This is a genomic window from Pyramidobacter sp. C12-8, from assembly GCF_002007215.1.
In the GTDB taxonomy this organism is placed as follows: domain Bacteria; phylum Synergistota; class Synergistia; order Synergistales; family Dethiosulfovibrionaceae; genus Pyramidobacter.
This window is the reverse complement of the sequence record NZ_MUHX01000004.1, coordinates 1-55337: the sequence shown is the minus strand read 5'-3', so window position 1 is coordinate 55337 and position 55337 is coordinate 1. Positions and strand designations below refer to the sequence as shown.

The 55337-nt window shown below is 57.8% G+C and carries 60 protein-coding genes and 3 tRNA genes (1 of these 63 running past the window's edge); 49 read left to right on the top strand and 14 right to left on the bottom strand.

The genetic code is table 11. The features are described from left to right. From ftsA to B0D78_RS02215, 11 genes are all read left to right on the top strand, one after another. Window positions 1-1020: the 3' portion of a cell division protein FtsA gene (gene ftsA, locus B0D78_RS02265; RefSeq protein ID WP_078015362.1), read on the top strand. 288 nt of this gene lie to the left of the window's left edge; the window shows 1020 of its 1308 coding nt (coding positions 289-1308); its start codon lies off the left edge, out of view; its stop codon occupies window positions 1018-1020. Between the two features lie 14 nt (window positions 1021-1034). After that, window positions 1035-2207: a cell division protein FtsZ gene (gene ftsZ / locus B0D78_RS02260; protein ID WP_078015361.1), complete on the top strand. Its 1173-nt coding sequence runs from the start codon at window positions 1035-1037 to the stop codon at window positions 2205-2207. Between the two features lie 139 nt (window positions 2208-2346). Beyond that, window positions 2347-2967 carry an SPOR domain-containing protein gene (locus tag B0D78_RS02255; protein ID WP_205948247.1) on the top strand — a complete coding sequence of 207 codons (621 nt, stop codon included), beginning with the start codon at window positions 2347-2349 and terminating at the stop codon, window positions 2965-2967. 11 nt (window positions 2968-2978) lie between these two features. After that, entirely contained in the window at window positions 2979-3866 is an 888-nt protein-coding gene (gene rapZ / locus B0D78_RS02250) for an RNase adapter RapZ (RefSeq protein ID WP_078015446.1), read from the top strand. Next, entirely contained in the window at window positions 3863-5002 is a 1140-nt protein-coding gene (locus B0D78_RS02245; RefSeq protein ID WP_078015359.1) for a gluconeogenesis factor YvcK family protein, read from the top strand. The genes rapZ and B0D78_RS02245 overlap by 4 nt, the downstream gene beginning before the upstream one ends. Then, window positions 4999-5877, top strand: coding sequence for a DNA-binding protein WhiA (whiA, locus tag B0D78_RS02240; protein WP_078015358.1), 879 nt, complete (start codon window positions 4999-5001; stop codon window positions 5875-5877). Before B0D78_RS02245 ends, whiA begins: the two co-directional genes overlap by 4 nt. Before the next feature lie 129 nt (window positions 5878-6006). Beyond that, window positions 6007-7029 carry a type I glyceraldehyde-3-phosphate dehydrogenase gene (gene gap, locus B0D78_RS02235; protein WP_078015357.1) on the top strand — a complete coding sequence of 341 codons (1023 nt, stop codon included), beginning with the start codon at window positions 6007-6009 and terminating at the stop codon, window positions 7027-7029. Between the two features lies 1 nt (window position 7030). Then, window positions 7031-8224, top strand: coding sequence for a phosphoglycerate kinase (locus B0D78_RS02230; RefSeq protein ID WP_143521681.1), 1194 nt, complete (start codon window positions 7031-7033; stop codon window positions 8222-8224). 68 nt (window positions 8225-8292) lie between these two features. Continuing rightward, window positions 8293-9201, top strand: coding sequence for a radical SAM protein (locus B0D78_RS02225; RefSeq protein ID WP_078015356.1), 909 nt, complete (start codon window positions 8293-8295; stop codon window positions 9199-9201). Window positions 9202-9488: 287 nt separating this feature from the next. After that, window positions 9489-12815, top strand: a complete 3327-nt coding sequence (locus B0D78_RS02220; RefSeq protein WP_168169965.1) for a glycosyltransferase — start codon at window positions 9489-9491, stop codon at window positions 12813-12815. A 227-nt stretch (window positions 12816-13042) separates the two neighbouring features. Beyond that, window positions 13043-13642 carry a DUF3298 domain-containing protein gene (locus B0D78_RS02215; protein WP_078015354.1) on the top strand — a complete coding sequence of 200 codons (600 nt, stop codon included), beginning with the start codon at window positions 13043-13045 and terminating at the stop codon, window positions 13640-13642. A gap of 274 nt (window positions 13643-13916) precedes the next feature. Here the strand turns inward: B0D78_RS02215 and B0D78_RS02210 are convergent, their stop codons facing one another. Together B0D78_RS02210 and B0D78_RS02205 are read right to left on the bottom strand one after the other, a co-directional pair. After that, window positions 13917-14465 carry an NADPH-dependent FMN reductase gene (locus B0D78_RS02210; protein ID WP_078015353.1) on the bottom strand — a complete coding sequence of 183 codons (549 nt, stop codon included), beginning with the start codon at window positions 14463-14465 and terminating at the stop codon, window positions 13917-13919. Window positions 14466-14498: 33 nt separating this feature from the next. Continuing rightward, on the bottom strand, window positions 14499-15011 hold the full coding sequence (locus B0D78_RS02205; RefSeq protein WP_078015352.1) for a ferritin: 513 nt from the start codon (window positions 15009-15011) through the stop codon (window positions 14499-14501). 286 nt (window positions 15012-15297) lie between these two features. Between B0D78_RS02205 and B0D78_RS02200 the strand changes: the two genes are divergently transcribed. From B0D78_RS02200 to wecB, 19 genes are all read left to right on the top strand, one after another. Continuing rightward, window positions 15298-15951: a cupin domain-containing protein gene (locus B0D78_RS02200; RefSeq protein ID WP_078015351.1), complete on the top strand. Its 654-nt coding sequence runs from the start codon at window positions 15298-15300 to the stop codon at window positions 15949-15951. A gap of 156 nt (window positions 15952-16107) precedes the next feature. Next, window positions 16108-16659: a hypothetical protein gene (locus B0D78_RS02195; RefSeq protein WP_240496094.1), complete on the top strand. Its 552-nt coding sequence runs from the start codon at window positions 16108-16110 to the stop codon at window positions 16657-16659. A gap of 47 nt (window positions 16660-16706) precedes the next feature. Next, on the top strand, window positions 16707-17912 hold the full coding sequence (locus B0D78_RS02190) for a flavodoxin domain-containing protein (RefSeq protein WP_078015350.1): 1206 nt from the start codon (window positions 16707-16709) through the stop codon (window positions 17910-17912). A 49-nt stretch (window positions 17913-17961) separates the two neighbouring features. Beyond that, window positions 17962-18147 (top strand): ferredoxin, encoded by a 186-nt coding sequence (locus B0D78_RS13535; protein WP_078015349.1) that lies wholly within the window; start codon window positions 17962-17964, stop codon window positions 18145-18147. 2 nt (window positions 18148-18149) lie between these two features. After that, complete coding sequence (gene hcp, locus B0D78_RS02180; protein WP_078015348.1) at window positions 18150-19784, top strand: hydroxylamine reductase; 1635 nt, start codon at window positions 18150-18152, stop codon at window positions 19782-19784. Between the two features lie 369 nt (window positions 19785-20153). Continuing rightward, on the top strand, window positions 20154-21278 hold the full coding sequence (locus tag B0D78_RS02175) for an aldo/keto reductase (RefSeq protein WP_078015347.1): 1125 nt from the start codon (window positions 20154-20156) through the stop codon (window positions 21276-21278). Window positions 21279-21370: 92 nt separating this feature from the next. Beyond that, window positions 21371-21446, top strand: a tRNA-Gly gene (locus B0D78_RS02170). Window positions 21447-22184: 738 nt separating this feature from the next. After that, window positions 22185-22517, top strand: coding sequence for a cell envelope biogenesis protein TolA (locus B0D78_RS02165; RefSeq protein ID WP_078015346.1), 333 nt, complete (start codon window positions 22185-22187; stop codon window positions 22515-22517). After that, window positions 22498-24507, top strand: a complete 2010-nt coding sequence (locus B0D78_RS02160; protein WP_078015345.1) for a V-type ATP synthase subunit I — start codon at window positions 22498-22500, stop codon at window positions 24505-24507. The genes B0D78_RS02165 and B0D78_RS02160 overlap by 20 nt, the downstream gene beginning before the upstream one ends. Before the next feature lie 49 nt (window positions 24508-24556). Beyond that, window positions 24557-25033: a V-type ATP synthase subunit K gene (locus tag B0D78_RS02155; RefSeq protein WP_009165698.1), complete on the top strand. Its 477-nt coding sequence runs from the start codon at window positions 24557-24559 to the stop codon at window positions 25031-25033. Between the two features lie 14 nt (window positions 25034-25047). Beyond that, window positions 25048-25632 (top strand): V-type ATP synthase subunit E, encoded by a 585-nt coding sequence (locus B0D78_RS02150; RefSeq protein WP_078015344.1) that lies wholly within the window; start codon window positions 25048-25050, stop codon window positions 25630-25632. Window positions 25633-25644: 12 nt separating this feature from the next. Then, window positions 25645-26658, top strand: coding sequence for a V-type ATPase subunit (locus B0D78_RS02145; RefSeq protein WP_078015444.1), 1014 nt, complete (start codon window positions 25645-25647; stop codon window positions 26656-26658). A gap of 16 nt (window positions 26659-26674) precedes the next feature. After that, the gene (locus tag B0D78_RS02140) at window positions 26675-26983 is read left to right on the top strand and encodes a V-type ATP synthase subunit F (RefSeq protein ID WP_240496093.1); all 309 of its coding nucleotides are present in this window, start codon (window positions 26675-26677) and stop codon (window positions 26981-26983) included. A 24-nt stretch (window positions 26984-27007) separates the two neighbouring features. Next, a complete protein-coding gene (locus B0D78_RS02135) occupies window positions 27008-28792 on the top strand; it encodes a V-type ATP synthase subunit A (protein WP_078015342.1) in 1785 nt (594 codons plus the stop codon). Continuing rightward, complete coding sequence (locus B0D78_RS02130) at window positions 28792-30204, top strand: V-type ATP synthase subunit B (protein WP_078015341.1); 1413 nt, start codon at window positions 28792-28794, stop codon at window positions 30202-30204. Before B0D78_RS02135 ends, B0D78_RS02130 begins: the two co-directional genes overlap by 1 nt. Before the next feature lie 15 nt (window positions 30205-30219). Then, the gene (locus tag B0D78_RS02125; protein ID WP_078015340.1) at window positions 30220-30843 is read left to right on the top strand and encodes a V-type ATP synthase subunit D; all 624 of its coding nucleotides are present in this window, start codon (window positions 30220-30222) and stop codon (window positions 30841-30843) included. Window positions 30844-31153: 310 nt separating this feature from the next. Then, the gene (locus B0D78_RS02120) at window positions 31154-32476 is read left to right on the top strand and encodes an RNA-binding domain-containing protein (RefSeq protein ID WP_078015443.1); all 1323 of its coding nucleotides are present in this window, start codon (window positions 31154-31156) and stop codon (window positions 32474-32476) included. A gap of 38 nt (window positions 32477-32514) precedes the next feature. Beyond that, window positions 32515-32928 carry a LexA family protein gene (locus tag B0D78_RS02115; RefSeq protein ID WP_078015339.1) on the top strand — a complete coding sequence of 138 codons (414 nt, stop codon included), beginning with the start codon at window positions 32515-32517 and terminating at the stop codon, window positions 32926-32928. 91 nt (window positions 32929-33019) lie between these two features. Continuing rightward, window positions 33020-34114, top strand: a complete 1095-nt coding sequence (wecB, locus tag B0D78_RS02110; RefSeq protein WP_078015338.1) for a non-hydrolyzing UDP-N-acetylglucosamine 2-epimerase — start codon at window positions 33020-33022, stop codon at window positions 34112-34114. A gap of 59 nt (window positions 34115-34173) precedes the next feature. Here wecB and B0D78_RS02105 read toward each other — a convergent pair whose 3' ends face one another. Together B0D78_RS02105 and cls are read right to left on the bottom strand one after the other, a co-directional pair. Beyond that, on the bottom strand, window positions 34174-34383 hold the full coding sequence (locus B0D78_RS02105) for a DUF1858 domain-containing protein (protein ID WP_078015337.1): 210 nt from the start codon (window positions 34381-34383) through the stop codon (window positions 34174-34176). A 113-nt stretch (window positions 34384-34496) separates the two neighbouring features. Continuing rightward, a complete protein-coding gene (cls, locus tag B0D78_RS02100; protein WP_168169964.1) occupies window positions 34497-35957 on the bottom strand; it encodes a cardiolipin synthase in 1461 nt (486 codons plus the stop codon). A gap of 322 nt (window positions 35958-36279) precedes the next feature. On the opposite strand from cls, the gene B0D78_RS02095 reads away from it, so the two are divergent. The 3 genes from B0D78_RS02095 (at window position 36280) to B0D78_RS02085 (ending at window position 39160) form a co-directional block, all read left to right on the top strand. Beyond that, window positions 36280-37386, top strand: a complete 1107-nt coding sequence (locus tag B0D78_RS02095; RefSeq protein ID WP_078015336.1) for a guanine permease — start codon at window positions 36280-36282, stop codon at window positions 37384-37386. Window positions 37387-37408: 22 nt separating this feature from the next. Continuing rightward, window positions 37409-37954: a phosphoribosyltransferase family protein gene (locus B0D78_RS02090; RefSeq protein WP_078015335.1), complete on the top strand. Its 546-nt coding sequence runs from the start codon at window positions 37409-37411 to the stop codon at window positions 37952-37954. A 174-nt stretch (window positions 37955-38128) separates the two neighbouring features. After that, window positions 38129-39160: an asparaginase gene (locus tag B0D78_RS02085; protein WP_078015334.1), complete on the top strand. Its 1032-nt coding sequence runs from the start codon at window positions 38129-38131 to the stop codon at window positions 39158-39160. Window positions 39161-39198: 38 nt separating this feature from the next. Here the strand turns inward: B0D78_RS02085 and deoC are convergent, their stop codons facing one another. Further along, window positions 39199-39852 (bottom strand): deoxyribose-phosphate aldolase, encoded by a 654-nt coding sequence (deoC, locus tag B0D78_RS02080; RefSeq protein ID WP_078015333.1) that lies wholly within the window; start codon window positions 39850-39852, stop codon window positions 39199-39201. A gap of 118 nt (window positions 39853-39970) precedes the next feature. On the opposite strand from deoC, the gene B0D78_RS02075 reads away from it, so the two are divergent. The 4 genes from B0D78_RS02075 (at window position 39971) to B0D78_RS02060 (ending at window position 42422) form a co-directional block, all read left to right on the top strand. After that, window positions 39971-40768, top strand: a complete 798-nt coding sequence (locus B0D78_RS02075) for a L,D-transpeptidase (RefSeq protein WP_078015332.1) — start codon at window positions 39971-39973, stop codon at window positions 40766-40768. A 78-nt stretch (window positions 40769-40846) separates the two neighbouring features. Continuing rightward, a tRNA-Met gene (locus tag B0D78_RS02070) sits at window positions 40847-40923 on the top strand. Window positions 40924-40930: 7 nt separating this feature from the next. Beyond that, window positions 40931-41007 (top strand) — tRNA-Met (locus B0D78_RS02065). A 194-nt stretch (window positions 41008-41201) separates the two neighbouring features. Beyond that, window positions 41202-42422, top strand: a complete 1221-nt coding sequence (locus tag B0D78_RS02060; RefSeq protein WP_078015331.1) for a tyrosine-type recombinase/integrase — start codon at window positions 41202-41204, stop codon at window positions 42420-42422. A 39-nt stretch (window positions 42423-42461) separates the two neighbouring features. Here B0D78_RS02060 and B0D78_RS02055 read toward each other — a convergent pair whose 3' ends face one another. The 5 genes from B0D78_RS02055 to B0D78_RS02035 form a co-directional block, all read right to left on the bottom strand. Further along, a complete protein-coding gene (locus B0D78_RS02055) occupies window positions 42462-43358 on the bottom strand; it encodes a DNA adenine methylase (protein WP_078015330.1) in 897 nt (298 codons plus the stop codon). Between the two features lie 55 nt (window positions 43359-43413). Further along, complete coding sequence (locus tag B0D78_RS02050; RefSeq protein WP_078015329.1) at window positions 43414-44781, bottom strand: hypothetical protein; 1368 nt, start codon at window positions 44779-44781, stop codon at window positions 43414-43416. Between the two features lie 62 nt (window positions 44782-44843). Next, window positions 44844-45071: a hypothetical protein gene (locus B0D78_RS02045; RefSeq protein ID WP_078015328.1), complete on the bottom strand. Its 228-nt coding sequence runs from the start codon at window positions 45069-45071 to the stop codon at window positions 44844-44846. A 382-nt stretch (window positions 45072-45453) separates the two neighbouring features. After that, window positions 45454-46683, bottom strand: coding sequence for a Fic family protein (locus tag B0D78_RS02040; RefSeq protein WP_078015327.1), 1230 nt, complete (start codon window positions 46681-46683; stop codon window positions 45454-45456). Window positions 46684-46775: 92 nt separating this feature from the next. After that, window positions 46776-47594, bottom strand: a complete 819-nt coding sequence (locus B0D78_RS02035) for a S1 family peptidase (RefSeq protein ID WP_078015326.1) — start codon at window positions 47592-47594, stop codon at window positions 46776-46778. Window positions 47595-47631: 37 nt separating this feature from the next. Here B0D78_RS02035 and B0D78_RS02030 point away from each other — a divergent pair, with 37 nt between their 5' ends. Next, window positions 47632-47937: a hypothetical protein gene (locus tag B0D78_RS02030; RefSeq protein ID WP_078015325.1), complete on the top strand. Its 306-nt coding sequence runs from the start codon at window positions 47632-47634 to the stop codon at window positions 47935-47937. Window positions 47938-48013: 76 nt separating this feature from the next. Here B0D78_RS02030 and B0D78_RS02025 read toward each other — a convergent pair whose 3' ends face one another. Continuing rightward, the gene (locus B0D78_RS02025; RefSeq protein ID WP_078015324.1) at window positions 48014-49411 is read right to left on the bottom strand and encodes an exonuclease domain-containing protein; all 1398 of its coding nucleotides are present in this window, start codon (window positions 49409-49411) and stop codon (window positions 48014-48016) included. 111 nt (window positions 49412-49522) lie between these two features. Continuing rightward, window positions 49523-50212: an XRE family transcriptional regulator gene (locus B0D78_RS02020; protein ID WP_078015323.1), complete on the bottom strand. Its 690-nt coding sequence runs from the start codon at window positions 50210-50212 to the stop codon at window positions 49523-49525. Between the two features lie 150 nt (window positions 50213-50362). On the opposite strand from B0D78_RS02020, the gene B0D78_RS02015 reads away from it, so the two are divergent. After that, window positions 50363-50608 (top strand): helix-turn-helix domain-containing protein, encoded by a 246-nt coding sequence (locus B0D78_RS02015; RefSeq protein ID WP_078015322.1) that lies wholly within the window; start codon window positions 50363-50365, stop codon window positions 50606-50608. 35 nt (window positions 50609-50643) lie between these two features. Beyond that, window positions 50644-50781 (top strand): hypothetical protein, encoded by a 138-nt coding sequence (locus tag B0D78_RS12720; RefSeq protein ID WP_168169963.1) that lies wholly within the window; start codon window positions 50644-50646, stop codon window positions 50779-50781. A gap of 85 nt (window positions 50782-50866) precedes the next feature. Here the strand turns inward: B0D78_RS12720 and B0D78_RS02010 are convergent, their stop codons facing one another. Beyond that, window positions 50867-51346 carry a hypothetical protein gene (locus tag B0D78_RS02010; RefSeq protein WP_009164229.1) on the bottom strand — a complete coding sequence of 160 codons (480 nt, stop codon included), beginning with the start codon at window positions 51344-51346 and terminating at the stop codon, window positions 50867-50869. Beyond that, a complete protein-coding gene (locus tag B0D78_RS02005) occupies window positions 51333-51512 on the bottom strand; it encodes a hypothetical protein (RefSeq protein ID WP_078015321.1) in 180 nt (59 codons plus the stop codon). Before B0D78_RS02005 ends, B0D78_RS02010 begins: the two co-directional genes overlap by 14 nt. 90 nt (window positions 51513-51602) lie before the next feature. On the opposite strand from B0D78_RS02005, the gene B0D78_RS02000 reads away from it, so the two are divergent. The 9 genes from B0D78_RS02000 to B0D78_RS01970 all read left to right on the top strand — a co-directional run. After that, window positions 51603-51932: a helix-turn-helix transcriptional regulator gene (locus tag B0D78_RS02000; RefSeq protein WP_078015320.1), complete on the top strand. Its 330-nt coding sequence runs from the start codon at window positions 51603-51605 to the stop codon at window positions 51930-51932. Continuing rightward, entirely contained in the window at window positions 51929-52075 is a 147-nt protein-coding gene (locus B0D78_RS12715; protein ID WP_168169962.1) for a hypothetical protein, read from the top strand. Before B0D78_RS02000 ends, B0D78_RS12715 begins: the two co-directional genes overlap by 4 nt. Window positions 52076-52077: 2 nt before the next feature. Then, window positions 52078-52239, top strand: coding sequence for a hypothetical protein (locus tag B0D78_RS12710; protein ID WP_168169961.1), 162 nt, complete (start codon window positions 52078-52080; stop codon window positions 52237-52239). Then, the gene (locus B0D78_RS01995) at window positions 52221-52712 is read left to right on the top strand and encodes a hypothetical protein (protein ID WP_143521678.1); all 492 of its coding nucleotides are present in this window, start codon (window positions 52221-52223) and stop codon (window positions 52710-52712) included. The genes B0D78_RS12710 and B0D78_RS01995 overlap by 19 nt, the downstream gene beginning before the upstream one ends. Before the next feature lie 20 nt (window positions 52713-52732). After that, window positions 52733-53221 carry a hypothetical protein gene (locus B0D78_RS01990; protein WP_078015318.1) on the top strand — a complete coding sequence of 163 codons (489 nt, stop codon included), beginning with the start codon at window positions 52733-52735 and terminating at the stop codon, window positions 53219-53221. A 31-nt stretch (window positions 53222-53252) separates the two neighbouring features. Further along, on the top strand, window positions 53253-53672 hold the full coding sequence (locus tag B0D78_RS01985) for a hypothetical protein (protein ID WP_143521677.1): 420 nt from the start codon (window positions 53253-53255) through the stop codon (window positions 53670-53672). Further along, a complete protein-coding gene (locus tag B0D78_RS01980) occupies window positions 53650-54417 on the top strand; it encodes an ERF family protein (RefSeq protein WP_078015316.1) in 768 nt (255 codons plus the stop codon). The genes B0D78_RS01985 and B0D78_RS01980 overlap by 23 nt, the downstream gene beginning before the upstream one ends. Then, the gene (locus B0D78_RS01975; protein ID WP_078015315.1) at window positions 54418-54894 is read left to right on the top strand and encodes a single-stranded DNA-binding protein; all 477 of its coding nucleotides are present in this window, start codon (window positions 54418-54420) and stop codon (window positions 54892-54894) included. Between the two features lie 15 nt (window positions 54895-54909). Next, the coding region (locus B0D78_RS01970) for a helix-turn-helix domain-containing protein (RefSeq protein ID WP_143521676.1) at window positions 54910-55337 on the top strand (428 nt) is incomplete at its 3' end.

The window sequence follows — 55337 nt, the reverse complement described above, 5'->3', positions numbered from 1 at the left end:
AAGATTTCCCTGGGACGTTCGCCGCGCCAGATCATGGCCGAAGACATCGAACGGGTCATCGAGACGGCATTGAGCGAGCTCCAGCTGCTGCCGAGCAGCTGCTGTCTTCATTCAATTCCCATCAAATATGCTATCGACGGGAACAGCGGGATCGACAACCCTTTGGAGATGACGGGCATCCGTCTGGAGGTCGAACTGACGGCGCTCGTAATCCCTACTACCGTAGCGCAAAATGTGGTAAACTGTGTGGAAAAAGCGGGAGTCTCTGTAGTCGGTCTTGTTCTGAAACCTGTCGCCGAAGCTTTGGGAACGCTGAGTGTCGACGAGCGGTCGATGGGCGCTTCCCTTGTGGCGATCGGCGGCGGAACGACGAGCGTGTCGATCTTTTCCGAAGGACGTATGATCCACGCCGCGGAGATTCCCGTTGGCGGCGATCATATTACCAACGACATTTCCTGCGTCATGAAAATTCCCTTTGCGATTGCGGAAGAGCTGAAAAAGGATATTGACGTGGATCCGAAGGCGGAAACAGACGGATCGCTGACAGTGGAACACCGCGGCCGGAAGCGTGAACTCGGCAAGGAGGAAGTGGGGGAGATCATTGCGAGCCGTCTGGACGAACTTTTTGCCGACAGCGTCGTTCCCAGTCTCAAGGCTATCCAAAAAGCAGGGCTTCCCACTGATGTGATTCTGACGGGCGGCGTCGTGATGACCAAAGGTATCGTTCCGTTTGCCGATTCTTATTTGGGAACATCCGTGCGAGTCGGCGTGCCCGTGCTTCGGGAGGAGATGCAGCGAGGACGCAATGACTGCCGCTACAGTGCCGTATCGGGGATCATCGTGTATCTGATGGAAAGGAGAAAGAATCCCTTCGTATACGTGGAAGCGCCTATGTCGATCTTCAAAAACATTGCCCCCGGCAAATCTTCTAAGAGAATGAAAGGTGCAAGAAGACCTTCTCAGTCGCCCCTTAAAGCCTTTGCCCGCAATGCGAAAGAACTTTTCAGAGAATTATTCTAAGGAGGACCGGTTCCATGGACGACAGCGAGATCTTCTCGATCACCAACGATGCACCCCTTGAGGATGACGATATCAGTGCGTTAGTTCCTCGAGAAGTTATCAAGGTTATAGGTGTCGGCGGCGCCGGCGGCAACGCGCTGAATACGATCATTCGCAGCGGCATTGATGATGTGGATTTTATTGCCGGCAATACTGACGTTGCGGCGCTGCGGCTTTCGGAAGCCTCGTCGAAACTGATCCTGGGACGCAATCTGACCAAGGGGCGGGGCGCCGGTGCGAATCCCAGCGTGGGACAGGAAGCGGCTCAGGAGTCTGAAGAGGAGATCACGAACCTTCTTGAAGGAGCCGACATGGTCTTCATCACCGCCGGTATGGGCGGCGGGACCGGTACGGGCGCTGCTCCCGTGATCGCCGGCATCGCCAAGGAAAAGGTCGGCGCGCTGGTCGTCGCGATCGTTACGTATCCTTTCAGCTGGGAGGGGCCGAAGCGCATTCGGCAGGCGACCGAGGGCATCAGCAGATTGCGCGAGAAAGTCGACGCTCTGGTCATCGTACACAACGACCGCATCATCGAGCTTTCCGATAAATCGACGACGTGGCAGGAAGCCTTCAAGATGAGCGACGAAGTCCTTCGGCAGGCCGTTGCCGGCGTGACGGGCGTCATTCGCAAAATCATGCAGGTCAACGTGGATTTTGCGGACGTATGCACGATCATGCGCGACGCGGGGACGGCGATCATGGGAGTCGGCGAAGCCAAGGGCGATGGCCGTGTGCTCGCGGCGGCCCGCGCGGCGATGAACGGGCCGCTGATGACAGCGCCGATGAACGGAGCTTCTTCTGTGCTGTACTGCATCGAGTCCGGCGAGGATCTGAGCATTCTCGAGATGAACGAAGCGGCGAAGTTGATCTCCGCTTCTGCCCGCGAGGACGCGAACATCATCTGGGGACAGGGCATCGATCCCTCGATGGGCGATACCGTGCGCTTTACCTTGATCGCTACGGGATTCAAGGACATTCTTGCCGATAAGAACGACGCCAAGACGCAGGCTGGTTCAGATTCCGCCGGCTTGTTCGAGAAACAGAACCTGACGCCCAGCGACGTGGTTTCGGAAGAGCCGCACAGTATTTTTGAAGGGCTTGGCTCCGGACTTGATATCCCGACGACTTACAGACGCCGCAAAAAGTAACGAAGATTCTCGGACGGGGACAAGTCTGCTTGTCTCCGTTGTTGTTATGTCATGATTCTATGAAACTGAGGTGATTTTTATGGCAGCCAGATCAACAAGCCGTTTCAAGCAGAAGCCGGCTGTCCCGTTTGGCGACTTTATGCTGCCGATTCTTGGCGTTGTCGCGTTGGGCATTGTCGTGGTGGGGATCCGCCTTCTTTGGGCTCCCAGTCCTCCGAAGCCGACCGTTATCACACAGCCGCGCCCGATTGCCCAACACCAGAGCGCGGGGATCGTCGGGGACAAGAAAGACGGCGTGGTGACGAAAAAAGAGAAAATTGACAACGTGATCATCGCTCAACCCGTGCAGCGTAAAAGCGGCGGTCGGTCCCAGAACGAAGATCGCCCGGCCACGACAGGCGGCGAGGGAGGGGACAATGCGTCGTCGAAAAGCCCGTCACAACCGCGAGCTGCTCGTGTCGATCCCAAGAAAGGCGATGCCGCGCCAGGGGAAAACCGCGTCATTGTCCGCGGCGGCAGCATCGACAAAAGTCTGTTTATTATCCAGTGCGGTTCCTACACTGATCGCGCGGCGGCAAACGCCGTCGTTTCGTCGCTTCAGAAGATGGGACACAGCGCCGTGGTGCGCCAGGCGGAAGTGCGCGGCAAGAATTATTATCGCGTGATCGTGGCCGGCGGGCGCGAACGGGCGGTGGCCGACGAGATCGCGAAGGACATCAAGGCGGCGGGGCATCCGGTCTTAGTGCGGCAGAATCAGTGAGCGGCGAGACCATGCTTCCGAAAAAACTGCTGATCATCACGGGGCTGTCTGGCAGCGGAAAAAGCAGCGTGCTGCATCTTCTGGAAGATCAGGGCTTTTTTACGGTCGATAACATTCCTGTCGGTATGCTTCCAGGGCTGATCGGGATCTTGTCTCAGCATCCCAGAGCGCTGGAGAACGGCGTAGCGGCCGTGATCGACGTGCGCAGCCTCGATCTGCCGGATTGTCTGCCGCGCGTGCTCGACGATCTGAAACAGAAGGGCGTCAACGTTCAGATCCTTTTTCTCGAGGCGTCCGAGGATGTGCTGCTGCGCCGCTATAGCCTGACGCGCCGGCGTCATCCGTTGGGTTTCATGAATTCGCTGCTGGAAGGAATCGGCATCGAGCGCAAGCAATTGGCGCAGTTCCGGCGCATCGCCGACCGTATCATCGATACATCCGCACTGTCGAACGCCCAGCTTCGCGCCGAGATCTTCTCGATCTTGGCGCGCAATCCGGCCGGACTGCAGGTGACGGTCAGTTCGTTTGGCTTCAAGTACGGCGTGGCGCTTGACGCCGATTTTGTGTTGGACGTGCGTTTCCTCGTCAATCCTTATTACGTGGAGGCGCTGAAATATCTGTCGGGTCGTGACGAACCGGTGCAAAAGTACATCTACAACGATCCGATGGCCAGCTCCTTTTTACACCAGAGTCTGGAGCTTTTCGAAAACATCATTCCCGTGTACCACCTCAGCGGCAAAAATTATTTGCAGATCGCCATCGGCTGTACAGGCGGCCGTCATCGTTCTGTTTTTGCGGCTGAATGGCTGGGTGAGCGATTGGGAGGGATTGACGGCGTGGAGTGCCGCGTCAAGCATCGCGACCTCGAACGGGATGAACGGGGAGGGCGGAAATCATGACGCTTTTGTTCGCCGTGGCGCTGATCTTTGTCGGCGGCTGTCTGGCCGGCGGCGTGACCGTGTCTCTTCTGTTCCGCAACAGTCGCCGCGTGCGAAGTTTCATATCGAAAAGAACGAACGAACGGGAAGCGGCGGCGGCAGCCGTACAGCTCCGTCTCGCGGGAGGGCCCCATTTTGTGGCAGTCGGCGGCGGGACGGGGCTTTCTTCTCTCTTAAAGGGGCTGAAAGGCTATACGCGCAATATCGTCGCCTTGGTCACGGTGACCGACGAAGGGGGCAGTTCCGGACGCCTGGTGCGCGACTGGGGCATGCTGCCTCCCGGCGACATCCGCAACTGTCTGGTCGCCCTCAGCGAAAACGACGATCAGCTGCGGGCCTTCATGAACTTCCGTTTCGGCCAGGGCGATCTGAAAGGACATAGTCTCGGCAATCTGATCCTGCTGGCGGCGACGGAGCAGTCGGGCGATTTCAAAAACGCCGTGGAGCTCGTCAACAATTTGCTGGCGATCCGCGGCCGGGTGCTGCCGATCACGACGGAAAACGTCACGCTCGTCGCCGAGACGAACGACGGCGCGACGCTGCGCGGCGAACTGGCGGTGGCGGAGCGCGGACGCGACATTCGCAGCATCCGCCTCGAGCCTTCGGGCGTGAAGCCGGTGCGCGAAGCATTTTCGGTCCTTCACCATGCCGATCTGGTCATTCTGGGGCCGGGCAGCCTTTTTACGAGCGTCATCCCCAATCTGCTGGTGGAAGATTTTACCGCCGCGCTGCGCAAGTCGAAGCGCCCCGTCGTTTACGTTGCCAACCTGATGACTCAGCCGGGGGAAACCAGCGGCATGACGCAGCTCAATCACATTCAGTGGGTCGCCAAAGCGCTGGGACGTTACCCCGACGTGGTGGTTCTCAACGAAGACGTCATTCCCGAACCGCTTCGGGAAAAGTATCGCGCTCAAGGAGCGGAACCTTTGTCGCTGGGGCGGCAGGATGAAGAGTTTTTGATCTCGAGGAGCTGCCAGGTTTTCCGCGCTTCGCTGCTTCAGATCCAGGAGAGCGGCGTCGTACGTCATCACAGCGCCCGCCTGGCCGAGGCGCTGATGAGGATCAACCGCAAGCTGAACGGCGGGTATGAGCTATGAAGATCAGCACCGAGCAATGGGACGAATGGTTTCTGGCTCCCGTGACCGACGCCGTTTCCGCGGAGTCCGAGCTGTCCGGGATCGTCGCCTGCATGAACAGGCAGACCGTCGGGATCGAGGCGCGTATCTCCTCGTCGCGGCTGTGGGTCTACCGCCGCTTCCGCCGTCTCTGGCCGTATGTGCGCTGGAGCGGCGAAGCGGACCTGAGCGAGATCCTGCGCGTGCAGAATCGGAAAGTGGCGGTCGTTTTGCCGCAGTCTCTTTATAGGACGATTCTCGCAAAACGTCACCGCCGCGATTTCATCCGTTGGGCCTGGGCGCGCGGCGTTTTCGGCTGCGCGGGGAGCGTTTACAATCCCAAGCGGGGATATTACTGCATCATGCGTTTTCACGATGCGTCGGTGGCGCGCAGTATGAGCGAACTGCTGGAGGGCAGCGAGATTACCTTCTCGGCGCGGGATAAGGGAAACGTGCGCGAGCTGACGATTCGCGACCTTCAGCAGATCATGCGTTTCTGTTATTTTATGGGCATGTCGGCTTTGGCGCAGAACCTTGAAAAGCGTTCGATAATGCGCGGCAGCCGCGACTTGGCCAATAAGCAGGCCAATTGCGACAGCGCCAATATTCGCCGCAGCGTGAAAACTTCCCGCCAGCATGTGGCGATGATCGATTTTCTGCGCCGACTCGACGTGAAGCTGATCCCCGAAAAGCTGATCCCCCTGGCCCGGGCCCGGCTCGAGAATCCGGAAGCGACGCTGTCCGATCTTGGCGATCTGCTTCGCCCGCAGGTGAGCAAAAGCACCGTGAAATATCGTCTGAAAAAATTGCTCGCGATCGCGGAAGAGGCCGGTTTTGATCCGTCGAAGCGGTCCTGACGCGAAATTAATCGGCACGAATCTTGACAGCCGGCCGTTTTGCGCTTAATCTAAACACACGGTATGATGTCGCTTGCGAAAGCCGTTTTCCCGGCGGAGACGGCTAATAATTCTTAGGAGGCTGCTGCTATGAGCAAAGTTCGAGTTGCGATCAGTGGTTTTGGCAGAATTGGCCGTCTTGTTCTTCGTGCCATGTCGGAGTACGACAAAAAAGGTCTTTTTGAGGTTGTCGCCGTTACGAGGCACAGCGCGTCGGCCGACCAGATGGCGTATCTTTTCAAGTACGATTCCGTGCACGGCCGTTTCAACGGCACGGTCACTTCGGAAGGCGACTCCATCGTCGTCAACGGCCAAAAGATCCTCTGCGTCACGCCCGAAAACGACGTGTATCCCTGGAAGGAACTGGGCGTCGAGCTGGTCATCGAAGCGACCGGCAAGAACGTGACGGCCGAAAAGGCCGGGGCCCATATCGCCTGCGGCGCCAAAAAGGTCGTCATCACCGCTCCCGGCAAGGGCGACGGCGTGGCGACGTTCGTCATGGGCGTCAACGAGGAAAAGTACGATCCCGCCAAGGACCATATCGTTTCCAACGCGTCCTGCACGACCAACTGCCTGGCGCCGATCGCCAAGATCCTCAACGACGCGTTCGGCATCGAAAAAGGATTGATGACGACCGTCCACTCTTACACGGGCGATCAGAACCTGGTCGACAAGTCCCACAAGAAGAGCAACTACCGCGCCCGCGCGGCGGCCTGTTCCATGGTCCCCACCACGACCGGCGCCGCCAAGGCCGTGGCGCTCGTCATCCCGGCCCTGAAAGGCAAACTGAGCGGCATGGCGCTGCGCGTGCCCACGCCCGACGTTTCCATCGTCGATCTGACCTTCGTCCCCGGCCGCGCGGTGACGGCCGACGAAGTGAACGCGGCCGTGAAAAAGGCCGCCGCGGGCGCCATGGCTCCCTACGTGGGATACGTCACCGACGAGTGCGTGTCCGCCGACTTCATTCACGACGACCGCTCCAGCATTTTCGCGCCCGATCAGACCATCGAGATGAACGGACTCGTCAAAGTTTTCGCCTGGTACGACAACGAGTGGGGCTATTCCTGCCGCTGCGTCGACCTGGTCAACTACGTGATCTCCAAGGGGCTGTAAAATGCTGAGACTGCGCGGAATTTCCGAAGCGCCCCTGGAGGGCAAAAAAGTTCTGATCCGCGTCGATTTCAACGTGCCGTTCAAAGACGGCAAAGTCAAAGACAACTCCCGCATCGTCGCTCATAAAAAGACGATCGACGCGCTGCTGGCCGGCGGCGCGCGGGTGACGATGATCTCGCACTTCGGGCGTCCCAAAGGGCAGGTCGTGCCGGAGATGTCGCTGGGGCAGATCCGCGAAGACGCGGAAAAGGGGCTGGGGCATCCGGTGCGTTTCGTTCCCGAGTGCGTCGGTCCCGAGGTCGAAGCGGCCGTCGCGGCGCAGAAGCCCGGCGAATTGTTGCTGCTGGAGAACTCGCGCTTTCACGCCGAGGAGCAGAAGAACGATCCCGAGTTCAGCAAGATGCTGGCCAAACCGTTCGACCTGTTCGTCATGGACGCTTTCAGCGCTTCGCACCGCGGCGACTGCACCACCGAAGGCGTCGCCCGCGTGCTGCCCGCCTACGCCGGCTTTTTGATCGCCCGCGAGGTGGAAGCGCTCGAGCGCGTCAAGTCCGATCCGGAAAAACCGTATGTGCTGGTGCTGGGCGGCGCGAAAGTCTCCGACAAGATCGGCGTGATCGAACGCATGCTCGACACGGCCGACACGATCCTGATCGGCGGCGGCATGGCCTTCACCTTCCTGTCCGTGCAGGGCGGAACGATCGGCAGATCGCTGTACGACGCCGAGCACGTGGATTTTGCCAAAGACGTGCTGGTGCGCGCCGCGGCGAAGGGCGTGAAGATTTTGCTGCCGACGGATGTGATCGCGGCCGCGGAGATCGGCGACGAAGCGCGCTGTTCCGTGGTTCCCGCGTCGTCGGTGCCCGACGGTCTGATGGGACTGGACATCGGCCCGGAGACGGCCAAAGCGTTTGCGGCTGAAATAGCGAAAGCCAAAACGGTGCTCTGGAACGGCCCCATGGGCGTGTTCGAGAACAAACCGTTCGCCGCCGGCAGCCGCGCCGTGGCCGAGGCGATGGCGGCGGCGACCGCCACGGGCGCGTTCACCGTGGTTGGCGGCGGCGACACCGCCTCGGCCGTGAAGAAATTCGGCCTCAAAGACGCGATGTCCCACGTGTCCACCGGCGGCGGCGCCAGCCTCGAATACTGCGAGGGCAAAAGCCTGCCCGGCATCGCCGCGCTTGAAATCGAATAATTTGGAGAGTACAATCGCCCCGGGAAAAGGTTCCCGGGGCGATTTTTGTATGTGGGGGAAGCGCGACGATGGATCTGTGTTCATGTGACCTATGCCCGCGCCGTTGCGGCGCGGACAGGCAAAACGGGCAAAAAGGCTGGTGCGGCGCCGGCGAACTGGCGCGCGTGGCGCTGGTGTCGCTGCACCGCTGGGAAGAACCGTGCCTGACGGGCGAAAACGGCGCCGGAACGGTTTTTTTCTCCCACTGCACCATGAAGTGCGTCTTCTGCCAGAACTACGACGTCAGCCACCGGGGAAAAGGCGTCGACGTGAGCGTGGAACGCCTGGCCGAAATCTTTCTCGAACAGCAGCGGCGCGGCGCCGCCTCGCTCGATCTGGTGACGCCGACGCACTACGTGCCGCAGATCCTCGCGGCGCTCGATCGGGCCAAACGGCATGGATTTATCCTGCCGGTCGTGTACAACTGCGGCGGCTACGAGCTGCCGGAGACGATCGAAGCGCTGCGCGGTTCCGTGGACGTGTTCCTGCCCGATCTGAAATACTGCGCCGATTCTTTGGCGCGGCGATACTCCAACGCTCCGGATTATTTTCGATACGCTTCGGCGTCGATCGAGAAGATGTTCGAGATCACGGGGCCGTTCGTGATGAAAGACGGGCTGATGACCCGCGGCGTGCTGGTGCGGCATCTGATTCTGCCGGGACACTCCCGCGACAGTTTCAGAGTGCTGGATTATCTGTGGAATACCTTTGGTTCGGACATCTGCGTGAGCCTGATGAACCAGTTCACGCCCATGCCGCAGGCGGCTTGCTGCCCCGAGCTGAACCGCCGCCTGATGACCTGCGAGTACGACAAGGTGCTGGACCACGCCGAAAAGCTCGGCATGGAAAACTGTTTTATCCAGCGCGGCCACACGGCGATGGAAAAATTCATCCCCGTCTTCGACGGGCGCAACGTCGCCCGCGATGAAGAAACGTAAACGCAGCGGCAGGAAGAACGGCGCGGTTCACCGCGTCTTCTTCCTGCCGCTGCGTTATTTTGCGATGGCGGGTAAAAAAACGGCGCGGCGTTGACATAATGTTGAGAACGATGTTATTATTATTTCTATAATATGTTTTGCTTCCAAAGGTGCCGCGCCGCCGAAAGAGCGAGTACGGCTGCATCAAGCGCCGTACTCGCTCTTTCGGCGGCGCCTTTTCATTTTTCGACAGAGAGGTCGTGGCGATGAAACCGCTTATGGATAAGCAAAAATCTTCCTGTGTCGTCATGAAACAGAATCAGGCCGGACATCCGCTCGTGAGCGTCGTCGTCCCCGTGTACAATGTGGAAGAATATCTCGAAGACATGCTGCGGAGCGTTTTGCGTCAGTCGTTGACGCAACTGGAAGTGATCTGCGTCAACGACGGCTCGACCGACGCTTCGTTGGACGTGCTGATGCGCTGGGCCGCCGAGGAGCCGCGCATTTCGGTGCTGTCGCAGGAAAACGCCGGACCGTCGGCCGCGCGCAACCGCGGGCTTGATGCCGCCCGCGCTCCGTACGTCTTCTTCATGGACGGCGACGACGTTCTCAAGCCCGAGGCGCTGCAGGCTTTGTATGAACGCATGGAAGCCGGCCGGCTGGACGTCCTGTATTTCAACGCGGAGTGTTTCGCCGACGAACCCGCCTATGAAGCCGAGGTCGAGCGCACGCGCGAGTACTACCGTCGCGTCCGCGAGTACCCGGCCGTCGTCGTCGGCGAAGAGCTGCTTGGCGCGATGCGCGCCAACGGCGACTACGTGCCCGTCGTGTGGATGCAGATGATCAGGCGGGATTTCCTGCGGAGCGGCGGCATTCGCTTTTACGAGGGCATCGTCCACGAAGACGAGCTCTTTTCCTTTATGGTGATGTTGGAAGCGAAGCGCGCCGCTCACCTGCCGCAGATCCTTTATCTGCACCGTATCCGCAAAAATTCCATCATGACCAGCCCGGTGAAAATTGCCGACGTCTGGTCTTGCTTCGTCGTCTGGGAAGAAATACGCAAGCTGCTTTCGCAGCGGGCTCTTGCGGAAAGCGCCGCCAAAGCCGCGCGCGATATCGTCGCGTCGATTCGGCGTACCGGCGCCAAACGATTCTCGACGCTGTTGCCGCAGGAACGGGCACGGGTTGAGCAATTGCCGATAGAGGAGCGCTTGCGTTTCAGGCTTTTTCTCGCCGATAAAGCGTTGCCTCGGGGGGCGGCGAAGGTCTCCGTGATCATTTCTGTCTGCGGCGAAGAAAGCGATCTGTGCTGGACTCTCGACAGCGTACTCGCCCAATCGCTGACTGAAATCGAGATCATCTGCGCCGAAAGCGGCGCGCCGTCGGCGCTTCTGCGTGAATGCGCCGGACGGAGCGAACGCGTCAGGATCGCTGCGTTGCCCGGTCTGACGGCGGGAGCGGCGCGCAACGCGGGGCTCGAAGCGGCCGCGGGCGAGTACGCGATCTTTCTCGACGCCGGGGACAGGCTGCTGCCCGACAGTTTGCGGCGGCTGTACGATGCGGCTGTGAAAAACAAACTGGATTTGGTCAAAGGGGCGGTGCGCCTGAAGGACGCGCGCCGCGGCGAAACGGAGCTGCCGGCGCCGTGGAGCTACCGCGACTGCCCGAAACTGTGGACGGCCGCGACCTTTGCCGAAGCGCCGCGCGAGCTGCTCGAGACGGCCGTTTCTTTCTACGGGCTGTACCGAACCGAGTTCGTGCGCCAAAACGGCCTTGCGTTTTCGCCGCTGCCGGACGGCGGCGAACGCAGCTTCTCCGTGGGCTGTCTGACTGCGGCGCAGCGTCTGATGATCACCGACATTCCCGTCGCCGAGCACCTTGCTGCCGAAGCGGAATCGCCGTCCTTCGAACGGCAGATTGTCTCGTATGCCGCGATTCGCGAGTTGGCGGCCACACTGCCGCAGGCAACGGCGCGCCTGGTTTGCCAGTGGGGGCTCAATCGCGTTTTCGAAGAATATTTCCGTCGGCTGGAACGGGGAAAAGACGTTTACGCCCTCCACGAACGCATCAAAGAGTTCGTCTGGTGCCTCGACGCAGACGACGTCGGCGAAGATTTTATCGCGGCGTTTGCGTACAAGGAGCATTTCTGGACGCTGAAAAATCTGTGTCTGCCGCCGCGCTTTGAGGGACGGCACGGCATCGCCGCGGAGGCGCGCCCGCTCGTCACGGTCGTCATGCCCGTCTTCAACGCGCAGAGGTATCTGTGCGAAGCGGTGGAGAGCGTGCTGAGGCAGTCGCTGACTTCGTTCGAGCTGCTGTGCGTCGACGACGGTTCGACGGACGACACGCCCAATATCCTGCGCGAATACGCCGCGCGCGACGGCCGGATCGTCGTGATGACGCAGGAACATGCCGGCGCCGGCGTGGCGCGTAACCTAGCGCTGGACGCGGCGCGGGGCGAATACGTGACGTTCCTTGACTCCGACGACGCGTTCGACGCCGATTATCTGCTGAAGATGACCGACCGGGCGCGCTCGACTCGGGCGGACGTCGTCGTGGGAGGAACGTACCGCTGGCAGGGCGGCGAAGCGGCGACCGCCGAACCGTCTTCGTTGCGGCTGAACCTGCTGCCGCGCGACCTGCCCGTGTTTTGCTGGCGCGACGTGCCGCAGTATATTTTCAATTTTTACGACGGCGGTCCGGGCGGCAAGCTGTTCCGTCGCGATTTTATCGACTCCCTTCAGCTCCGCTTTCCGGCGCTGTCGCGCGCGGAAGATATCGTCTTTGTTTATACGGCGCTGGGCGAAGCCTCGCGGATTATCGCGTACGACGCTCCCGGGTACCGGCGCCGCGTCAACAATCCGCGCAGCCTCGAACACACCAAGGACGAATCGCCGCTGGCCTTTTGGGAGGCGACGAAACTGTGGAAGCGAAATCTGGCCGCGTCGGAATGCTGGCCGCAGGTGAAGCAGAGCTTCATCAACAGCACGCTGGATCGCTGCGCTTACAATCTGCGCATGGTCGGTACGCTCGACAGCGTGTTCAGGATCCTGCGCGAGCTGAAAGCGCAGGCCAACGAACTGATGGAGCTTGACCGGCGCGATCGCGGCTATTTTTACAATCCGACGAATCTGGATTACGTGACGCGCCTGCTGCAGTACGAAGACGAAAGCGAGTATCTGTTCGCGCGCTGTCGCCGCCTGGACGGACTCGAACTCCAGCTTCGGAACGTGAACGCGCGCTGCGCGAAGCTCGAAAAAGACCGGAGCCTCGCCGCGCAGGAAGCGTCGCGGCGTCAGGCAGCCGAGAAAGAGCTGTCGGCGGCGCGTTCACAGCTGCAAAAGGAAACAACGCAGCGCCAGGCAGCCGAAAAGGAACTGTCGTCGGCACGCTCACAGTTGCAAAAAGAAACATCACAGCGCCAGACAGCCGAACGTGAGGCGGAGACGGCGCGCAACCAGCTGCGGACGAAAGAAAAAGTGATACATGATCTCCAGCGCAGCGTTTCCTTCCGCCTCGGCCGCATCCTCACCTGGGCGCCGCGCAAAGCGCGCGGCGGCGTTCGCTGCTGGCGCGATCACGGATTGGCGCACACTCTGCGCCGGGCTCTGCGGCATCTGGGCCTGAAAAAATGACCGAAGCCTTCCCGCGAATGGCGGGCAGTCGAACCGCGTGCAACGAAGAAAGAGCGGGAACGTTTGCTCGGGAGACGCCGCCGAATTGTCTTTAGCCGCGCAAGGGTGTAGGAATCTCCAATCTTGCGCCGGAGCGCTTGAAGCGGGGATTGGCGATCTGTTACAATTGCCGGCGGTGTGAAGGAATTTCACAGATCACAAAATCAAGATCCGGAGGAAATTTTGAAATGAAAAAAGCGATTTTGGCTCTTTTGGCTGTGGCCGCCCTTCCCTTCGCCGCTCAGGCTCAGGTCGTCGACGCGGTGCAGGCCGACGGTTTCGGACTGAAGCTGGTGTACCCCGCGGTGCACGTGGAAAACGCGAAAGTCCAGGAGATGATCAACAAGGATATCGCCGCTTACGTTGACGGCATGAAAGCGAAGTACGACGCTCAGAACGACGTGTCCATGAGCTACGCCGCGAAGTTCGAGGACAAAAAGTACGTCTCTCTCGTCATGAGCGCGTCGGTCATGGAGCGGGGCGCGGCCAATCCCGAGAACTTTGAGCACGGCGTGGTGTACAGCAAGGTCACGGGCGAGCGCGTGCCGCTGAGCGCTTTTGTCCGCGTCAAGAGCGTGAATTCTCTTGTCAAGAACCTGAAAAAGGGCGCTTGGAAACTTTACGATCAGGAAGGCAAGGCGATCGCTTTCAACCCCGAGTTCGTTCCCGAAAAGCTGAGCGACGAGTTCTATCTTGCCGACGCCAAGACGGTCGCCGTGATCTATCAGCAGGGCGATCTGGCTCCTTATTCCGAAGGCGCGACGCGCGTGATCTCGAAACGTCGTTGATCGCGGCGTGAAAAACGGATAACGCAACCCCGCCGCGGGCGCGGTTCTGTCTCTTCACAGAATTGCGCCCGCGGCGGGGTTTTTGCGTTCGGGCGGCGCCGGAGGAATGGAAAATTTGCCGCTTTTTGCCGGTACCGCCGAATCGTCGCCGCCGGCCGTGCCGGTGGTTTTCGTTTACAAAAAAGGGCTTTCCCCTCGAGCGGGGAAGCCCTTTTCGCGTCCATTGCCAATCAATGATTGAACGACCTCTGCAACGAAGATTCACCAGCGGAGACTATCCCAAAAACGCCAGGAACGCCTCGGCTTGTTCGTGCAGGAGACGGAGCTGTTCTTCGGTGAAGACGACCTTGTCGGTCTTGAAGGCGTCCATGTTCACGGCGACGCCCGTGCCGCCGCCGGGCATGACTTCCGCGCGCATGAACTCGAGCAGCTCGGTCAGCCGCGCGCGCGAGTTGGCCGTGGCGTTCTTGCCGCCGGCGCCGCTGATCGTGACCTTTTTCTTGTACGTCGCGGCGCTCTTGTAATCGCCCTGCACCGTCGGGCGCGAAAGCCAGTCGAGCAGGTTCTTGAGCAGGCCGGGAAAATTGAAGTTGTATTCCGGCGTGACGATCCACACGCCGTCCGCGGCCGCGACCGTCTCGCGGACGCGGCGCACCGCCTCGGGCGCGGGCCATTCGATGTCCTGGTTCATGTAGGGGATGTCGTCGAACCGCAGCGTGGAAACGTCGGCTTTCCCTGCCAGTTCGGAAGAGATCACCTGAGCCAGCTGGCGGTTGAAAGAGTTTTTTCTCAGCGAACCGATAACGAGCAGAATGCTGCGCATGAAGTCCCTCCTGCGGCCGTTCCGTCGGAAAAATTACAGCGTCAACGAAGGCGCGGCATAAACGCGGGCGAGGAGCTCCTGGTTCAGCGCGTACAGACCCTTGGGATCGGAACCGAAGAGCGAGAACTTTTTGATCAGGTCTTCGGCGTTCTTTTCCTCTTCGCCCTGTTCCTTGACGAACCAGTCGAAGCACTGCATCGTGCGGTAGTCGTTGACGTCGCTGGCGGCCTTGTATATTTTGTTGATCAGGCTGGTGACGTACTGCTCGTGCTCCAGCGCGAACTTGAGCGGGTCGTCGAGTTTTTTGTACACCTTGTCGGGCTTGGCGATCTCGGAGAAGGTGACGAGCTCGCCGTTGTTCTGAAGGTAGGTCCGCATCAGCATGGCGTGGTCGCGCTCTTCCTGCGCCTGCACGTCGTACCAGTGAGCGAAGCCGTCGAGCCCCTGATCGTAATAGTAGTTGGCGAAATCCAGATACAGATACGCCGAGTAGAATTCTTTGTTGACCTGTGTGTTGATCAGTTCTTTGACTTTTGCATCCAACATGATATTTTCCCCCTTGAAATTTTGAAGCGATTCGAAAGAACGCCGCGATCCCCGCGGCATGTTAAGTATAGCATCTTTGTCGGAGTTTGCAACATCGCAAGACGCCGCGGCGTGCCGAGCCGGCCGAACGATCCGTCGTTTTCGACGGGGATCGGCGCGCCTGCTGGCGTCGCGGTTTTTGACGGAGAGGGGGACTTTCGTTGTTATAACAACATACATGCCGAGCCGTTCATGATACATTACGGACAGAAAGGGAAAAAAATTGGCCGCGAGGAGGCTGAACGTGATGAATCGAGCGTTTTCCATCGCCGAAGAGCATCCGCCCAGAGACGGCATGACGATCTCCACTGTGTCGGGCCTTCGGGCGGAAACGAGAATTTCGTACTTTTCGCTGGGCAGGGAAACCGACATCAGCGCCGAGAGCTATCCGACGGAGACGCTCTGCATCGGCGCCGGCGGCACGGGACGTTTTGCGCTCGGCGCCGGGGCGGGCGGAAAAGAGGTCGAACTCGGCGAAGGCGAAGCGCTGATCGTGCCCAGAGACACGCTCTGCGGGATCGCGGCGCGGGAAGGATTCGTTTACACGGAAGTGATTGCGAAAGGAGAATTGCAGATGAACGAAGCGGTCAAAACGGGCGAAGTGTTCAAACTGGCGGAGCTGGCGCCGTATGAAAAGGACAGCGTCGTCAACGTGGACGTGGTCTCCAACGAGGGATTCAAGTTCGTGGTCATGGCCTTCGACGAGGGCACCGGCCTTTCGCCGCACCGCGCGCCGGGCGACGCGCTGATCTTCGCGCTGGAAGGCAAAGGCGTGATCGGCTACGAGGGGCAGGATCACCCGATCGAGGCCGGCGAAAATTTCCGCTTCGCCACAGGCGGTCTGCACAGCGTCACGGCGAACGGCAAGTTCAAGATGGCGCTGCTTTTGACCTTGAAGTGAGAAACGCCGCCGGAGGAGGACGAAGATGAGCTACGAAACGTGGCGGGACAAGACGAACGGCTTCCGCAAAGTGGACGTGCGGCACCTGCAGGGAAATTTCGCCGCCGGTCTGATCCAGGCGGCGGCCAAGCTCGAAGTGGCGAGGGGCTGGAGATTGTGCAGACGTTCGAACCGCATCCGCTGTACGCGGCTTTGGAGAATATCGGTTTCGAACATCACACGGAGCAGACCGCCGAAACGGAGTTCCACGTGTTTTTCTGCCGCACGGAGAAAAAAGAGGGCGAAGGAGCGCCGTTTCGGCCTCTGGCGCTCCTGAATTATCCGATGATCGACGAGAAGCTCGGCAAGATCGCCGTGGACTTCTGGGAGACCACCTGGCAGAGCCCCAGGCGGACGCTGCCGTACGAGACGCGGCTGCTCCTGTCGCTCGCCAACGCGGCAGGCGCCGGAAGGATGCGGCAGGCCGCCCGCGAGCTGGTCAAAGCCTACGCGCACGGCCTCGACTCGGCGGCGCTGGACGACGTCTTCGAGCTGCTGGCGTGGAACCAGGGCATCGGTTTTTTCAGCTCCGAGATCGGCCCGTCGCCGCTGTTTCAGGCCTACAAACTGATCAAGACGCAGGAAAAGCAGGGCAAAGAACGGAGCGAGATCTGCCGCGCGCTGAAAGAGAAGTTCGGCGAGAAGAATCCCGAGATCGGCGTCGTGTAAGCGTTTTTTTGCGGGTAAAGCCCTTTTTTGAGGAAAGGAGACGCGCGGTGAGAAAACACGTCAAAAACAACGTAAGCTGGGTGGGGCACGTCGACTGGGAGCTGGAGAGCTTTCACGGGGACGATTACTCCATCGTGAACGGTTCCAGCCAGAATGCCTATCTGGTCGAAGAGGAGAAGACGGTCCTGATCGATACCGTATGGACGCCGCACCGCTTCGATTTCGTCGAGAACCTGAAAAAAGAAGTCGACCTGAAGAAGATCGATTTTATCGTCGCCAACCACGGCGAGTGCGATCATTCCGGCTCGCTGACGGCGCTGATGGATGAGATCCCGGACACGCCCATCTACTGTACGGCCAATGCGGTCAAGAGCATCGAAGGGCAGTACGGCGCGCGCGGCTGGAACTTCCGCGTGGTGAAGACCGGCGACAGCGTCGATATCGGCAACGATAAGAAGCTGATCTTCGTGGAGATGCGCATGCTCCATTGGCCGGACTCCATGGGCACCTACCTGACCGGCGACAACATCCTCTTTTCCAACGACGCGTTCGGCCAGCATTATGCGGTGGAGGAACTGTTCAACGACAAGGCGGATCAGTGCCTGTTGGACAAGGAATCCATGAAGTACTTCGCCAACATCCTCAATCCTTTTGCGGCGATCCTGACCAAAAAGCTGGAAGAGATCGGCACGCTGAACCTTCCGATCGAGATGATCGCCCCTTCCCACGGCGCGATCTGGCGCCGGGATCCGCTGCAGATCGTCGCGAAATACGCGAAATGGGCGAACGCGTATCGGGAAGATCAGATCACGGTCGCATACGACACCATGTGGGAGGGCACCGCGAAGATCGCCCGCAGGATCGCGGACGAAATCCACCGGCAGAGCCCCGATACCGTGGTGAAAGTCTTCAACATCGCGAAGGCGGACAAGAACGAGGTCATGACGGAGGTCTTCCGCTCGAAAGCCATCGCCGTCGGCTCTCCGACGGTATCGGGCGGCATCCTTTCGAGCGTGGCGGGATGGCTGGAATTTCTCAAACAGCTGAAGTTCAGGAACAAGAAGGCCGCGGCCTTCGGGTGCTACGGCTGGAGCGGCGAGTCCGTCGAAGTTCTGCGGGAACGCCTGAAAGACGCCGGCTTCGACGTGATCGATGAAAACGTGCGTTCTCTTTGGAATCCCGGAGAGGAAGATTTCGCCGCCATTCCCGCTTTGGCGGAGAAACTTCTTGGGGGATCGGCGGCGCCGGCGTAAAAGGGATTTCGAAGTACCGCGGGGAAAAAACGAAAAGGGGGATCCGAAAATGAAATATGTTGTGAATGAGAGCTGCATCGGCTGCGGGCTGTGCGCGTCGACCTGTCCGGAGGTCTTTTCCATGACCGACGCAGGCGTCGCCGCGGCGATCGCGGAAGAAGTTGCGGAAGAGAACCGCGACAGCGCGGCGGAAGCGCGCGAGGGCTGTCCGGTCGGCGCGATCGAGGAGGTCTGACGATGGAGCGTAAAATGTTCTGCTACCAGTGTCAGGAAACCGCGGGGGGAAAGGGGTGCACCGTTTCCGGCGTGTGCGGGAAGAAACCCGACGTGGCGGCCATGCAGGACCTTCTGATCTACGTGACGAAAGGGCTCTCCTGCGTCGCGGACCGGCTTCGCCGCGAGGGGTGGCGCATCGACAAAGAGGTGAACCATCTCGTGACGATGAACCTCTTCGTGACGATCACGAACGCGAACTTCGACCGCCAGGCGATCATCGAAAAAATCCGGGAGACGCTGGCCGTGAAGCGGAAGCTCCTGAGTCAGACGGGAGACGTGTCGGGGCTGCCTCAAGCGGCGCTGTGGGACGGCGACGTCGGCGAATTCGACGCTCAGGCCGCCGAAGTCGGCGTGCTCGCCACCGAGAACGAAGACGTTCGCAGCCTGCGGGAGCTGATCACGTACGGCCTCAAGGGACTGGCGGCCTATTCCAAGCACGCGAACGCGCTCCTGCAGGACAACGAGGACGTGGACGCCTTCATCCAGCGCGCGCTGGCCAAGACGCTCGACGACAGCCTGACGGTGAACGACCTTGTGGCGCTGACCCTCGAGACCGGAAAGTACAGCGTCGACGGCATGGCGCTTCTCGACAAGGCCAACACCGAGGCTTACGGCCATCCGGAGATCACGGCGGTCGACATCGGCGTGCGGAAAAATCCCGGCATCCTGATCTCCGGGCACGATCTGAGAGATCTCGAAATGCTGCTGGAACAGACGGCGGGGACGGGCGTGGACGTGTACACGCACTCCGAGATGCTTCCCGCCCATTACTATCCCGCGTTCAAGAAATACCCGCACTTTGCCGGCAACTACGGCAACGCCTGGTGGAAACAGAAAGAGGAGTTCGAGAAGTTCCGCGGCCCCGTTCTGATGACGACGAACTGCGTCGTGCCGCCCGCGGACAGTTACAAAGACCGTCTCTGGACGACCGGCGCCACGGGCGTTCCCGGCTGCAGACACATCGGCGGCGCCTACGGCGAGACCAAGGACTTTTCGGCGCTCATCGAACAGGCGAAAAAGTGCCCTCCGCCTGAGGAGATCGAAACGGGCAGCATCGTCGGCGGCTTCGCGCACGAACAGGTGTTCGCGCTTGCCGATAAAGTCGTGGACGCGGTCAAATCCGGCGCGATCAGGAAGTTTGTGGTCATGGCGGGCTGCGACGGACGGATGAAGTCCAGAGAGTACTACGCGGAATTTGCCCGAAAGCTTCCCAAGGACGTGGTGATCCTGACCGCCGGATGCGCCAAGTACAAATACAACAAGCTGGACCTGGGAGACATCGGCGGCATCCCGAGAATTCTGGACGCCGGCCAGTGCAACGATTCCTATTCGCTGGCGCTGATCGCCCTGAAGCTGAAGGAGATCTTCGGGCTGAACGACATCAACGACCTGCCGCTGGCGTTCAACATCGCCTGGTACGAGCAGAAAGCCGTCATCGTCCTGCTGGCGCTGCTGTACCTGGGCGTCAAGAACATCCATCTGGGGCCGACGCTCCCGGCGTTCCTGTCGCCGAACGTGGCCGGCGTGCTGGTCAAGAACTTCGGCATCGCGGGCATCGGCACGGTGGACGACGATCTGAAGCTGTTCTTCGGTTAGAAAGCGAAAAGCGGAGTAAGGTCGGACACAGGACGCAGGCCCTTATTCCATGAAAAGCCGGCGCGAAAATCATCTGAGGCAGGATGAGGATCGCGCCGGCTTTTCTCTTGCGCCGCTGATTGTCGAAAATGGCGATCTTCGACTTTCAATGAAAGACGAATGAGAGTGCACTTGAGGTTTCTTCTTGAGGGGGAAGAGAGTAGAATAATATAAACAGAACGAGTTTCTCTGTTTGAAAAAAGACCCCGCAGGGCGGTCCCCGGTGGGCTTTCATGCGCGTTTCACGGCCAAGGGGAGACCAGGCGGGCCATTGGGATTGGTGGGGGAGTTCAAAATGAGGAAAAACAAGATCGACAAGGAGGGGGCAACATGTCGGAAATCAAACTGAGCGCGAAAAAACTTGGATTCGGGCTGATGCGGCTGCCGAAAAACGGCGAGATTATCGACGTTGAACAGGTAAAAGGGATGGTTGATCTCTTTATGGCGGCCGGCTTCACGTATTTCGATACGGCCTGGGCCTATCCCGGCTCGGAAGACGCGATCCGTCAGGCGCTCGTCGAGCGTTACCCGCGCGAAAAGTTCACGCTCGCCACGAAAAACGCCGCGTGGATCAACTGCCAAAGCCGGGAAGACGCCGTCGGCCAGTTCGAAACGTCGCTGAAACGGACCGGCGCCGGTTATTTCGATTTCTATCTGCTGCACAACCTCGGCGAGGGCAGGACCCATTTCTTCGACGACTTCGACATGTGGAACTTCGTGCAGGAGAAGAAAGCGGAAGGAAAGATCAGGCACGTCGGCTTCTCCTTCCATTCCACGCCGGAGGAACTGGACGCCATTTTGCAAGCCCATCCCGAAGCGGAATTCGTGCAGCTGCAGATCAACTACGCCGATTGGGAAAATCCTCGTATTCAGTCGCGGGCCTGTTACGAAACGGCCAGAAAACACGGGAAGCCCGTCGTCATCATGGAGCCCGTCAAGGGCGGCCTTTTGGCCAGCCCGCCGGAAGCCGTCGAGCGCGTGTTCAAAAACGCCGACGCCCAAGCTTCCTGCGCTTCGTGGGCCATCCGCTTCGCCGCCAGCCTGGACAGCGTGATCGCCGTGCTGTCCGGTATGAGCAGCGTGGAGCAGATGAAGGACAATCTTTCCTATATGACGGATTTCAATCCGCTGACGGAAGCCGAGCAGCGCGTCGTCGCCAAAGCCCGGGAAACGCTGGACGCCTTGCCGATGATCCCTTGCACAAGCTGCAACTACTGCGCGGAAGTGTGCCCGAAAAACATCGGCATTTCCGGTTCCTTCACGGCGCTGAATCTATTGAACATCTACGGCAACTACAATTACGCCGAAGGCCAGGAAAAATGGCTCGTGGAACGCCACGGCAAAGCCCGTGCCACCGAATGCGTTCAATGCGGCAGCTGCGAGCGGGTCTGCCCGCAGCACATCAAGATCCGCGACAATCTCGCGAAGGTCGCGGAAGCTTTTCACATGGCCTGATGTCTGGGGGTGGGGCGCGTCTTCTGCGGAAAAACTGCTCGGGATCGCCATCTTGCGAACGTCGGCGCTTTAGCGTATAATAACCACGTTTTGCGGGTGTAGCTCAGTTGGTAGAGCATCAGCTTCCCAAGCTGAGGGTCGCGGGTTCGAGCCTCGTCACCCGCTCCAATTTTAAAGAGAACGGCTGAACGAACAAAAGAGAGCAGGGGCTTTTGAAAAAGAGCCCTCGCTCTCTTTTGTGTACCTTGCGGTCGAAATCGTCGTGTCTCCTGAAAAGTGGACGCCGCATTTCGAAAAGCGAGGCCGGTCGCCGGAGAAAGACGGCGGCATTCGAAAAGTCGATGCTGGTTTTCGATAAAACGGCTTGACTGTGAGCGTTCGGCGTCCCGAAGGAGTCCTGCGCTCAGGACTCTCTCGGCGGCTGCGCAATCTGCGTGACTCGCTTTGCGGCTTCCCTTGGATGTTCTCGTTGTTCAGCGTTTCGACCAAGCAAGAAAGAGAATGAATTGCGGATGGCGCAAAAACATGAAAATTCATTTTAAATGATGATCATTGTTTTTGAGATCTATGTTATTGGTGAATGAACTAATTGAGCAAATCATTACTTATTACTCAAAGGTTATAAAGCTCCGGCTTTTTCCATGAAATTTGAATATGAAAACCTTTCAATTCTAAATTTGTGATTATTGACACATCATGCATGAAAATCTAAAATTATAAGAGCTTGGGCCTGCGTGAATGCACTGCACGGCCCCTGCATCTTGTCGTGTCCCGCGAGAACGCGACGGCGGCACCGTTTTTCCGGCAGGCCGCGGTGCTTTACGGGGCACGGCGGTCCGTTTAATTTCGGCAATGACTGCGATATTTTGCAGTGTTTTGTGACTGAAAAACGAAGGAGGTGAACGCATGTCTACCAATCTGACCGACGAGATCAGGAGCGTCGAAGCGGCGGCGGCTCAAAAAGTGGCCGACGCCAAAGCGGAAGCTCAGGATCTGGTTATCAGGACTCGCAACTCAGCTGCCCTTCGTGTAAAAGAGGCCAAACAGGCTCATTTCCGCGAGTACCGCTCCCGCCTTGCTCAGGTGGAAGCGGAAGCGGCGGAAAACGCCGCTCGGACGGTGGAACAGGGCAAGACCGAGGCTCGGCAGTTCGTAGAGTCTCATGAAGATGCGGTAAAGAAAACGGCTCAATGGCTGGCCGAAGAGGTGGTGTCTCAATATGGCCGTTGCTCGCGTTAAAAAAATCGAACTGTACGTGCACCGAACGGCCGTCGAAGAGGTGCTGTCGGTGCTTCAGGAGCGGGGGATCACTGAGATTTTCGCTGCTGAGAGGAACGCTGCCGAAGAGTCTTCCGCCCGTCCGGCGCGAAACGGCCGGGATTATGCGGCCGCTTTGAACGACGTGAATTACCTCGTCCGCTACCTTGCGCCGTACTATAAGGATCCCGTCGGGACGCTGGGGCGGATGCTGGGCGAGCGCGACGACGTCAGCGTGGAAAAACTGGCCGCCTTGGCCGAAAAAGTTGACGCCGGCGATCTGGCGGCGGAAGTCCGCAAGCGCGAGCGCCGTCTGACGGAGCTGCGGTCCGACGTGCAGCAGATCAAAACTTTGCAGCAGACTTTGTCGGGTCTGGGCGCTTTTGAACCGCCCCTCTCCATGATCACGGAAGGCAGCCGGATGGTGGCCGGATTCTTGGGCGCCGGACGCGCTGAGAACCTGCTGGAATGGAAAGACGCGGTGGAGGAGGCTTTTGGCGCCGACGCGGAGTGTTCCGTCTCGATCCCTCCGAAGGGAAGCCGCGATCCCGCCTGGGGCAGCGTGTTTTATTTGCGCGCGCTCGAGGACCGGCTTGCGGAGCTTTGCCTGAAACACAGCGTCACAAAGATCGATCTGCCTTCTTCCCTGACGGGAACCGTCGCCGAAGAACGGAAAAAACTTTCGGACCGGCTGGCCGCTCTCGGGCAGGAAGAGAAGTATTTCGTCAACTGGCTTCAGACTTTTACCGACGCTCATATGGACGAGATCCGCCGCCTTGGCGATTACCTGACGATCATGAAAAGGCGCCAGGACGCCGAGGAGGAGAGCGAGCGTACCGAGCAGGTCGTCCTGTTGCGGGGCTGGGTCCCCGACAGCAAAGCCGTGGAACTGGAACAAATCCTCGTCCCGTACGAAAAGGACGTCGATCTGCAGCTTTCGGAACCGGCGGAAAACGACGATCCGCCCATCGTGCTGGAGAACAGGGACTGCGCGAAACCGTTCGAGATGCTGACCATGCTGTACGGCGCGCCCGTGTACGGTTCGGTCGATCCGTCGTTTCCGATGATGCCGTTTTTCCTGCTGTTCTTCGGCATGTGCTACGCCGACGCCGGCTACGGCATCGTGATCACGGCCATCGCCGCGTACTTCCTCAAAAAGTATCGGAAAATGCCCGACGGCATCAAGAGGGCCCTGACCCTCGTGAAGTATTGCGGCATCGCCACGATCCTTTTCGGCGCGGTGACGGGCAGCTGGATGGGCGACATGATCGACGCCTTCCCCTTCCTGGGGTTCCTGCGTCCGGTGAAGAATCTGGTGACGCTGCTCGAACCCATGAAGGATCCCATGCTGCTGTTGGGTATTTCGCTGGCGTTGGGCATCGTCCACATCTACTACGGCATTTTGCTTGCCGCTTACGCCAATATCAGGGACGGTCGCTGGTTCGCCGCCTGCGCCGATCAGGGCGGCTGGCTGGTGCTCCTGACGGGGCTGCTGATCTTCGGCGTCGGCGCCTTTGCGGCGCCCGGAGTCGAGCCGCTGGGTAAAAATATGGCGATTGCCGGCGCCCTGATTCTGATCCTGACGCAGGGGCGCGAGAAGAAAGGTCTGATCGGCAAGTTCGTTTCCGGCGTGCTGAGCCTGTACAACGTCACCAGCTATCTGGGCGACGTGCTCAGCTACAGCCGCCTGCTGGCCCTCGGTCTGGTCGGCGGCGCCGTGGCGATGATCATCAACCTGATGTCCAAGCTCTGCGGCGGCACGGCTTACGTGGGCTGGATCCTGGCGCTGCTGATCTTCTTCGGCGGGCACGTTTTCAGCATGGTGATCAACATTCTGGGCGCGTTCGTGCACCCGCTGCGACTGCAGTACGTGGAGTTCTTCGGCAAGTTCTACAACAGCGGCGGGACGGCTTTCGATCCCTTCTGCTACAGATCGAACTATGTCAACGTGACTGGCCGCAAGGAAGCCTAGCTCCTGCGCCGGTTGAAAATTACCCAAACTTTGAGGGGAGTGTCGTTTAATGGATTATCTTGGTATCGCTTTTGTTGTGCTTGGCGCGGCTTTGGCCGCCGGTATGGCGGGCATCGGTTCGGCTATTGGCGTCGGTATCGCCGGTGAAGTCGGCGCCGGCGTGATGACTGAAGATCCCGGCAAGTTCGGTCTTGTGCTGATGCTGCAGGCTCTGCCCGGAACGCAGGGCATTTACGGCCTGCTGATCGCCTTCTTCGCCATGCTGAAGGTCGGGCTGGTCGGCGGTTCCGCCGTTCCCTGCGACTGGGTGCACGGTCTGGCCGTCATGTTCGCCTGCCTGCCTATCGCCTTGGGCGGCTGGATCTCGGCCATTTCGCAGGGAAAAACTTCGGCCGCCTGCATCCAGATGATCGCCAAGCAGCCCGGCGAAGCCGGCAAGGCCGTTATCCTTCCGGCTATGGTCGAGACGTACGCGGTGCTTGCCCTCCTCGTCAGCATCCTTTTGATGAACGGCATCAGCCTGTAAGCCTGGTTCGAACCATGGCACTCGCTGACATCAGGAAGAAAATCGAACAGGACGCGGCCAGTGAGGCCGCGAAACTGCTCGACGAGGCCCGAAAGCAGGCCGACGTTCTGAACGCGGACGCCGACGCCGAAATTTCCAAAAGCAAGAAGTATTACGACGGCCTGTACGCCGCCGAAGCTCCCGAAGTGCGCCGCCGTGCCCAGATCATCGCGAATCTGGACGTGAAAAAGCTCCGTCTCGGCGCCAAGCAGGAGCTGATCGGCCGTAGTTTCGACGGCGCGCTGGCGCGCCTCTGCAAGCTGGCCGGCGACAAATATCTTGCGTTCATGGAAAAGCTTCTCGATCAGGCGGTCAGCAGCGGCGACGAGGAACTGCTCGTGGCTGCCGGCGAGAAGCGCATCGATCAGACCTGGCTCGACAAATACAACGCTTCCCGGGACAAAAAGCTGACGCTTTCCGCCGAGAAAGCGGACGTCAAAGGCGGCTTTATCCTTCGCAAGGGTAGGATCAGCACGAACTGTTCCTTGGAAACCCTGATCCACTGGCTCAAGGACGAACTGGAGTCCGACGTCGTCAAACGGCTGTTTGACGCGGAGTAGGGTGGTGTGATCATGGCCCCGAAGGAGCGGTATGGTTACGCTGTAGCGCGTCTGAGGGCGCTTGAGAACCGTCTGCTTGACGAGTCAGTCCTCCAGAGGATGATCGACTGCGACACGCTGGAGGGGGCTGTAAAAGTTCTCGGAGAAACTCCCTATTCGGCTTGGCTGATGGAGCTGAAATCGCCGTTGGAATTCGACCGGGCGATCGAGGCGGAACTTCACCACAGCTATACGGAAATCGGGGCGTTCGTTCCCGACCGTGAGCTGGTCAGTCTGCTGCGTCTGGTCTACGACGTGCACAACGTCAAAACGCTGCTGAAAAGCCAGTTCCTGACGGTTCGGGGGGAAAAACGCCGTCTCGATCTGCTCACTTCTCTCGGCAACATCGACACGGATAAGCTGATCCTGGCCATCGAAGGAGAGGAGTACTGGGAGCTTCCGTACGGATTCAACCAGGCGATCCCCGAAGCCCTTGCGGCATGGGAGCAGACGCACAACGCTCTTGCGGCGGAGAAGATCCTCGACGGCGTGTATTTCAAAGCGCTGCGGGAAGTCGCCGCAAAGCTCGGCATGGAGCGGGTGGAAAACTGGGTTCGCTGCCGCATCGACGGCGAGAACCTGAAAACGCTCCTGCGCCTTTCGCGCATCGACATGGATCATGGAACGGCCGCGTCTTTCCTTCACGAAGGCGGCTCGCTTCCGATCAACCGGCTGACGCCGCTTGTGACCGAACCGGTGGAAAACTGGGGGCGCCTGCTGGCTTTCGCCGACATCGGCGCGCTGTTGGCTCCTTTTTCGGAAGGAGAAAGCTTCAACAGCCTTCTCGTGCAGTACGAGAAGGAATTGGACAATTTCATCACCGGCGCGATCGCCAAGAGCCGTTTCGGCGCGTTCGAACCGGGCAACGTGGTCCGTTACCTCTGGACCAAGGAAATAGAAGCCAAAAACTTGCGGGTGGTGCTCGTTTCCGTCGCCAACGGAGTCGAGAAGGACGCCATAAGGGGGTTGCTGCGCGATGTCCGCTGATGCCGGAAGAAAGAAAATGGCGGCTGTTGGGAGCTACGACACCGTGCTTCCCTTTCAGGCCGTCGGCGTGCGCCCCTTTCCCGTCGAGAGCGACGAAGAGATTGCCGAGACCGTGAGCCGTCTGGCCCGCGAAGACTACGGCGTGATCTTCGTCGAAGAGCGGCAGTTCGTCGCTCAGGCTTCTCTGATCGACCGGCTCGTTCAGGAATACGCGGCCAGCATCATTCCCATCCCCGGGATCCGCGGATCCATCGGCGTGGGGCTGAGCGCGGTGCGCAGCAGCGTCGAACGGGCGGTCGGCATGGATATTTTCGCAGAGAAATAGTGAATTCACCTGGAGGCGATTGTTTTGGCCACGGATAAAAATGTAAAAGGCACGATCGAACGTATATCCGGACCTCTGGTCGTCGCGAAGGGGATGACCGGCGCGAGCATGTACGAAGTGGCGCGCGTCGGCGACATCGGCCTGGTCGGGGAAATCATCGAACTCAACGGTGATCTCGCCTCGATCCAGGTCTACGAGGAGACGTCAGGTCTCCGTCCCGGCGAGCCCGCTGTGGGCACCGGCGAACCCCTGAGCGTTGAACTGGGCCCCGGTCTTATCGAACAGTTCTATGACGGCATTCAGCGTCCTCTGAAGGCGATCGAAGAAGCGTCGAAGAGCGTCTTCATCGCCAGAGGCATCAGCGTTTCAGCGCTCGATCACGAGAAACTCTGGCAGTTCGAGCCGAGAGTTTCCGTTGGCGACGAAGTGAGCGAGGGCGACGTCCTTGGCGTCGTCCAAGAGACCGTTCTTGTGGAGCACCGCATCATGGTCCCCAACGGGATCAGCGGCAAGGTCGTCTCCGTCGAGTCCGGCGAGTTCAACGTCGACGCCGTGATCGCCGTGATCGACGACGGCAAGGAGAAACATGGCGTTTCCATGCTGCGTCGCTGGCCCGTGCGCCGCGGCCGCCCCGTCGCCAAGAAGCTGCCGCCCGTCACGCCGCTGACGACCGGCCAGCGCGTCGTCGACACGTTCTTCCCCATCGCCATGGGCGGCACGGCCTGCGTGCCCGGCCCGTTCGGCTCGGGCAAGACGGTCATCCAGCACCAGCTTGCCAAGTGGGCCGAAGCCCAGATCGTCGTTTACATCGGCTGCGGCGAGCGCGGCAACGAGATGACCGACGTTCTGCGCGAGTTCCCCGAGCTGAAGGATCCCCGTTCCGGCCAGCCGCTGATGAAGCGTACCGTGCTGATCGCGAACACGTCAAACATGCCGGTCGCGGCCCGCGAAGCCAGCGTTTACACGGGGATTTCCATCGCCGAGTACTATCGCGACATGGGTTATTCCGTGGCGCTGATGGCCGATTCCACCAGCCGCTGGGCCGAAGCCCTGCGCGAGATGTCCGGCCGTCTGGAAGAAATGCCCGGCGAAGAAGGCTATCCCGCCTATCTGGGCACGCGTCTGGCCTCGTTCTACGAGCGCGCCGGCCGCGCGATCTGCCTGGGCGGCGACGGCCGCGAGGGATCGGTTTCCGTCATCGGGGCCGTTTCGCCTCCCGGCGGCGACCTTTCCGAACCCGTTACGCAGAACACGCTGCGCGTGACCAAGGTCTTCTGGGGACTGGACGCCAATCTGGCCTATCAGCGCCACTTCCCGGCCATCAACTGGCTGAACAGTTACTCGCTGTACACGAAGAAGCTTGACGAGTATTGGGACGCCAAGTTCGACGCCGAGTGGACGCCCACGCGCGTCGAGGCCATGACGCTGCTCGAAGAGGAGTCCTCGCTGAAGGAGATCGTACAGCTGGTCGGCATGGACGCCCTGTCGCGCAACGAGCGCATGACCATGGAAACGGCCAAGTCGCTGCGCGAGGACTTCCTGCACCAGAACGCCTTCAGCGACGTGGACACGTACACGTCGATGGAAAAACAGTTCAGGATGCTTTCGACGATCCTCAAGTTCCATCACGCCGGACTGGAAGCTTTGCAGAGCGGCGCCGAGATGAACAAGCTCTTCAACCTGCCCGTGCGCGAGAAGATCGCCCGCATGGGGCTGGTCGGCGAGCAGGAACTCGAAAAGATCGACGCGCTCGAAGGCGAAATGAGAGACGAAATTGCCCAGCTTCTCGCGTCAGGAGGCGATAAATAATGAACCTGCCAGTTGAATACAGAACCGTAAGCAGCCTTGCGGGCCCCCTTCTGGTCGTCGAGAGCGTCAAGGAAGTTCCCTACGATTCTCTGGTCGAAGTCGCGCTGCCCGACGGCTCCCGCCGCCGCGGCAAAGTGCTGGAGACCGATTCCGGCCGCGCCGTCGTGCAGGTTTTCGAGGGCACCGACGGCCTCGACGTCGACACCGCCTCCGTGACCTTCCTCGGCAAATCGCTGGAACTGCCCGTCTCCGAAGACATGCTCGGCCGCGTCTTCAACGGCCGCGGCGATCCCATCGACGGCGGCGCGCCCATCATCGCCGAGAAAAACATCGACGTGAACGGACTGGCCATGAATCCCTACTCGCGCGATTATCCCGACGAGTTCATCCAGGCCGGCATCAGCACCATCGACGGCATGAACCCCATGGTCCGCGGCCAGAAGCTGCCCATTTTCTCCGCTTCCGGACTGCCTCACAACCGCATGGCCGCCCAGCTGGCCCGTCAGGCGAACGTCATCGGCGGCGGCAGCGAGAAGTTCGCCGTCGTGTTCGCCGCCATGGGCATCACCTTCGAGGAAGCCGCCTTCTTCATGGAAGACTTCCGCAAGACCGGCGCCCTCGACCGCACCGTCATGTACGTCAACCTCGCCAACGACCCCGCCGTCGAGCGCATTTACACGCCCAAGCTGGCGCTGACCGCCGCCGAGTATCTGGCGTTCGAGAAGAACATGCACGTCCTCGTCATCCTCACCGACTTGACGAACTACTGCGAGGCCCTGCGCGAGATCTCCGCCGCCCGCAAGGAAGTTCCCGGCCGCCGCGGCTATCCCGGCTACCTCTACACCGACCTCGCCACCATGTACGAGCGCGCCGGCCGCGTCAAGGGCAGCACCGGCTCCATCACCCAGGTGCCCATCCTCACCATGCCCGAAGACGACAAGACCCACCCCATCCCCGACCTCACCGGCTACATTACCGAGGGGCAGATCATCCTCAGCCGCAACCTGCACCGCACCGGCATCTATCCGCCCGTGGACGTGATGCCGTCGCTGTCGCGCCTGAAGGACAAGGGCATCGGCGAAGGCAAGACGCGCGAGGATCACGCCGACCTGATGAACCAGCTCTTCGCCGCCTACGCCCGCGGCAAGGAAGCCAAGGAACTGGCCGTCATCCTCGGCGAAGGCGCTCTGAGCGAAGACGACAAGGCGTTCGCCACGTTTGCCTCGCGCTTCGAGGACGAGTACGTCCGTCAGGGCGAGTACGAAAACCGCACCGTCGAGACGACCCTCGGACTGGGCTGGAAACTCCTGAACATGGTTCCCGTCAAGGAACTGAAACGCGTCAAGGACAAGTACATCCAGAAATACCTGATGCCGCTGAAGGAACAAGAAAACCCAGAGGAAAAGGCGTAAGGGAGGGGGATCGCAATGGCACGCGTGAACGTGAACCCCAACCGAATGGAGCTTTCGCGGCTCAAGAAACGTCTCGCCGTCGCCCGGCGCGGGCATAAACTGCTCAAGGACAAACAGGACGCCCTGATCAAAGCCTTCCTCGAAAAAGCCCGCGCGGTCAAAGCCATCCGCGAGAAAGTCGAAAACGAACTCGTCTCCTGCTACCGCAGCTTCCTCATGGCCCGCGCCCAGACCCTGCCGGCCATGCTCGAACAGGCTCTGATGATCTCCGGCAGCACCTGCACCCTCGACGTCGCCACGCGCAACGTCATGAGCGTCATCGTGCCCGAGTACGAAGTCCATCAGGAGGGCAGCACCTTCAATTACGGCATGGCGACCACGCCGGCCAGCCTCGACGTGGCCCTCGAAGACTTTTCCAAAGTCATTCCCGGGCTGCTCCAGCTTGCCGCCGACGAAAAGGCCGTCGCCCTGATGTCGACCGAAATCGAGCGCACCCGCCGCCGCGTCAACGCCCTCGAGCACGTCATGATCCCCAACTACGCCGAGACCATCAAATACATCTCGATGAAGCTGGACGAACAGGCCCGCTCGACCACCAGCCAGCTGATGAAAGTCAAGGAAATCGTCAGCGAACACTGAAACGGCACAAACAAAAATGCCACCCGTCGAACGGCGGGCGGCATTTTTGTTTGTGCTTGCGAAACGGCTGAGTGCGGGGCGACATCCGATGCGCGTACCGGCGTGCCTATTCCACCAAAACGCTGAGTTTTCGTTTTCGCGGAATAGGAGATTGAGTTCATGTTTATGGGGAAGTGCCCGTCCATATTTTTTCTATTCGTTTTGCCTGATTCTAATCATTTTTTCCTCCTCGATTCTAACCACTTTCTTGCCAAAATGGTTAGAATCGGGTAGAATTGGTTAGAAAGAACAGAAACGTGAGGTGGAAAAAATGACCGGCGAAAGTCTGACTGTAGAATACAAGCGAGAATACTTCGACGAGATCAAAAAGACGATCATCGCCTTTGCCAACACCGACGGCGGCGAACTGCTGATCGGTGTGGACGACGATGGAACGGTGCTCGGCGTGGACGATCCTGACGACGTGATGCTGAAGGTGACGAACAGCGCCCGCGACACTATCAAGCCCGATGTGACCATGTTCATGCGCGTTGAAACGCGTGTTATCCAGGGGAAAAAAGTCGTTGCCGCGAGCGTGCAGAGGGGAACGGCTTGCCCATATTACCTGAGCGCGAAGGGAGTACGCCCTGAAGGCGTCTATGTGCGGCAGGGCGCATCCACCGTGCCGGCTACGGAAAGCGCGATCCTGAAGATGATCCTCGAAACCAGCGGCGACAGCTTTGAAGACGCTCGTTCGCTGATCCAGACGCTGACGTTCCACAGCGTCCAAAAGACATTTGCCGAAGAAAAAGTCGCGTTCGGCGAAACGCAGAAGCGTACCCTTGGCCTCATCGGCGAAGACGGCGCGTATACCAATCTTGGCCTGCTCCTTTCTGATCAGTGCCAGCATACCATCAAGCTGGCCGTCTTTCAGGGCAGCACAAAGAACACGCTGTTCAAAGACCGCGCCGAATTTTCGGGGTCGCTGTTTGACCAGCTTGATGATGCCTACGTCACGATCGACCGCTATAACGCGACGTGCGCCGAGTTCAAAGGACTCAAACGCATCGACACTCGCGACTATCCGCCCGAAGCCGTGCGCGAAGCCCTGCTCAACGCCGTTGTGCACCGCGATTATTCGTACAGCGGCTCAACACTGATCAGCATTTACGATGACCGCATTGAGTTCCTCTCCCTCGGCGGTCTTGCCAAAGGCATTGCCAAAAGCGACGTGATGATGGGTGTTTCCGTCCCGCGCAACAAAAAACTGGCCAACGTGTTCTACCGCCTGCACCTGATCGAAGCGTTCGGGACGGGAATGCTCAAAATTAAAGAGAACTACGACGGCCGCCCTCTGCAGGACTTTATCGAGATATCCGACAACGCGTTCAAGATCACCCTGCCGAACGTGAACGCGCAGCGCCAGAACAGCGAAACGGAACGGCTGCAGACGCGCCCCTTCCAGCCGCTTGAACAGCAGATAATGGACTACATAAAAGCCCGTAACAGTGCCACGCGCGCCGAAGTGCAAAAGGCGCTGGGCCTGTCGCAGAGTGCGGCGGGGAGAAAACTGAAAGAGCTTGTTGTGAGCGGCATGCTTATGAGGAACGGAGAAGGAAGGAGTACTGCATATTCAATGAAAAAAGAGTCGTAAATGAATCGAAATAACTCGGGATAATAGAGTGCCAGTTGATGAAAAGAGAACTCGGGACCAGCGGCTTAGCCGGCGGTCCCGAGTTTGACTGCGACGATCGTTTCGCGCTGCCACGCACGTTTGTCGGGGCGGTGGCGGAGAGCGTGGAAAGGAAGCTTTTCGTGGTCCAGGTCGAAGGCGACAGCATGGCGAAAGCGCGTATTTGCGGCGATTCGTATGCGGTCGTCAATCCGGCGGAAGAAATCCTCGACGGCGACGCGGCGCTGGTGAAAGTCGGCTCGAGATACGTGATCCGCTGGCTGTACTGGAAGCCGAACGGCGGCTGCGAACTACGGGCGGCGTCGGAGAAGTTCCCCGGCATGTCGCTTGACGCGGCGCAGCTGCGCGGCGCGGTGCCGTCGGTGCTCGGCAAGGTGATGTGGACTTTTTCGCGCCCGCTGGTGGGGCTGTAAAACGAAAGCGTGAAACTGCGGCTTCGATAAGCCGGGAGTTTCACGCTTTTTTGTGTATAATTGACGCAGCACGGAAGGGGAGTGTTCGCCCATGAAAAAACGGATCGTTCTCGCGTTCGGCACGCGGCCGGAGGCGGTCAAGATGGCGCCGGTGTATCTGGCGCTGGCGCGCAGCGGCGCGCTGGAGCCGGTGATTTTGCTGACCGGGCAGCACAGGACGCAGCTCGAACAGGCGCTTTCCATCTTCGGCGTGCCGCACGAGCGCAATCTGGACGTGATGACCGAGCGGCAGACGCTGCCGGAATTGGCGGCGCGGATCTTGCCGCAGGCGGCGGCGGCGTTTCGCGAGCTGGAGGCCGATTACGTGCTGGTGCACGGCGACACGCTGACGACGTTCGTCTCGGCATGGGCGGCGTTTCTGGAGCGGATCCCGGTCGGGCACGTGGAGGCGGGGCTGCGCAGCGGCTCGATGAGCGAGCCGTTTCCGGAGGAAGCCAACCGCGTGCTGACCGACGCGCTGTGCGACACGTTCTTCGCTCCGACGGAAGGCGCGCGCGCCAATCTGTTAAAGGGCGGCGCGGCCCCGGCGCGCGTTTTCGTGACGGGACAGACGGCGGTCGATGCGATCCTTTTTGCCTCGAAAAAAGGAGTTTTGCCCGACGGCGTGCCCGATCTTGGCCCGGTCGTGACGGTGACGCTGCACCGGCGCGAGAACTGGCCCGTGCTGAACGAGCTGGCGCGGTGTCTGGCCGATGTGGCGCGCGCTCGCGCGGAGTGGACGTTCGTGTTCCCGGTCCATCTCAATCCCGTGGTGCGCGAGGCGGTGGTGCCGCCGCTGTCGGGCGTGGAAAACGTGAAGCTCGTCGAGCCGCTGGAATACGGCTGCATGGCGGCGCTGCTGGCGCGCAGCCGTTTGATCCTGACGGACTCGGGCGGTCTGCAGGAGGAGGGGGCGTCACTGGGCGTGCCGGTGGCGGTGGTGCGCAACGTCACGGAGCGCCCGGAGGGCGTGGAAGCGGGGATCGTGACGCTGCTTGGCAACGAGCCGGCGCTCGCCATGGATCGATTTGCGGCGCTGATGGATGACGAACCTCGTCTTGTCCGTATGGCTTCCGCGCGGAATCCCTACGGCGACGGGCGCGCTTCCGAACGGATCGCCGCTGCGCTGGAACGTCGGCTGGCCTGATTCTTAAAACAAAAGGACTCCCGAAGGCAAATCGCTTTCGGGAGTTCTTTTGTGTGTCGTCAGTCCTCGATACCGTTGGCCTTGAGAACTTCGTTCAGGCCGCTGACGAGATCGTCGGGGTCGATGCCGTGGGCCATGGCGCCCTCTTCGAGGCTTTCGGCGTGGGAGATCGCGCAGCCGATGCAGCCCATGCCGGACAGCATCAGGGGCTGGACGACCTGCGGATACTTGTCGACGATGTCGGCGATCAGCATATCCTTGGTGATCATATCGATGCACTTCCTTTTCGTTAAACAGCAGATTGAATTCGGTCAGATTATATCCGAAGGAATCGCAAATGTACAGTTATTTCTGATTGTAATACTTATGTATGGGCGCCAGGTCACAGCAACGGGCTCAGCAGCTTGGTGACCGACTCGAGCGCCATGGAAACGTGGCCGCGTTTTCCCCATTCGTCCTGCGTAAGGCGGTGGGAGTCGCAGATGTAAAGTCCCTGCACGCGGTGGATGCCGAAATTCTCCTGCACGCCGTAGAGGATCATGTTGATCTCGAAATTGAGGGAGAACGAACGGATGTCGAAGTTGCTCGAACCGACGAAGCCGAGGTTGTCGTCCACGGTGACGGTTTTGGCGTGGAGCAGCCCCTTGTCGTAAAGGTACACTTCGACGCCGAGGCGGAGAAAATCCTCGTAATACGCGCGCGAGGCGTAACCGGCGATGATCTGGTCCGACCGGGCCGGCGTCACCAGTCTGACTTTGACGCCGCGCAGACGGGCGACTTCGATGGCCTGGAGCATGCCCTCGTCGGGGATCAGATAGGGCGTGGTGATCGTCACCTGTTCCTGGGCGCCGATGATGGAGGCGATGATGAGCCGCTGATAGTTTTCGGTTTGGTAGGAGGGGCCGCTCGGCACCGTCTGCAGGCACGACGGCCCCGAGAAGTTATCGTTGGCGGAGAACAGGTGCGCGGTGTCGAGTCGCTCGCCGGTCTCGACATACCAGTCCTCGATGAAGACGCTCTCCAACTGACGCACGACCGGGCCGCAGAAGCGCAGGCTGACGTCTTTCCAGATCAGCTTGCCGAAGCGGCCGTAGCTGGGTTCGGTGACGTTGTGCGAACCGGTGACGGCGACGCGGCTGTCGAAGACGGCGAGCTTGCGGTGGTTGCGCAGGTCGAAGCGGGCCGCTTTGGCGCGGTAGATGCGCACGGGAAGGGCTTCCTCCACCTGGACGCCGTCGCGCTGGATGTCTTCTCTCAGAGAACTGCGCAGGAATTCGCGCGAACCCACGGAATCAAGGAGCAGCCGCACGGTGACGCCGCGCCGGGCCGCCCGCCGGCAGGCGTTGACCACCTTGCGTCCCTGAGAATCGTCGGCGAAAATGTAGTAAAGCAGGTCGATCTCGCTGGCGGCGGCGTCGATCTCGTCGACGAGCGTATCGATGAAATCGACGGCTTCGGTGACGTACTGCACCGTGTTACCCTGAACGGCGCTCAGATACCCCAGATTCTGGGCCAGATTGGCGGTGGCCTGGAGCGACGGCGGCAGCTGCGGCGAAATGGCGCCCGGCAGTTCGGAATGCATCATGCGCGCGCGGATGTCGTGAAAATACGAGAGCATGGCGTTGTGGCGTTCCATGCGGCGCGACGGCAGCACGTTGGTGCCGAGGATGGAGTAGGCGATCATGCCCGGCCACGGCCAGAGCAGGATCACCAGCAGCCACGCCGTGGCCGTAGAAGGATTGTGCCGCTGGGGGATGATCACCAGCGCGGAGAGGCGGACGATGAACGATACGATGTCCAGCCCGGTGAGGAAGAAAATGCTGAGCCCCTGACCCCACGTCATCAAAATCAGTCCTTTATGCAAAGAGCGATATGAGGAAAACGCATTTATCATAACACAAACGCTTGAGCTTTTTAATTGACGATGAGAATGAGACAGGATAAAACATTTGGCAAAGCAAAGAAACGTCCCGACGCCGTCTTTCCCAAAACTTTGCCATCTTTGCGCTGTGCCGAGACGGAGAAAAGATACGTTGAAAACGGGAACGAGTCCCGGGAAAGCCCTCCTCCATGACGGCTTCCGCACTCTTGACTTTAAAGCGAGCGGGGAGTAAAAAGTAACGGTCGTAAAGCTTGTTCGATCATTTGCGGAGGAGTGTGGTATTGTGGTCAAGGATCTTTTGGCGGCGCTGGCCGTCGTCGTCAACGGCATCCCGCAGGGGCTGCTGGCGCTGATGTACGGTTTTGCGGCGCTACCGACGGCGCTGGCTTTTCTGGCCGGCGTGGGCGGTTCGCTGTATTTCAACTCGGTGGCGACGATTTCCTTCCAGGCCGAGACGATCGCGCTGGCCGGCAATCTGGGCAAGGATATCCGCGAGCGTCTCAGCATGGTCTTCTGGGGCGCGGTGTTCCTGCTGGTCTCCTCGCTGCTGGGGCTGAACGAGGCGATCGTGAGCTGGATCGGCCCGGCGGTCGTCGATTCGATGATGGCCGGCGTCGGCCTGATGCTGGCCAACGTTTCGGTGGACATGCTCAGGTCCGAGAAGTATTCCGGCTCGCTCTCGGTGGCCGTAGCGCTGGCCGTGTGGTTCTGGACGCGTGACCTGGCCTGGACGATCATCGTTTCCGTGACGGCGTCGACGCTGCTTTACAACTATCTGCTGCGCGTGCGCCGCATGGAGCTCGACCGTCTGTCCGCCGACGTCGGCAACGAAAAGTTCCGCTTCGGCAACATCGAATGGCGGTTCTGGAGCAGCCGGCGCGTCTTCTCCGGCGCGCTGGCCATGGCCTGTATCAACATCGGCGCCAACATCTCCTTCGGCAAGATCACCGGCTCCATCGCGCGGGTGAACGCCAACGTTGACCATCTGGCGATCTACTCGAGCGCGGCCGACATCGTTTCCACGCTGTTCGGCGGTTCGCCGGTGGAGTCGATCATCTCCGGCACGGCGACCGCGCCCCACCCCGTGCTCTCTTCGGTGATGATGATGGGCATCATGGCGGCGCTGCTGATCTTCCGCCTGCTGCCGACGATCGGGCGTTACGTGCACCGCTCGTCCATCGCCGGGTTTTTGCTCGTGCTGGGCGTGTTCGTGACGTTCATCAACAACGCGGCGCTGGCGATCGGCGCGGTGCCGCCCGAGGCGCTGAACGGCTTTGGCTTCGCGCCCTGGGGCATGGTGGTGGGCGCGACGATCTTCGCCTCGGCGCGTTGGAATCCCTTCGTCGGGCTGGTCGCCGGCACGGCGATCCGCATGATCTTCCATCTATAAAGAGCACAAGGAGAACTGAGCGATGACTGAAAAAACGTACGAACTGCGCCTTTTGGGACTGACCCGCCAGCTGCCGCTGCGCCGCGTGGCCGATCACGTGACGGTGGCTTCGTTCGTCATGCTGGGCGACACCGAGCTGGTCGAAACCTGCGCCGAAGAACTGGCGAGGCGTCTGCCCGAGGGCATCGATTACCTGGTCTGCCCCGAGGCGAAGGCCATTCCGCTGACGCACGCCATCGCGCGGCGTCTGGGCATCGACTACATCGTCATCCGCAAGACCGTCAAGGCCTACATGGAAAATCCGCTCATCGCCGACGTCATGTCGATCACGACGGCGGCGCCGCAGCATCTTGTCATGGACAGCGCCGACGTGCAGAAGATCTATCACAAAAAGGTGGCGATCATCGACGACGTCGTTTCCACGGGCGGTTCGCTGCGCGCCGTGGAGAACATCCTCGCCAAGACGGCCTGCACGGTCGTGGCCAAGGCCGCGCCGCTGCTCGAAGAAGGCGGCTACGACGGCGAGGACCTGATCTATATCCAGCGTCATCCCGTTTTCACGGATTGAGTCGATCGCATCGTGACGGCGTTGTTTTTGCCGTTCTTTTATAGAGGCGCGCGCCGCGGCGGAAGAAAAAAATTTCGCCGCGGCGCTTTTATTTTGGCGCTCTTCGGTTAGAATAGGGGCGGCGATTGACGCCGATTTTCGACGTGAAATTCATGATGGCGAAGGAGATTATCCATGGGACGACTTTTGGTGGTCTTTACGGGCGGCACGATCGCCAGCGGTTTCGACGGGCAGGGCAAGGCTCCGGTTTCGGGCGCGTCGCGGCGTCTGAAAGATTCTCTTGCCGAGCTTTTTGCCGAGCGCGGCGTGGAGGCGGTCTTTCGCGAGCCGCTTGGGAGTCCTGGCATCGACAGTTCGGAGATGGATCCGGGGCACTGGCTGCTGATCTCGCGCTGCATCGCCGCGGAGCTGGAGCGGGGACTTTCGGGCGTGCTGATCCTTCACGGCACGGACACCATGGCGAGCACGGCCGCGTGGATGAGCCTGTGTTTCGGCAGTCTGCCCATTCCGGTCGTCCTCACCGGCAGCCAGCTGACGCTGGACTACATGCCGGAGGACGTCACCTCGAACCTGCGCGGAGCGGCCATGGCCTGCTGTTCCGATCTGCGCGGCGTGTGGGTCTATTTCAACTGGAAGCTGATCCCCGGCGACCGGGCGCACAAGACGCACGCCATGCATCCGGACGCCTTTAACGCCGTCAACGGCCAGCCGCTGTTCTTCAATCCCGACTGGGGACTGGATCCGTCGCCGGCGGCTTTCCGCACGGCTGCGGCGGGACAGCTGCCGGAAGAAACGCGCAGGATGATTGGCCTCGATCCCGACGTGCTGCGCGAGCGCTGCGCCGCTATCCGCTGGTTCTTCGCCCAGCCGGGAGCGCGTTTTGAATGGCAGGGCGACGAGCGCTTCCTGTGTCTGCTCGGCTACGGCGCCGGCAACATGATCCCGTCCGTGCTGGACGGCATCGAACGGCGTAACGGAACGACGCCGTACGTCGTCGCGTGCAGCCAGGCCGAGGGCGGCGTCAAACACCCCGAAGGCTACGACCGCGTCGGCATGGCCCGTCTGGCGAAGGCGGGGTTCCGCGTCTGGAACCAGATGGACCGCTCCGTCGAGTTCGTGCATAGCCTGTGCTGCTACGCGCTGGCGGCGTCTTTTGACGCGCCGGAAAAGGCGCTGAACCGCTATCTGCGCGAGTGCCGGCCATAAAACAAAAGCGGGCGGCCCCGTCAGGCCGCCCGCTTTTGCTATGCTTCCGCTTCCCGGCAGATCGCCACGCCGGCCGAAGCCCCGATCCGCGTCGCCCCGGCGGCGATCATTTCTTCCGCCTCTGCGCGCGTATGGATGCCGCCGGCGGCTTTGACGCCGACGGTCGGTCCTGCGGCGGCGCGCATCAGCGCCACGTCGCGCGCGGTCGCGCCGCCTTTGGAAAACCCCGTCGAGGTCTTGACGAAATCCGCTCCCGCCGCGGCGGCCAGACGGCAGGCGCGCCCCTTTTCCTCGTCGGTGAGCAGGCAGGCTTCGATGATGACTTTGACGGTACGCCCCTGCGCGCCCCTGACGACCGCGGCAATGTCCGATCGCACGTATTTGTCGCTGCCGGCTTTGAGGTCGCCGACGGAGACGACCATGTCCAGTTCGTCGGCGCCCTCCGCTACGGCCTGGCGGGCTTCGAACTCCTTGACGGCGCTGACCGAAGCGCCGAGCGGGAACCCGATCACCGTGCAGACTTTGACGCCGCTGCCGCGCAGCTCTGCGGCCGCCGTCGCCGTCCAGCGGGGATTGACGCAGACCGAAGCGAAGCGCCATTGCCGCGCTTCGGCGCAGAGCGCGCGGATCTGGGATTCTGTGGCGTCGGGCTTCAAAAGCGTGTGATCGATATAGGACGCGAGATCGTTCATGAAAAAACCTCCGACGAGAAAGATCTTTAGGAAAATGACGAATCAGTACGTTCATTATGGCATAAAAAAGTCCCATTGTGTAAAATAAAAGGGACGAAAGACAGAAGGAGGTATGATGATGTACGGAAGAGCGAAAGGAAATTTTCTCGTCCTCTCCGGTCTGGCGGTAGCGTTTTTTGTAGGACTGGTTTCTCTCGGCGCCTGGGAACTTCACGGCGGCACCGAAGAACCGCCCAAACCGCAGATCGTCGGTACCGCGTTGAAGCCGGCCATCGTCGGCCCTGACCTCGCGAGTGAACAAGCGACCGACGTCGTGGCCAAGAACGTCGGCGCCAATAAAGGCCTCAGAGATGATGCCGAACCGCCCCGCCCGGCGGACGAGCCGGCACCGGCCGCCATCGCCCGCAGCGATGAAAAAGGACGCTGGATCTATATCGACAAGGCCGGTTTCAGACTGTATCTTGCCGAGGGCAACAAAGCGATCGACTCATGGGGCGTCGCCCTGGGCAAGGTGCCCGGCAACAAGCAGAAAGCCGGCGACATGCGCACGCCCGAGGGCAGTTTCTCCGTGCAGCAGATCCAGGACGCCAGCAGCTGGACTCACGACTTCAAGGACGGCAAGGGCGTCATCAAAAACGCTTACGGCCCGTGGTTCATTCGCCTCAAGACCGGCTGGAAGGGGATCGGCATCCACGGCACGCACGATCCCGAATCGATCGGTACGCTGGCCAGCGAAGGCTGCATCCGCATGAAAAATGAAGATCTGCAAAAACTCAAGCCGCTGGTCGTGAAAGGGATGAAAGTCGTCATCGGTCCCAACGCCGTCCAGGAGAAGAAAGAAGAAACAAAAAGCGCGCCCGAAAAAGCCGCGAAGGAAAAAAGCAGCCCAAAGAACGGGAACGGGAAGAAGAAATAAAGTTCCCGCCTGAAAGCTCTTGCATTTTTCCCGGGAGTCTGTTAATATACCCGATGTCGCCATGAAACGGCGCTTTATCGCGGGGTGGAGCAGTCCGGTAGCTCGTCGGGCTCATAACCCGAAGGTCAGAGGTTCGAATCCTCTCCCCGCAACCAATTTAACGGCGGTATAGCTCAGTTGGCTAGAGCATGCGGTTCATACCCGCAGTGTCACTAGTTCGAATCTAGTTACCGCCACCAGAAAGATAGCTATCGGTACAAGCCGATGGATAACGAAAACCCGCCAAACGGCGGGTTTTTTTGTTATACTGTCACCGAGGAAGGCCGACGGAAAACGGGGGAATCCAAGAAAAAAGCGTACCTATTTCCGTACTAAAAATTCGTGGACGATTTTTTCGCGGCCGAAACCGTACCAAAAATCCGAGGTGACGCACATGTTGACGAACACGGCGATTGCCAAAGCTGCGGCGAAGGAAAAAGACTACATGCTTTTTGACGGCGACGGGCTGTATCTGAGGATCAGCACGAAGGGAAAAAAGAAATGGCTGATCCGCTCGTTCGTCGGCGGCAGGGAGCGCAAGGTCGTCATCGGCGAGTATCCCGTCATGTCGCTGCAGGAAGCGCGGCGCGAGCGCGACGACCGCAAGATGAAGGCGCGCACCGGCATGTCGATTCGCAACAAGACGGTGACTTTCGGGGACGTCTTCGCGCGCTGGCTGAAGAAGAAAGAGAAGGCGGTATCTCCCGACCATTACAAGATCATCAAGCGTCGTATCGAGATGTATCTGCTGCCGTATTTGGCCAACAGGCCGGTGGTGGAGATATCGCGGCCCGAACTGCTGGAGGTTCTGCAGCACCCCATCGAGCGCGGGCTGATCGACACGGCGCGGCGCACGGGGGCGCTGGCGCGGTCGATTCTGGACCTGGCCTTCGACGGCGGGGAAATCGGCCTCAACGTCGCCGCCGATCTGAGCCGTTCCCTCCCCGAATGGGAGGTGCGGAACTTCAAATCCGCGTTCGACCCGCGCGAGGTGCGTCGGCTTTTGCTGGCGATCGACTGCTATCCGCGTCAGATCGTGCGGTATGCCCTCAGGATGGTCGGTTATACCTTCGTGAGAAGATCGGAGCTTCGCAGGGCCACCTGGGCGGAGATTCACGAGGACGAATGGCACATTCCCGTCGTGCACGCCAAGAAAAAACGCATTCAGATCGTGCCTCTTTCGCGCCAGGCGCTGGAGATTCTGGACGCCATGCGCCGTATCGCGCAGATTCGCTGGAAGGGGCAGCCGTTCGAGGACAAGCCAATCTTTCCCTCGACGCGGAACACGCCGAGCGGCTCGCCGTATATGGGGATTTCGGCCATGGAGGTCGCGCTGAAATGGCTGGTCGTGCACGTGCCCGCGCCCGACACGCCGCCGCTGATCGACCTGCACGGGTTCCGCCATATGGCCAGCACGCTGCTGCACGAGCATCACTGGGACCACGAGGCCATCGAGCGTCAGCTGTCGCATCTCAAACGCGACAAGACCGAGGCGACGTACGACAAAAGCAAGCTGCTGCCGCTGCGTCGTCGGATGATGCAGTGGTGGGCCGACTATCTGGACGCCGTCAAAGAGGGGCGCGTGGATTCAGGAGATATCGAATTGATGAAATAACGTAAAAGCCCCCTTCGCCGTGATGGCGAGGGGGCTTCTTTATGCCGATTCTTTGAACTGTATGTTGTGCATTGGAGATATTTTCATGGTTCCGCTCAGTAAATTCCCAGGGAGCTGCAGATGATCTGAAAAGGCCATAAACTCATCTCCCATGACCTTTCGGTGGGCAGTGTAATTTAAAGAATAGGTCATTGAGCGGTACTGAGAGTACAGAGCATTGATTGGTTGGGCGTTGTCATAGGATACCAGCCACGGGGAACTGAGTTTTTCTACTCTGCTGGCAACGTTCTCATGATCTTCTGGCTCGTAGAAATTCTGATATAACATCGATCCTTTATGGTAGTAAGGGGGGTCGAGGTAGAAAAGAGCAGGGCGTTTGCGAAGCCGGGGTTCCATTCGTTCCAAAAGCTGAATCGCATCATCTTCATAAAGCTCTATTTGGTTGCCTCGCTCGGCGATTGCTTGAATGCGCGCAATCAACTCGTCTTTCTTAAAGCGGGCGTCCAATTTCCAGCGGCCGTTCTGTGCTTTGCCGCCGATCACGCCGGCGCTTAAAATTCCGGAACGGTTTGTCCGGTTCAGAAAAAAAGTGGAGAAGCCGAGTTCCAAAAGAGAAAACTTATCTGCGCCGAGATGAACGGCTTTCTGTGCATACCAGACATCCATAGTCACGGGAGTGTCATGAATCATCCGGCACAACTCGTCAGGATAGTGCAGTACGGAATACCAGAAGGCGAAAACGGATTTGTCGATGTCGTTGATGATGATCTTATTGGCCAATTGATTGAAGAGAAGGTGCAATGCCAGTCCTGCGCCGCCGGCGTAAGGTTCAACGTAAGTGCAGCCTTCAAGTTTATTGGCTTTGATAAGAAGCTCAAGGAACTGAGCGAGTTTTCTTTTACCTCCGGGATAGCGCAAAGGAGTATAAAATGACATGATATTCACCTCCTCTGAAAGTATATACCACGTTGCTTGATTTGGCCAGAGGTATTTAGTTGTCTTTTTGCCAAATGGTATCGAACAGAGGAAGAAGGTTATCCCATGCAGTTTTTAATGATTGCGGATCAGGACTAAAACTGGAATTATGAACATAGGCATTGAATGTATTGATCGAGGAAATGTTATCTTTGTTACTGATTGCAACATCGATGCCTTTTAACTTTCTTTCATCGAAGCCTTCGTCCTTTAAATAACTTCTGATTATATTTAGCTTTTCAATTAGCTTCATATCTTTGCAATTACGTGGTGTTGGTATATGTTTGTCTTGTATAAATATCTCGATGCTCAATTCTAAAAAAACTCTGAACAAAACGGCTCCGGCATTGGGAAACAGTGATATATCGAGCTTTTTTAATTCGCGATAAATGTTATTAAGGCGTGGGTTAGCAGAGGATTGAATATTGTATTTCGTTTCCTTGGCAATCAGAAATTTTCTGTCCTGTGTGGAAGTTTGTTGTCTCTTGGGGGCAGACAACGTTTCTTGGATCAGCGTATCCTTCTGTGATGAAGAAGATGCATTTGCTGAAGGTGTCGACGCGCCTGTTGGGCGAGGTTCCCATAATATGTCTGGTCTCTCTGGAGGCAGATTCAACGTGTCGACGAACGCAACTCGATCCGGAACAGTACGAATCCTGTTGACAGCGCCCTTTTGTGCTAGTTCGTTAATGATCTGCGCCATATTGCGCACAAAGTCCTCTTTTTCTATGGCACAGAAGAAACGCCCGCCTTTTAACTGTACGCCAAGCTTCTTCCTGACATCAGGAGAGCTAAGAAGGCGCTCAAGGTTTGTAATGGGGAAATTATCAGGGATAGGAACTTTTGCGTCCTGCAAAAAATCGAGCAGGTTTACGATGCGGTCAGGCGTATTCCCCTGTCTTTCCTTAAAACGCCTTTTTTCTATAGATCTCCAGGGAACAACGCCGCGTCCTTTATCTGGTCCCGAATGTTTCTTTTCCAGATAGAGCGTAGCTTCTTTGCGTGAAGGAAAAACGAGACAATCGACATGACTGGGTAGATTTGTGTCTTTTTTGATAATTTTTTTCAAGGAGTTAATTTTATTCTTGAGCTTTGTTCCTGCCAGCAGATCAGGGTTCTGCAGAATTCGCAAAGCAGTTAACCTGCGGTTTCCGTCCAGGACAGTATATTGGGAGTTATTTCCTTGAACAGGCATCACATAAAAGAGACTGTCCGCCATAAAACCTTGCTTAACAATCTCCTCTGCAAGGTAGATAATTTTTTCGCTCTGTTGAGCAATTATCGCTGAAAGCGCAGCGTTATCATCCTTCTGGATGTCCAGTCGTGGGTTATGTAGGTCGAGTTTAAGGGATTGAAGGGACAATGACTTCTGATTAGGTCGCATGGATGTCACGCTCCTGCTTAAAAAATAGTAATTCTTTCTCGCTTATCTACGGTTTCAATCCTTTACTCTGCCGGCGGATTGCAGACCTTGCAGGGCTTGAGGCCTTGCTTCCTGGCTTCGGAGAGTGTCAGCGGGTATTTGTTGCCGCGCAGGGTGCGGCAGTTTTTTCTGTGGTACTTGTAACTTTCGTCGCCAATATAGACCGTTGTCTCCGCTACGGCGCGCAATGTTGGCGCCGCAGCGCATATCGCGAACAAAACGAGGATTGTGACGAAACAGCGCTTTTTCATAGAATCATCCTCCCGATATGAATATTCCCCTTGGAGCGAACAGGCAAGGGGGTGTTGCTATTGTGATCTGCTCGTCAGCTATTCTGTGTGCGAGAGGCGAGCGACGTTCAGTTTGAGCTTTTTTTTCGCTTCCGAGCGCGTCCGGCGTTCGACTTTCTTGATGTCGTCCGCCAGGCAATCATTTTCGTGACCTCACGAAAATGGTCTGAGACGTTAATGCTGCTTGGGTTACATGAGCCTTTTGTATGTTTGACTATGATTTCCAGGTTTAAAGGGGGGAATTGCGGAACTTCTCAAAAAAACCCTTTTTTGTGAAGTAACAACTTACAACACAATTTATCTTCTCAAAATACGCCATTTTTGTGAAGATAAATTGTTCCTCTCAGAGCTGGGAACGTAACGCTAAAACATTAAACTTATACCGATGTTGTCGTGGTGAAGTGTCTTTCAGAATCCACTCAGATGGTATTTTAGATATTCTGTTATCAACAGTACCTCGTGCTTTTTCGACCGCGTCTTGAATCTCCCTGATCGTTGCACCATCACTGCTAAACATTGCAGCTTGTAAGAGAACGTAACAGATTCGATGGAGCAGATCATCTTCCAATCCCTTGTCTTTAAGTAGTTTCTTTAGAGCAGTGTCATATTTAGAAAGTTGTTGGAGCTTTTCCTGAAGAGTTTTTTGAAGTCCCTGTATTGTGACTAGAATAAAATTCAAGAATTGGGTAATAAACGGGGTTAAATCTCCTCGATTTATATCGCTATTTGTTTCATCGAAAATTTGGTAGTAATCTTTTTTTCTTTGTTTCACTGTTATGGAAAGCCTAAGCCCTACGATATTTTGAAGCTCTTGGGACAGGTAATATGAAGCAATGAATCGAGACGTTCGGCCGTTACCGTCATAAAAAGGGTGGATATAGCCAAAAAGGTAGTGAAAGATAGAAATTCTGATGAGAGAAGGAATGGTTTCATCGTGAAGTAATCCCAATGCGTCGGTCATTGCTTGTATTATCTTTTTTTCTGGAAATAATCCTTCATGCAAAACTTTTTGTGTAGGAGTGCGCACAGAAACTCCGGCTTTTCTAAACAGCTTTCCGTCAGGTAAATTTTGAGGATTTTCAGCTTTGATTTCATCTGCAACAAAATTGTCATAGAAATTTCTCAGATTCTCGCAAGTTTGAAAAGGAATCGACTCTTTTTTTGAAAGCTTGATGTATTTACCTGCAATGCTATAAAAGCGGTTTCTTTTGTCTTTCGACAATTGATTTTCAATGGCCTGTTTGATTTCCTTTCTGCTGCTTCTGACCCCTTCAATTTCATTCGTGGAGAATATTTCTTCGCGTAGACTTTGCTTGTTTAGCTGTATTAGAGCTACAATCGGGGTTCTTCTCATAATTGCACCTAGTGCGTAGTTTTCTTTTAGGATATCCACTAAAAGTGTAACAATCTCTTCCGTGTAACAGAAAAAGATTTTATGCGTAGATGACCATCCTGTTTGCTGCACTTCAAAATCGAATCGCCGGGTAAAAGGAGCAAAAAACCTTGCCTCGTATTCTGATTGATATTCGGCATTACTCTTATAGTAATAACTTCTTAGTGTTTGGTATAACATCTTCGAACACCTTCAATTCTTTTTACTGAACTTCCATAAAAGTCTCCTTACAGCGACCGCGGCTTGGGGCAGACCGCATGACATCGCATCGATTACTTTTCGGTGGACTTTTTCCATGCTTCGATTGTTTCGATAACTGTTCTTGCCTTGAAAACTATGCCCAGATTCAGATGTTCTGCCGGGAGTGTTTGCTGCGGAACATTTACCTTTAATGTCCGAGCGAGCGTGAGTTGCGTTTCAGCAACGACGCCGATAAAATAACATCTTTTACCCCATGAGATGGTTCCCGGTTCCCGCGAACTTAATTTAGACGACAGAAGGAAAACGGGGCTTCCGCTTGAGCCGCCGAACACGGAAGCGTCTATCAAAAAGCATGGTCTTCCATTGTAATCTTGATTGATAAACGAGGCGGTAATTCCCCGCCGGGCAATTGGGAGCGCGTGCTGTTCATCCCAAAGGCCAGCCGGATAACCTACAAAAAATACTTCCTCAAGCGGGTGCGGCATGTTATCATCAAGAACAAGGGAAGAGGAGACGCATTGCGTGAAAAGTTCTTCGTCCATGCCGGCGTTACTCAGAATGTTATTGTCGCTTGGAAGAATGGCGATGTCCACGTTCGGATCCGGATGACAGAACCACTCGCTCCACGAAGCAACAAAGCATTCTATAGGTTTCTCGTAACTGGGTTTGCCGTTGTTGGATTTGTGAAAGTACAAGGTGCCACTATCAAAACCCGCAACCATGTGCCGGTTCGTTACGATGAAAGTGCTTTGCGGCATTCCCTCGCGCTCATAACTGAAGCAGAACCCCGTTCCAGTCGACTTTCGAGGAGGTTGACTATTGCATGCCACAATTCTAACCGTTGCAAAAAATACTCCTTCGTTATAGGGCAAACGGACTGGTACAGTCATCAATATCACTCCTTCGCGAGTAGAAAGGATCGTTGCAATGACACTGGATGAGAAGATTGGTATTTTCGAAGAACGCCCGGCCCAAGTACGTGCGTTTCAGACGGCCAAAGACCGTTATATCGGCAACAGTCACGGCGTGGAATTGGCAAAAGCCGGCGACTGGATCGTCATTGATTCCGACGATGAAATACGGCACTTCACTCCTGCGGAATTTATGGAGCGATATAAAACTGCAGAGGCGAATCCTTTTTACGTAATCGGCGACCCGGATTATTACGAAATGCGCGTCGATAAAAACGGACAAATCCTGAGCATCCGCGGCGCCTCGCACACGCCGGCTTGAGCACGGCGAATCGGCGCAGTGCTGCGTGCATATGTCAGTTCAATGTCTCATCGCTTCAAACAAAATTAGCACGACATTATTCCTCTTTTTTCTGAGCTTGTAGCTGTTCTAAGTCGATTGAAAATTCTATTCTTGTGCCCCTCCGTCTTACGTGTACAAGGCCGTCTTCATAAGGGGGCTTTTCTAATGGTATTCCAAGGTATTTGCGGATTAGATTTTTTAAGTCGAAGCTGTTGTCGTAAAGCGCGTCGTATTTATACATGATGCATCGCTCCATTTGATTATTGTTCTCATCATAGAATGCGATGCTAACGGAATTCCCTTTTGTGAAAAAGCAGCAAATCGGCATGCCTTTGTTTCCATCCAATTCAATCACGGCGAAGTACTTACGTTGATTCATTTTTATTCTTTGAGGTTCAATCACCTCAGCACAGATTTGGCGAAGAGTTTCCAGAGATTCATCAAATTTGGGCTGTATTCCTTTTAAGTATATTTCGTCTTTAAAATCGCTGCTTGTATTTTGGGGGATCGTTACTTTATCTCCAAGCATGTTCAAGAAATCTGCTTCGGAGATAATTTCAATGGCACTGCCTTTGGCTTTCAATTCCTCGGCCTTTATAGTTTTACTGCTTTTTTCTCCATTGCTAAACCGACTATAATCTTGTTCTCCCATCACGAGATAATCCGTCTTTTTGTTTACTGCGTTCTGTGGGCGACCACCTGCAGCGGCGATATTTTTGAAAGCATCCTCCCGTTTCATGCTCAGCAATGTACCTGTAAATACAACATCTCTATCCCAAAATGGGTAATCATCTGGATTCAATTCAGGATTTGTAAGATCAAGACATTCTGGTATTTTAATGCTCTTGGAGCTCCTGGGAGATAGTCTTCTTGATGGAATGTATTGATCTGTTTGAAAAAGCCCCATTTTTAGTTGAAGCTTTTGGGCAAGTTCTTCACAGGAGTTTGCGTTTTGGAGACGGGCAGCTTCGAAAATAATAGCTGCTGCGGCTTTGGCGTCCTCCAGTGCGTTGTGGTGGATAAAATCAAAGTTAAGAAGTTCGGCGACGTTAGATAAACCGTAAGAAAGTAAGTCTGGCCATTGACGTTTTGCGACATTACGTGAGCAAAGAATCGTACACTCGGGGAAAGAAAGGTCATAGAGGGGAAACGTATAGCGTATAACGCTGCAATCGAAGCTGGAGAAGTGAGCTATGAGTGTACTTCCACTTAAATCATCGACCAGATTTTTCCACACTTCAGGCAGCTCGGGGGAATCCATAACATCATCTTCCGTAATGCCATGAATTTCGGTATTGAATGGATCAAAGTAAAAGCAGGAGTCGTGGGGGTGGATAAGAGAATAAAAGGTTTTCTCGATAGTCCCATTTTTTACAATCACGGCTCCCAGTGAACATGGACTGTCCCTTCCGCTGTTGGCTGTTTCAAAATCGATGGCAACGAAATCGAGCATAACATCGTCCCCTTTCGTAAAAATATTGCCCTCAAGCACAGGCGCCCCGTCTTCGATACGAAGACGGGGCGCCTGTGCTGTCTAGCCATCAGACCGTCTTCGTGGTTTGAACTATGCCCACTCGGGAGTGCTGGATACCTGGATGATAGGGCCGATCTCGCGATACCAGCCCGCTTCGATGTCTTCCAACGAGACGATCTCGTCAGGATAACGCGAATTTTTGGCTCGAAGGACCTTGGAACCGTCAGGTTTCCTGATTACGCATCGCACCAGCATCTTGTGATCCGGCCCCACGCAGACCACTCCGGGCTGCCGATCGTGAATTTCAGAGTCCAGAACGACGAAGATGATGGAACCCTCGCGGATCCCAGCGTCAATCATCGAATTGCCACTGACGCGAATTGCGATGATTTTGCCGTTGGCACCCTGGCCGACCGCCGGAGGGCAAAACGGCAGAAAGCTTTCGGGCTGTTCGCTGTTGTCGTCTGCACCGTAGGAGAATCCCTTTCCGCAACAAACGCCTTCAGCGTAAAGCGGAACGGGAATCGTTTTGCGGAAGGGGCCGCTTAAATCCGCTTCTATGCTGTCGAACTTAGAAGTGGATGACTCGCCCATGAGATAGGAGAGCGAAACGTCCAAGAGTTTCGCTAGCTGTTTCTTCACGTCGTCGTTCGCTTGGTTGATGTTTTTTTCCCAACGATAAACGGTTGTAGTAGTTGTATTTAATTTTTCAGCTATATATTTCTTGGTAAGGCCAGAATTTTTAATTGCATTGCTTAATCTCTCTCCAAAAGTAGACATATTCTCACCTCTTTCTCCTATTCTAGCAAAACCATACGAAAAGCGTCATAACGTGATATGTAGCGTATGTATTACGTTTTACGTAAATTTACTCTTGACAATACGTATAACGTAATGTATTATCGTCTAAACATGAAAGGAGGGGTGAATATGGAAGGTTTGAATGGTTTGAAAGAACTTCGCAAACATCGGGGATTAACTCAAAGCGAACTTGCCGAGAAGATTGGTATCGATGAAAACACAATAAGACGTTACGAGAATGGTACGCTTTTTCCCGCTCGGAAACGTTTGTTGCAGCTCCAAGACCTTTTAGGCTGTTCTTTTGACGAATTAATAGTTGGCGTAAACCCTCCGTCACCCCCGGCGCCAGCCGGGGGAATGGAAACGACGGAGTAACCGAGGCGGACGCGCTGACGCTGGCGGCAGTCTCCTTGAAGGACTGGCTGACGGATCCGCACCGCTGGGCACGCCTGATCACCGATCTGGCGCTCGACGGCCGGGTGGACGAAGACGGCGCCAAGCACGTGCTCGCCGAAATGCTGTCCGCCTGCCAGGCGGCCCTGACGTAGACGAAAAACGCCCCGACGCGCAGGCCGGGGCGGCAGGAACGTAGTGATGGAAGACACGAAAAAAGCCGCCACGGAGGGCGGCGGTTTACTGAGCTAATTGGATCAGGGCTTTGCCGATGCGAGCCCAGCCTCCCGTGGCGAGAAGCAGAAGGATGCCGGCGGCGAAGAAAATGAACGAGGCGAAAACGCCCTGCCAGACCCCGTACATAAACCCTTTGGGCGTGACCCGGTTCAGAATGTCGTTGATGCGCTTGTCGTAATCCGCTTTTTTCTGCGCCTCGATCTCGTTTACCTGATCGTCGAGCGTGTATTCGAGGAATTCGCGCAGAATCGACAGAGCGTGCTCTTTGTAGAAGCCAAGCTGTTTTTCCGAAGCGGCGTTTTCGGTAAAAGAGGCGAGATCCGACTTTTCGGGGATGCGCCCGTTATTCTCTATAAAGCGTTTGATCTTGTCGATTTTCTGCTGTTTGTAGACCGCATAGGCGATTTGACCGACAAGATCGTTTTCCCCGCTGACCAGCAGTTCGTAGATGCGGTTGTAATTCTGGCTCTCAGTGGTCGGCATGACGCTTCCTTGTATTGATCGATGCCCGGGTCAGCGCCTCGGCGATTTCGCGATCGGTCTTGCTTTCGACGATGGAACGCACATGCGGCGAGACAGGGCTGGAGGCGGCGTTTCCGGCCGCCATTCTGGCGCCGACGCGGCGAACCAAATCAGAACTGAAGCACATAGCGCATTCCTCCTTTTTGTTGATTTATTGTAGCGAAAAATAAAAACGCCGTCAACGGCGGATGAGATTGTGTCGGGAGGTGAAAACGGCATGAATGTCGAACTGGAAATGTCGGACGGCGATGTCAGGCGTCTTGGGGACTACATCCTCGACGGTCTGGCGAAGAAGGCGCACAAGAGCGCCCGCGTGCAGAACGTCGAGGCGGTGTGCAAACTGCCGGCCGAGGGCTTTATCTCGGAAGAGACGTTTGCCGAGATCATGGGCATCGGCAAGAGCACGCTGCGCGATCAGGTGCGGCTGGGGAAGTACCCCAGGCCCAGGAAGGTGACGACGGGACGCAGCGGCTGGGCGGTGGACGAGGTTCGGGACCTGATCGAGCGGATAAAGAAGGGAGAGGTGTTCGATGGAAGCGACGTATGACGCGCGGAGAGGAGGTCGTCGCGTTGACGGTTAGGCTGGCGGGGCACATGAGGGCGCGGCCGTTGTGGCGGCGTCTGGCGAAGGGCGTGGCGCTTTTCGTCGCGAAGCTGGCGAAAAGACTGTTGGGAAAAGAGGAGGTATAGCGATGGGATCCAGTGCGATTCCGATCATTTTGATGTTCTTCGTTGGCTTTCCCGACGAGGCTCCGTGGTTCGTCATGGTTTATTGGCTTGCGCTTACCTGGTGGGCGCTGATCGATCTTTTGTTTTTGTTTACGAGGGCCGAACGATGCAGGACAAAATTCTAGCGGCGGCGGTACGGGAGATGTCAAGACGGAGGCCTTCTCTGCCGGCCATGCGCAAGCCTCCGTTTCTGTGGGACGAGCTGGACGTGGCCAGCGTGACGGCGACGCTGCGGGAGGCGATCGAGGCGGAGTTCTTCGCGCCGGACGCGGAAAGCGGCTTTCGGCCTTTCGACCGCGTGCTGGTCCGCCACGACGACGGGGATATTTGGACGGCGGACTGGTTTTCGCACGTCGAGCGCGGCGACGACGCGTGGCATCTGCTGGAGGAGCACGATTCTCTGATGCGGCTGCGCGACGTCGCGAAGCTGATCGAGCAGCCGGAAGAGGTATGGGCGATCGTGGACAACCGCACCGGCGGGATCGCCCGCTGCGAGGCTCTCCACGACGAAGCGGCGCAAAAAAAGAACCGCCCGGCGGCAACCGGACGGTTCCAGGAACGAAGCAAGGACATGAATCGGCCCTTGCCTCGATTATAACACAACGGAGGGTGAGATCGATGCAGTTCAATCCCGAAACGATGAAGATCAAGATCTGTCCCGACTGCAAGGGCATGGGGAGCAAGGACATTCCTATTTTCGAAAACGGAACGAAGGAAACGGCGGTCTGCGAGCACTGCGGCGGCACGGGAAGAATCGTGGTCGAAACGGAGGTCACGAAGCTTTCCATGCCGGAGATGATCCGCCTGGAAGGAACGCTGGAGAAGGGAATTCACCGGCCGTACATCTGCCCGTACTGCCGCGGGCTGGGCAACGCCGATATGGGATACGGCGGGACCTGCGCGGAGTGCGAGGGAACGGGGCGCATGGTGAAGAAGGTCATCGCCACCGAGTTCAAGCTCGGCGATCTGGACTCGATCGATCAGCTGAATCTCGCCTTGGATCCTGTCTCCGACGCGGAGGACACGGATCCGGAAGACTTTCCGGAGGAGATGGATCCAGAAGATTTTCCGGAGGAAGAGGACGTCGATGAAGTCCCCGCGGAATGAGTCCCTGCACGGAGTATTTCGGGGCCAGCTGGTGAAGTTCTGCTGGGAGGATCGCCGTTGCGACCGGTTCCGGAGCGGGAAGTTTTTCCGCTCCGGTTTCCTGGCCTTCGCGCTGCCGAAGGAGTGCGGCGGCGGGTTGGCCACGTTTCGCTGGGAAGCGGCCCATCTGCGCGAGAGCGGGGTGCTCTTCGCCCCTCTCTGGACGGAGCGCCATTTGGCGCTGATGGACGAGCTTTCGGCCTGTCTCGGCGTGGACCGACAGGTTCTGGGCAACATCTTCGCTCCCGGCGGCACGGTCGCGAAGTGGCGTTTGTTCGGCTTCGTCGAGGTCGAGGAAGGGGAATTTCTCGCCGGCGCGGGGCGAGGCTCTCTGCGGCACGGAATTCGGATCCGGCGCTTTGTGCCGCGGCGCGAAGGGAGGCTCGCAAATGGACAGTACGGAGAGCATTAAGGAATTGGCCACGGCCCTGTCGAAAATGCAGGGAGCCATGAAATGCGCGGTGAAGGACAGCTCCAACCCCTACTTCAACAGCAAGTACACGACGCTGGCGGAATGTTGGAACACGTGCCGGGAACCGATGAAGGAGAACGGGCTGTCGCTGGTGCAGATCCCTTCGGTGGAGGTATCGGAGCGCGGGGCGCTCAGCGTGTTCTTGGAGACGGTTCTGGCGCATTCCTCCGGAGAGCGGATTTCCTCGACGCTGCGAATGCCGATTACGAAACAGGATCCCCAGGGCGTGGGATCGGCTATCACGTACGCGAGGCGCTACGCTATGTGCGCGATGCTGGGGATCGCCTCGGACGACGACGACGGAGAAGCGGCGGTCAATCACGGCGCAGGCGATCGGGGCAAGGCGCCTCCGCAATCCTACCGGCAGCAGGCGGCGCCGAGAAACGCCGATCGGAAGCCGGAGCCGCGCGGCACGGCGCAGCGGCCGCCGGAAGCGAAGAACGCCGTCCAAAGGCCGCCGGCCGCCAAAACGCCGGAAGAGGAGAGTCGGCTCAAGCTGGTGAGCGCCACCAAACATCTGTTGACGGGCGACGCGGGGCTGGGATTGAAAAACGAGGAGGTCGCGCCTTTCGTCCGCCGGGTGCTCGGCCGCGAGGATATCGGCGACGGCCTGAAGAGCATGCCGGTCGCCGACCTCGAGAAGATCGTGGAGGCGGCGTCGGAGTCGCTGAAGGGACGAATGTAAATGGCGCGGGGATTCAACAAGGCGATTCTGATCGGCAATCTCGCGAGAGATCCGGAGCTGAGGCGCGTCAACGGCGATTCGAGCGTGGCGAGCATGACGCTGGCGGTCAATCGGAGCCGGACGGGCAAAGACGGTCAACGCATCGACGAATGCGACTTCATCCCCGTCGTGGTATGGGGCGCCATGGCCGTCAACGTGGAGAAGTACCTTTCCAAGGGAAGTTCCTGCCTTGTCGAAGGTCGCATTCAAGTGAGGAATTACGAAGATGCCCAGGGACAAAAGCGCTACGTTACGGAAGTCGTCGCTTCGGCGGTGCAGTTTCTCGGCTCGCCGAAGGGGAGAGAGAGTCGGGAAGGAACTTGCGAGGCTCCGCAAAGGCCGAGGACGCAAGAACCTCGTTACGAAGCGGAAGCGGAGAATTTCGACCGGCGCGAAAGCGCTGCCGATTTCTGCGAGGAAGCGGATATCCCGTTTTAGAAGGAGGTGGACAGGATGAGCGAGCGGAAAGCGATCGTTCCGGAAAACGTCTTGAAGTCGGATCTGCCGATGTCGGAAAAAATGGTTCTCATCGCTCTCCTGTTCCACGCCGACGCCGACGGAGAGTGCTGGCCGTCGTTGGACACGATCGCTTCCGTGGCGAGCTGTTCGAAAGCGACGGTCTGCCGGGCGCTGGACGGTCTTCGAAAAAAGGGGATTATCGAACGAACTCGAGGGCAAAACCGGACGGTTTACAAAATCGGAAGTCTCACCATGAGACAGGTTGAAGGTTCGGAAGTCTCATCATGCGAATCCGGAAGTCTCACTATGAGACTTGCGGAAGATCCCGGAAGTCTCACTATGAGACTTGCCGATTCCGGAAGTCTCACCATGAGACAGGTTGAAGGTTCGGAAGTCTCATCATGCGAATCCGGAAGTCTCAC

Bases quoted from the DNA above. Each gene is read 5' to 3' on its own strand.
- ftsZ (WP_078015361.1), top strand. From the start codon at position 1,035: ATGGACGACAGCGAGATCTTCTCGATCACCAACGATGCACCCCTTGAG.
- B0D78_RS02255 (WP_205948247.1), top strand. From the start codon at position 2,347: ATGCTGCCGATTCTTGGCGTTGTCGCGTTGGGCATTGTCGTGGTGGGG.
- rapZ (WP_078015446.1), top strand. From the start codon at position 2,979: ATGCTTCCGAAAAAACTGCTGATCATCACGGGGCTGTCTGGCAGCGGA.
- B0D78_RS02245 (WP_078015359.1), top strand. From the start codon at position 3,863: ATGACGCTTTTGTTCGCCGTGGCGCTGATCTTTGTCGGCGGCTGTCTG.
- whiA (WP_078015358.1), top strand. From the start codon at position 4,999: ATGAAGATCAGCACCGAGCAATGGGACGAATGGTTTCTGGCTCCCGTG.
- gap (WP_078015357.1), top strand. From the start codon at position 6,007: ATGAGCAAAGTTCGAGTTGCGATCAGTGGTTTTGGCAGAATTGGCCGT.
- B0D78_RS02230 (WP_143521681.1), top strand. From the start codon at position 7,031: ATGCTGAGACTGCGCGGAATTTCCGAAGCGCCCCTGGAGGGCAAAAAA.
- B0D78_RS02225 (WP_078015356.1), top strand. From the start codon at position 8,293: ATGGATCTGTGTTCATGTGACCTATGCCCGCGCCGTTGCGGCGCGGAC.
- B0D78_RS02220 (WP_168169965.1), top strand. From the start codon at position 9,489: ATGAAACAGAATCAGGCCGGACATCCGCTCGTGAGCGTCGTCGTCCCC.
- B0D78_RS02215 (WP_078015354.1), top strand. From the start codon at position 13,043: ATGAAAAAAGCGATTTTGGCTCTTTTGGCTGTGGCCGCCCTTCCCTTC.
- B0D78_RS02210 (WP_078015353.1), bottom strand. From the start codon at position 14,465: ATGCGCAGCATTCTGCTCGTTATCGGTTCGCTGAGAAAAAACTCTTTC.
- B0D78_RS02205 (WP_078015352.1), bottom strand. From the start codon at position 15,011: ATGTTGGATGCAAAAGTCAAAGAACTGATCAACACACAGGTCAACAAA.
- B0D78_RS02200 (WP_078015351.1), top strand. From the start codon at position 15,298: ATGAATCGAGCGTTTTCCATCGCCGAAGAGCATCCGCCCAGAGACGGC.
- B0D78_RS13535 (WP_078015349.1), top strand. From the start codon at position 17,962: ATGAAATATGTTGTGAATGAGAGCTGCATCGGCTGCGGGCTGTGCGCG.
- hcp (WP_078015348.1), top strand. From the start codon at position 18,150: ATGGAGCGTAAAATGTTCTGCTACCAGTGTCAGGAAACCGCGGGGGGA.
- B0D78_RS02175 (WP_078015347.1), top strand. From the start codon at position 20,154: ATGTCGGAAATCAAACTGAGCGCGAAAAAACTTGGATTCGGGCTGATG.
- B0D78_RS02165 (WP_078015346.1), top strand. From the start codon at position 22,185: ATGTCTACCAATCTGACCGACGAGATCAGGAGCGTCGAAGCGGCGGCG.
- B0D78_RS02160 (WP_078015345.1), top strand. From the start codon at position 22,498: ATGGCCGTTGCTCGCGTTAAAAAAATCGAACTGTACGTGCACCGAACG.
- B0D78_RS02155 (WP_009165698.1), top strand. From the start codon at position 24,557: ATGGATTATCTTGGTATCGCTTTTGTTGTGCTTGGCGCGGCTTTGGCC.
- B0D78_RS02150 (WP_078015344.1), top strand. From the start codon at position 25,048: ATGGCACTCGCTGACATCAGGAAGAAAATCGAACAGGACGCGGCCAGT.
- B0D78_RS02145 (WP_078015444.1), top strand. From the start codon at position 25,645: ATGGCCCCGAAGGAGCGGTATGGTTACGCTGTAGCGCGTCTGAGGGCG.
- B0D78_RS02140 (WP_240496093.1), top strand. From the start codon at position 26,675: ATGGCGGCTGTTGGGAGCTACGACACCGTGCTTCCCTTTCAGGCCGTC.
- B0D78_RS02130 (WP_078015341.1), top strand. From the start codon at position 28,792: ATGAACCTGCCAGTTGAATACAGAACCGTAAGCAGCCTTGCGGGCCCC.
- B0D78_RS02125 (WP_078015340.1), top strand. From the start codon at position 30,220: ATGGCACGCGTGAACGTGAACCCCAACCGAATGGAGCTTTCGCGGCTC.
- B0D78_RS02120 (WP_078015443.1), top strand. From the start codon at position 31,154: ATGACCGGCGAAAGTCTGACTGTAGAATACAAGCGAGAATACTTCGAC.
- B0D78_RS02115 (WP_078015339.1), top strand. From the start codon at position 32,515: ATGAAAAGAGAACTCGGGACCAGCGGCTTAGCCGGCGGTCCCGAGTTT.
- wecB (WP_078015338.1), top strand. From the start codon at position 33,020: ATGAAAAAACGGATCGTTCTCGCGTTCGGCACGCGGCCGGAGGCGGTC.
- B0D78_RS02105 (WP_078015337.1), bottom strand. From the start codon at position 34,383: ATGATCACCAAGGATATGCTGATCGCCGACATCGTCGACAAGTATCCG.
- cls (WP_168169964.1), bottom strand. From the start codon at position 35,957: ATGACGTGGGGTCAGGGGCTCAGCATTTTCTTCCTCACCGGGCTGGAC.
- B0D78_RS02090 (WP_078015335.1), top strand. From the start codon at position 37,409: ATGACTGAAAAAACGTACGAACTGCGCCTTTTGGGACTGACCCGCCAG.
- B0D78_RS02085 (WP_078015334.1), top strand. From the start codon at position 38,129: ATGGGACGACTTTTGGTGGTCTTTACGGGCGGCACGATCGCCAGCGGT.
- deoC (WP_078015333.1), bottom strand. From the start codon at position 39,852: ATGAACGATCTCGCGTCCTATATCGATCACACGCTTTTGAAGCCCGAC.
- B0D78_RS02075 (WP_078015332.1), top strand. From the start codon at position 39,971: ATGTACGGAAGAGCGAAAGGAAATTTTCTCGTCCTCTCCGGTCTGGCG.
- B0D78_RS02060 (WP_078015331.1), top strand. From the start codon at position 41,202: ATGTTGACGAACACGGCGATTGCCAAAGCTGCGGCGAAGGAAAAAGAC.
- B0D78_RS02055 (WP_078015330.1), bottom strand. From the start codon at position 43,358: ATGTCATTTTATACTCCTTTGCGCTATCCCGGAGGTAAAAGAAAACTC.
- B0D78_RS02050 (WP_078015329.1), bottom strand. From the start codon at position 44,781: ATGCGACCTAATCAGAAGTCATTGTCCCTTCAATCCCTTAAACTCGAC.
- B0D78_RS02045 (WP_078015328.1), bottom strand. From the start codon at position 45,071: ATGAAAAAGCGCTGTTTCGTCACAATCCTCGTTTTGTTCGCGATATGC.
- B0D78_RS02040 (WP_078015327.1), bottom strand. From the start codon at position 46,683: ATGTTATACCAAACACTAAGAAGTTATTACTATAAGAGTAATGCCGAA.
- B0D78_RS02035 (WP_078015326.1), bottom strand. From the start codon at position 47,594: ATGACTGTACCAGTCCGTTTGCCCTATAACGAAGGAGTATTTTTTGCA.
- B0D78_RS02030 (WP_078015325.1), top strand. From the start codon at position 47,632: ATGACACTGGATGAGAAGATTGGTATTTTCGAAGAACGCCCGGCCCAA.
- B0D78_RS02025 (WP_078015324.1), bottom strand. From the start codon at position 49,411: ATGCTCGATTTCGTTGCCATCGATTTTGAAACAGCCAACAGCGGAAGG.
- B0D78_RS02020 (WP_078015323.1), bottom strand. From the start codon at position 50,212: ATGTCTACTTTTGGAGAGAGATTAAGCAATGCAATTAAAAATTCTGGC.
- B0D78_RS02015 (WP_078015322.1), top strand. From the start codon at position 50,363: ATGGAAGGTTTGAATGGTTTGAAAGAACTTCGCAAACATCGGGGATTA.
- B0D78_RS02010 (WP_009164229.1), bottom strand. From the start codon at position 51,346: ATGCCGACCACTGAGAGCCAGAATTACAACCGCATCTACGAACTGCTG.
- B0D78_RS02005 (WP_078015321.1), bottom strand. From the start codon at position 51,512: ATGTGCTTCAGTTCTGATTTGGTTCGCCGCGTCGGCGCCAGAATGGCG.
- B0D78_RS02000 (WP_078015320.1), top strand. From the start codon at position 51,603: ATGAATGTCGAACTGGAAATGTCGGACGGCGATGTCAGGCGTCTTGGG.
- B0D78_RS12715 (WP_168169962.1), top strand. From the start codon at position 51,929: ATGACGCGCGGAGAGGAGGTCGTCGCGTTGACGGTTAGGCTGGCGGGG.
- B0D78_RS12710 (WP_168169961.1), top strand. From the start codon at position 52,078: ATGGGATCCAGTGCGATTCCGATCATTTTGATGTTCTTCGTTGGCTTT.
- B0D78_RS01995 (WP_143521678.1), top strand. From the start codon at position 52,221: ATGCAGGACAAAATTCTAGCGGCGGCGGTACGGGAGATGTCAAGACGG.
- B0D78_RS01990 (WP_078015318.1), top strand. From the start codon at position 52,733: ATGCAGTTCAATCCCGAAACGATGAAGATCAAGATCTGTCCCGACTGC.
- B0D78_RS01980 (WP_078015316.1), top strand. From the start codon at position 53,650: ATGGACAGTACGGAGAGCATTAAGGAATTGGCCACGGCCCTGTCGAAA.
- B0D78_RS01975 (WP_078015315.1), top strand. From the start codon at position 54,418: ATGGCGCGGGGATTCAACAAGGCGATTCTGATCGGCAATCTCGCGAGA.